This window comes from Pseudomonas sp. NC02 (genome assembly GCF_002874965.1).
Lineage (GTDB): Bacteria > Pseudomonadota > Gammaproteobacteria > Pseudomonadales > Pseudomonadaceae > Aquipseudomonas.
Window position 1 is genome coordinate 4739670 of sequence record NZ_CP025624.1, and the last position, 57671, is coordinate 4797340.

Here is a 57671-nt window from a genome sequence, read left to right on the forward strand (position 1 = left end):
GACCTGCCCGACGCCCGCCGCGAGCAGATCTACCTGCCCGACACCAACGTGCTGCAAACCCGCTGGTTGAGTAATGACGCGGTGGTGGAAATTACCGATTTCTTGACCGTCAGTGAAGAAGTTGACGACCTGCCGATCCTGATTCGGCGGGTGCGGGTGGTCAGCGGCAAAGCGAGCATCCATATGCGCTGCGCAGTGCGTCATGACTACGCCCGCGCCCAGACCCGGGCCACTCAAGATGACGGCGACGTGTTGTTTGAGGCCGCAGACCAACCCGGCCTGCGCCTGACCAGCAGCCACACCCTGCAGTTGGATGGCGACGCTGCCGTAGCATCCTTTGAACTCGGCCAGGAAGAAGGCGCCGAGTTTGTCCTCGGCGGGCTGGACGATGCCCGAGTCAAAAACGACTGCACCGACCTGTGCCTGGAGCGCACCCTTAAGTTCTGGCGCGGCTGGATTTCCCAATCCAACTACCGTGGGCGCTGGCGCGAGATGGTCAATCGTTCGGCCCTGGCCTTGAAGCTTTTGACCTCGCGCAAACACGGTGCAATCCTCGCCGCCGCCACCTTCGGCCTGCCGGAAACACCCGGCGGCGAGCGCAACTGGGACTACCGCTACACCTGGATCCGCGACGCCTCGTTCACCGTCTACGCGTTCATGCGCCTGGGGTTTATCGAGGAAGCCAACGGCTACATGCGCTGGTTGAAAGGCCGGGTGGGTGACTGCTGCGATCAGCCGATGAAAATCAACATCCTGTACGGCATCGACGGCCGCCAGGAACTGCCGGAAACCGAGCTGAGCCACCTCAGCGGCCACGGCGGCGCGCAACCGGTGCGCATCGGCAACGAGGCGTACGACCAGGTGCAACTGGATATCTACGGCGAGTTGATGGACGCGGTATACCTGGTCAACAAATACGGTGAGGCCATCTCCCACGAGGGCTGGAAACACACGGTGGAGGTGGCCGACCAGGTCTGCGAAACCTGGAACCACAAAGACGTCGGCATCTGGGAAATGCGCGGTGAGCAGCATCACTTCCTGCACTCAAGGCTGATGTGCTGGGTGGCCCTGGACCGGGCGATCCGCCTGGCGTCCAAGCGCTCGCTACCGGCGCCGTTTGCCCGTTGGGACCAGACCCGCCAGGCGATTTACGCCGATATCTGGAGCAACTTCTGGAACGAAGAACGCGGCCATTTTGTGCAGCATATCGGCAGCACGGCGCTGGATGGTTCGATGCTGTTGATGCCACTGGTGCGCTTCGTTGCGGCGACCGACCCGCGCTGGTTGTCGACACTGGAGGCGATCCAGAAAAGCCTGGTGCGCGATGGGATGGTTTATCGCTATCGCAACGACGACAGCCAGATTGATGGGCTACAAGGCACCGAGGGCGCGTTTGCAGCGTGCTCGTTCTGGTACGTGGAATGCCTGGCCCGGGCCGGGCAAGTGGAGAAGGCGCATCTGGAGTTTGAACAGTTGCTGCGCTATGCCAACCCGCTGGGGTTGTATGCCGAAGAATTTGATAACCAGGCACGGCATTTGGGCAATACACCGCAGGCGTTGAGCCATTTGGCGCTGATCAGCGCGGCAACGTTCCTGGACCGAAAGTTGAGTGGGGTGAAGACGGTTTGGCAGCCTTGAGCCCGAGCACAATCTGAAGGCAATTGAGTAACCTTGTGGGAGCTGGCTTGCCTGCTCCCACATGACCGCGCCAGACTTGGAGACGAGGTGTACCCGGTGCACAATGCGTGGTCCTTCGATCTATACCAGGATGCCAATGCGCCAAGTCCTACTGATCATCGATGTACAACCCTCCTTCGCCCCGCCCGACTGGCTGGTAATCGGCATCAACGCCTTGCTGGGTCGCATGCCGTCAGTGGCCACCGTAGAGCGCCACGACGAAAACATAACCCCCTTCGCTCGCCAACTCGGCTGGCAACCGGCGCCCGACGACGACAGCCTGATCGCGGCTGACCATATCTTCATCAAACACGGCTACGCGCCCACGCCCGAGACCATCAGCCACCTGAAAAGCCTCGCGCCGGACCGAGTGCTGGTGTGTGGCATCCAGACTGATACCTGTGTGCTGGCGGCCGGGTTTGCGTTGTTTGATGCCGGATTACAGCCCACGCTGATCAGCGATTTGACCGTGGGTTCGTCGCTGGATCGCTCGGGGAAACTGGGCGCGGATTTGTGGCGACACCACTTCAAACACGTCATCACCCACGCAGAGATTTAAGTCAGCCCCTCACTGTGGCGAGGGAGCTTGCTCCCGCTGGGGCGCGAAGCGGCCCCAAAAGCTCAACGCCATCTAACTCAAAGAACACATTCAACAAAACCTGGGGCTGCTGCGCAGCCCAACGGGAGCAAGCTCCCTCGCCACAGGTTATTTGGCAAACATCACAACATGTGTGTATATCGGTTTCACCATCAACGCGAAACCTTCGGCCCATGCTGAGCTGGACCGAGACCTGGCAAAGCACTGACTTAAGGAGCATGGACGCATGACCGATCTTCATCAGGAATTCGAACGCAGTCACCTCTTCCACAAGGCGCGTATTGATCGGCGCTCTGCCGACGCATTACTCGGCGTCACTGCCGGCCTGGTCGCCGACGGAAACATCAATCAGATGGAAGCAGCGTTTCTAAAGACCTGGATAGAAACCCATCTGCTCCAGTTGGAAGACCCGGTGGTAAACATTCTTTATCAGCGCCTTGCCAGCATGTTGAGTGACGGTGTTCTCGACGCGGAAGAGTCCGCAGAACTGTTGGAAATGCTGCATCAGTTTTCCGGTATCTCGGTGGGGTCACCTCAGCGCCCCTCTGCTGTCAGCAGCCTGCCGCTGAACAATCCGGCTCCGACACTGGAGTGGCAGGACCGGACTTTTTTGTTTACCGGTGTCATGGCGTACGGGCCTCGCAAAGAATGTGAGTTACTTGTCGTAGAACGCGGCGGCCTTATCGGTAACTCGGTGAGCAAGAAGGTTCATTTTCTCGTGGTCGGGAGCGTTGGTAATGAACAATGGCTCCATAGCTCATATGGAACGAAGATCAAAAAAGCCGTCGAGTTAAGAAATAGCGGTATTCCGATCGCTATCATCAGTGAAACCCATTGGCAGCAGGTGTTGTTCGGTTGATGCCCATTATCTCCATCCTGATTCACGTCCCCGACTGGCGTGCCGCCACTGAGTGGTACGCCACCGCCTTCTATGCCGCCACACGCATCTACCACGAGCCCGATGATTTCGGTCATTTGGACGTGGGCGGCGTGGCCATCGAAATCGTGAATGCAGACAACAAGGTCGCCAGCGGCGCGGCCGGGTCGGTGGTGTATTGGCGGGTGACGGACCTGCTTCACGAGGTACAGCGACTGGTCACGTTAGGCGCCACGTTGTATCGCGGGCCAATGGAAGTCGAGGGCGGCGAGTGGATGTGCCAGGTGCGCGACCCTTGGGGTAATTGCATCGGCTTGCGCCAGGCCGGTCTAGACAAGTCAAGCAATTGCAGCCTTTCGAACCACACTCGGTAACCCGCTTGGTCTACAGTTCCAACACTTTCCCTCCACCCTTGGAGCCTCCATGCCCACCCTCCAAATCCGCACGCCCATGCTCGATATCGCCTACGAAGCCCATGGCCCGGAAGGCGGCGAGGTGGTGATCCTGCTGCATGGCTTCCCCTACGACCCTCGTGGCTATGACGAGATCGCCCCGGTGGTCGCCGCACGTGGCTACCGGGTATTGGTGCCATACCTGCGCGGCTATGGCCCGACGCGCTTTATCAACGATCAGGTGATGCGCTCCGGCCAACAAGCAGCGCTGGCCAAGGATTTGCTGGATTTCATGGATGCCCTGTCCATCGAAAAAGCCACGCTGGTGGGCTATGACTGGGGCGGACGCGCGGCGTGTATCGTTGCGACGCTTTGGCCTGAACGGGTGCGCGGCCTGGTGACGGGCGATGGCTACAACATTCAGGATATCGCTGCGTCGACCAAGCCTCGGGCGCCGGAAACAGAGCATCGGCTGTGGTATCAGTTTTACCTTCATACCCAGCGCGGCGTCGACGGCTTGACCGCCAATCGTCGCGAGTTCTGCCAGTTACTGTGGGCGCTCTGGTCGCCGTCCTGGGCCGAAGGGCCGAGCCTGTATGGCAAGACAGCGCCTTCGTTTGATAACCCGGATTTTGTCGAGGTGGTGGTCCATTCCTACCGGCACCGCTTCATGTACGCACCGGGTGACCCGGCGCTGGAAAGCATCGAGCAGGCCCTGGTGCAGCCACCGCCGATTTCAGTACCGAGCATCTCGTTGTGCGGCGCCGATGACGGCGTAGGTCCGGCCCCGGTCGAAGATGACGACCTGGAAAATTTCAGCGGGTTTTATCGGCGCGAGGTGTTGGCCGGCGTGGGCCACAACATTCCCCAGGAGGCGCCCCAGGCAACCCTTGAGGCGATCTTCGAGCTGCTGAGCCTCAGCCCCCAGCCGAAATCCTGAAGCTGAACACGCTGCCCTGCCCCACCACGCTTTCAGCCCACAGGGTGCCGCCGTGGGCTTCGACGATGCCGTGGGAGATGTACAACCCCAGCCCGCTGCCGGTGGGGTTGCCCTCGCGTGAGGTCCAGTAGCGGTCGAAGATATACGGCAGTTGCGCCGGGTCGATGCCGATGCCGTTGTCGCATACCCGAAACAGCACTTCGTCCCCCGCCGCCTCGGCAATCACCTCGATCACTCCGCCCACCGGGGTGAATTTCAGGGCGTTGCCCAGCAGGTTGGAAAACACCTGGAACAAGCGCTCCGGGTCGGCCTGGGCACTCAGCCCGTCCACTGAGCGCCAAGTCAGGTCCACACCCTTGGCAGCCGCCAGCGGTTGCCACATCGAACAGATCTGGTCCAGGGTTGCCGCCACATCGAGCCGTTGCAGCGAAACGCTGTAGCGCCCGGCCTCGATGCGCGAAATATCGATCAGGTCTTCCAGCAGCGTGTTCATGCGGGCGGTGGCGTTTTGCATGGTTTCAATCGCGGTGGAGAGGCGCCGGTTCGCCTTGTTGTCCTCGGCGGGCACCATGCTGCGCATCATGCCGCATTGCATCAGCAGGATGGTCAGCGGGCTGCGCAGGTCATGGGAGACCACCGCCACCAGCTCGTCACGCGCCCGCACCGCAGCATGTTCGCGTTGCACCTGGCGCGCCAGGTCATGCTCCAGGGCATTGCGCCGCAGGCTCTCCGCCGCCTGTAGCTCCGACAGCGACCAATACAGCGCCTTGCCATCGACCTGCTGCTTCCACAACTCAAACGACAGGCGCGGGCTCAAGGTCGTGCTGCCCGGTTCCTGATGTTTGACCGGCTGGCCGCTCCACTCCACCGAGGACTGCACCTCCGGGCGAAACCACATCACCGCGTTGTCCACCGGCTTGGGCAGGCAGAACGCCAACAGGCCGCTGGCATGGGCCTGGTAGGCCGCCGCCGGGGGAAAGTCCACCGACAATTGATGGCTGTGCACCACGCCTTTGCCCTGTCCGCGCACCCACTGGTACAAGGCGTGGATTTCAGCACGTGCAGGGCAAACGCCGAACACATGCAGGCGCTCTTCCACCCGTATCGCCAGGCCACCGGCGGCGGTCAGGTTCAGCAGCGTTTGCGCATAGGGCAACAGGCTTTCCATCACATCGCACTGGTCCGCGGTCATGGCGGCGACCAACTCTTCGACCATGGCGGCCTTGTCACGTTGTTGGCGGCGCTCCTGCTGCTCCTGGAGCAACGTGATCTGCATCGACAACAACTGGCCGATGCTGGTGCACGCCGTGCGCAGTTCATGGGGCACGCGCAACGGCTCACGGTGGCCACAGGTGATCAGGCCCCAGAGCTGGTCGTCCTTGAGCAGCGAAATGCTCATGGAGGAACGCACGCCCATGTTCTTCAAATAATGGCAGTGCACCGGGGACACGCTGCGCAACACGGCGAAGCTGAGGTCCAGGGGCTGGCCGTTGTCGGGGCGCAGGGCCGGCAGGATCGGCACCGGCTGGTACTCGGCGTCGGGAATCGCGCGGATCCAGTTCAGCCGGTACAGCTCGCGTGCCTGGGGCGGGATGTCCGACGCGGGAAAACATAATCCCAGGTACGGCTGCATGCCGTCGCTGAGGGCCTCGCCAATCACTTTGCCGTGGCCTTCCTGCTCGAAGCGGTACAAGGTGACCCGGTCATAACCGGTGAGGCTACGAATCTCGGTCACGCTGATCTGGTACAAGCTGTCGAGCGTCTTGGCCGACTGCAAGCGGCGCAGCGTTCGGGACAGCTGCTTCACAGCGCTGTGCTCAAGCGTGAGGCTCCGCTCCAGTTCGAGAAACAGCAGGCCTTGATGACGATGCAGCAGGATGTCGTAGGCGTAGCCATCCAGCGTCAGTTGATGCACGTCCTCCTCAAAGGCGTCCAGGTCTGCCAGGGCACGACTCACCTGTACTGCCGCTTCGCTGCCCAGCACACTGGCCAGCGCCTGGCCCGACAGGCGTTGCGCGTCCAGGCCCAGCGCGACGCTCAGGTTGCTGCTGGCTTGCAGCACCTCAAGCGCCGGTTCGCTCAGCGTCAACAACAACCCGTGAGGCTGGATCGAGCCGGGGATATGGATGGGCTCGCTGGCGCAATCGTCGATCAGCGTATCGACCGTGGTCATCGCAGCACCCCGCAGCGGTCCAGCCACTGCTCGAAACAGAGGAAGGTCGACTCGGCGACCTTCACCGCCTCCACGCGCTCGTACGCGGTTCGCAGCGGGTAAAGGCACGCCAGAAAGCGCTGCCACAGGGCGCTGGTCTCGGCCCCGTACACATTCATGAACGCGCCGCCATTGGTGGAGCCCACGCCAATCTTGATCTCGATAAGGTCGCGCAACACCTGGCCGCCGAGGGTGGCGCCTTCCAGCACATAGAGGGCGCCCAAGGCCTGGGCCACGTTGGTGATGGCGGGCAGTTCGGGGCATATCGGCAAGGCATCGATCTGCAGGTTTTCCAGGCCCAGCGCCCGCAAATCCGCCTGCAAGTACGGAGTTTTGCTGCGCCGCCCCCACTCCAGGTCCGGGAGGATCTCGCCCCACGGCGCCAGGGCGCGCTCCAGCGGCTGATAGAAGCCGTAGTAGGCGCTCATCAACTCGCGGTACAGCGCCAGGTCCATGCGGGAAAAAGGCAGCCGAGTGTCGAGACGTCGATGCAGTGCAGCGGTCGCCGCGCGTAGTTCGACAAGGACAGGAGGTAGTGAATTCATGAGCTGTGCGCACGCCGGGAAGGTTCAAAACCGCGACGTAGAGGCCTGGGATCAAGACACTGCGCAATGGACTGTGAGTAACATAGCACCTTGATACAAAAACGTACCTATTCGTTCAAACAGGCTCGACCTCAACCGGGTGAGGAAAACCGTTCACGGTAGGCCTGGGGTGTGATCGATACCGCTCGCAGGAAGCTGCGGCGCATGGTTTCTTCGCAGCCAAAGCCGCAGTGCACGGCGATGCGCTTGATCGACGCGCTGCTGTCCGCCAATTGCCGGCGGGCGGTTTCCACACGGATCAATTCGACGGCCCGCGCGGGTGTCTGGCCGGTTTCGGCGCGGTAGTGGCGCACGAAGCTGCGCTCGCTCATGCCCGCCTGGGCGGCCAGTGTGGCAACGTTCAAATCCAGGTTCAGGTGTTCGGCGATCCAGGCGTGCAACTCCGCAAAACGGTTGCCGCCTTTCTGCAGGGACAACGTCACGCTGAACTGCGATTGCCCACCGGGGCGCTTGAGAAACACCACCAGGTGCCGCGCCACTTCCAGGGCCACGGCGCGACCCAGGTCCTCCTCCACCAGCGCCAGGCACAAGTCGATACCGGCGGTCACGCCGGCGGAGGTCCACAGGTTGCCCTGCTGGATGAAAATCGGATTGGCCTCCACCGTCAGCTGTGGGTACTTGCGCGCGAGTTCTTCGCAGCGCGTCCAGTGGGTCACCACGCGGCGGCCGTCGAGCAAACCGCTGGCGGCCAGCAGAAAGGCGCCGGTACACACCGAAGTCATGCGCCGGGCCTGGGTGGCTTTTTGCCGAACCCAGTCCACCAGCGCCGGGTCTTCGGCGGCGCCGTACACCCCCCAGCCGCCGGCAATCACCAGTGTGTCGCACGGAGCATCGGCAGGCGGCAGTGGCTCGGCCACCAGGGCCAGGCCCGCCGAGGTCATCACCGGCTCGGCCTGCGCGGCAATCACACTGACCGCATAGGGCAACGGCAAGCCCTGCTGGCGCGCCAGGTCATTGGCCGAGGCAAATACTTGCAAGGGCCCGGTGACGTCGAGCACCTGCACATTGGGAAAGGCGAGTACGTTGATGATTCTGGGCATGTTGGCGTAATTCGTGGGCTCAATGGCGTATGCGCCAAAGCCTAGGTGACTAGAGTGAAGCCGTCCATCCCTTTATCAGGAGCAGTCCCCATGACCTTGCAGATCGGCTTTTTGTTGTTCCCCGGCATCCAGCAACTGGACCTCACCGGGCCCTACGACGTGTTGGGATCGCTGCCGGATGTGAAGCTGCATCTGGTGTGGAAAGACCTCGCGCCGGTCACCTCCAGCACCGGCTTGGTGTTTACCCCCAGCACCACTTATGACGAGTGCCCGACGCTGGATGTGATTTGCGTGCCCGGCGGTTCTGGCGTCGGGGCATTGATGGAGGATGAGCAGACCCTGGCGTTTCTCAAGACACAGGCCCAGACCGCGCGCTACGTGACATCGGTGTGCACCGGCTCCCTGGTGCTGGGTGCCGCGGGCTTGCTGCGCGGGCGTCGCGCGACCACTCACTGGGCCTACCACGACCTGCTCGCACCGCTCGGTGCGATCCCGGTGCAGGAGCGCGTGGTGCGTGACGGCAACCTGTTGACCGGTGGCGGGATTACCGCCGGGATCGACTTTGCCCTGACCCTGGCCGCCGAGCTGTACAGCGAGGCGGCGGCGCAACTGGTGCAGTTGCAGATTGAGTACGCCCCGGCGCCGCCGTTCAATGCTGGCCGGCCGGAAACCGCACCGCCGCATGTACTGGAAGAAGCCCGCAAGCGCACCGCCGAGTCGCGCAAGACCCGGGGTGAAATCGTGGCACGGGCAGCGGCCAGGTTGGGTTAAGCGTTCGCCCGTCCGTGGCGGTCGGCGGGCACCAAATGCCCGATGGTGCCGTCCCCATACGCCCGCTCCACTTTGGAAATCACCACGTGATAACCGCCGTACCAGCGGCGGTATAGACGCTTGGCTTCCAGGTGGGTCGGGTGGCTGGCAAAGGCGCGAATGGAGGCCTCGTCACGCCAGTAATAACTGGCGTTGATCAACCCGCCATCCGCCGAACGCCACGACTCGGCCCCCACGTATCCCGGCAGCCTTGCTGCCAGTGCGTCGATCAGATTCGTGAGGCGCTGGAACTCGTCATCCCGTTCGCCGGGCTTGTAGATAAAGGCTGCGATGTACATGGGTAACGTCCTTTTATGAGTGATGTTTCACGTCGGGCGAGACATCAATGCCAAGCGCACGGCCAGCACCATCAGCACGGTTGCCAGGCCCCATTTCTGTAAGCCTGCGCTCCCCGGTTTGCCGGCAAAAAACCGGCTAACCGCCCCGCCAAAAATCCCCAGCACGGCATGAAACACACCGCTGATCAGCGTCAGGATGATCCCCAGTTGCACCAGTTGCAGCGCGATGGGGCCCGCCTCGGGGCTGACGAATTGCGGCAGGAACACCATGAAAAACAGCAGCGCCTTGGGGTTGAGCAAACTGTTGAGCATTGCCCGCGCAAACACCCGGCCCAGCGGCACGCGGCTGACGTGGGCCGTGTCCAGGGCGGGCGTTTTCTGCAGGGTCTTGAACACCAGCCACAGCAGGTACAACACCCCGGCGTAGCGAATCAGGTCGAAGGCCGGCGGCCAGCTGGCGACCAGAGCGGTCACGCCGGTTGCGGTCAGTGCCGTGAGCAGCAGGTCCGCCACGCTGATGCCCAACCCGGATGCCACCCCGCCACGCCAGCCATAGGTCACACCGTGGCTGATGACGAAGGCCATGTTCGGACCCGGGGATAACAACAGCAGCAGGACTGCGCCAGAGAACACAGCCAGGGTTGCGAGGTCGATCATGCTCAAGCCATCCGCCGGGAAAGCCTGTAGATTAATCAGCCCACCTGATACAAACAAAAAATTGATCTAGATACACTTTGCACAGGAACGCACCATGGCTCAGGTCCGCTACAAACTGATCGTCGATGAACTGGCCACGCGGATTCGCGCCGGCCAGTTGCCGCCGGGCACCCAGTTGCCGACCCTGCGTAGCCTGATGAACAGCCATCGCATCGCCCTCGCCACTGCCTTGCGGGTGTACAGCGAACTGGAGGCCAGCGGCCTGGTGGTGGGTGAACCGGGACGCGGGACGTTTGTGCGCGACACCACGTTGCTGCGGGGCATGGGCCTGGTGCAACAACCGCTCCAACCGGGCACCGTGGACCTGAGCCTCAACTACCCCTCGTTGCCGGGCCAGGCCGAGATGCTGCGCGACGGTTTGCGTGCCATTGCCGCCTCGGGCGACCTCGATGCGCTGCTGCATTCCGCGCCGCAAGGTGGCCGCGCCCATGAACGACAGACCGCCGCGCGGCACCTGCGCAATCGGCAGATTCGCGTGAGTGGCGAGCAAGTGCTGATCGTCAACGGTGCGCAACAAGGCCTCGCCGTCAGCCTGATGGCGCTGCTGCAACCGGGGGATGTATTGGCGGTGGATGCGCTGACGTATCCCGGGTTGAAAACCCTGGCCCAGTCCCAGCGCATCGACCTGGAGCCGCTGCCGCAACCGGCTGGGCATACGGATCTGGATGCGCTGGAGGCTTTGTGCAAACGGCGCCCGGTGCGGGCTTTTTATTGCATGCCCACGTTGCACAATCCGCTGGGCACGGTGATGGGTGAAGCCGACCGCGAGCGCCTTGCAGCGTTGGCTGAACGCTACGATTTTCTACTGATCGAAGACGGCGCCTACGCCTTTCTCGCCGAGCCCGCACCGAAGCCGTTGTTTACTTATGCGCCGCTGCGCACGGTGTATGTGTCTGGCCTTTCGAAGAGTGTGGCGTCGGGGTTGCGGGTGGGGTTTATCGTCGCGCCCAAGGCGTGGGTGCCGGCGCTGGAGCAAGCGATCCGTGTCTCGACCTGGAGCACGCCGACGCTCACGGTGAACCTGGCGTGCCGCTGGATAGAATCCGGTGCAGTGGATGCACTGGAAGAGCACAAGCGCCAGGATGCGCGCCAACGCCAGGCGCTGGCCCGGGAGGTCTTGCGAGGGTGTGAGGTGATTGCGCATCCGGCGTCGTATTACCTGTGGCTGGTGTTGCCGGAAGGTCTGCGGGCGGATGCAGTGGTGGCTGCGCTTGAGGGCCAGGGTGTGCGGGTCACCAGTGCCGAGCCGTTTGCCTGTACGGCCCATGTGCCGCATGCGTTGCGGGTGGCGCTGGGGTCGATTGATTTGGCGACGTTAAGAATAGCCTTGGGGAAAATTCGCGAGGCAATTCGGATATGAATAAAGGGCCAGCAGGGTAAATCCCTTTGATTTGCGGGACATTTCCGAGACAATCTTTCGGCCTTGTGCCCATTGGAACCTGTGGCTAGTCTTCGCCCCGTCACTGCTCATCAGTGATCGGGTTTAGTCGCCCGGGTCTTACATGGCGCATGGTTCTCATGAAGTTTTATGGTGGCTATGCGTAGGGCGCCTTCGGGTGCGCCGGTTTTCCATGTGGCCGGTCGACTAACCTGCGCATAGCCGCCACCCTCGTTTAGTCGCGACGGGTGTCAGCTCCTAAAACATATGGAGTTACACCATGAATAAACCCGTCCCCGACCCACCCATCGACCTGCTCAAAAACCGCGCGGCCTTCAATCGCGCCCTCGAACACTACCTGCCTTCCCAGGGCTTCCATACCGTCAACGAAGACCTGAGCTTCGAAGACTCCCTGCTCTACACCGCCAGCCTGCTCAGCAGCGCCTCGGCCACCGCTCTAGACTGCGGCGAACTGCTGCAAAGCCCCGAGCGGGCAAAGTTGCTGGCGGTGTGGCATTTACTGGAAATTGCCAAGACCACCGTCGACCGCTCGATTGAGTGTTTGCACCTGCGCAAGGCTTAGCCGCAACCCCGTCAAGCCTGTGTGGGTTTGTGCATCCGGCCAAATCCACGCGGCAACGATTGCCCAATCCTCTGGCCAACGCATAGAATGCGAACCGTTATCAATTAAGACGCCCGCGCCAGGATGCCCATGTCGAGCGACCACCCACTGGATCATGCCGCCATCGGCCAGCTCTACCATGCCCATCATTCCTGGCTGCGCGGCTGGTTGAGCCGGCGTACGGGCTGCCGTGAGCACGCCGCCGACCTGGCGCAGGAAACCTTCGTGCGCCTGCTCAATGCGCGCAAGCAGCAAGCCTTGCTGCAACCCCGGGCCTACCTGAGCAGCATCGCCCGCAGCCTGATGATCGACCAGTATCGCCGCCGCGAACTGGAGCGTGCCTATCTGGAGAGTCTCGCGCATTTCCCGCAAGTCGAGGTGCCGTCGGAAGAAACCCGCCTGCTGATCCTCGACAGCCTGGAGCGCATCGACCGCCTGCTGGACCAACTCAAGCCACGGGTGCGCGAAGCGTTTTTGCTGGCGCAACTGGACGGCCTGACCTGCCAACAGATCGCCCTGCGCCTGGGGGTGTCCAAGGCCACCGTGGAGCGCGACCTGGCCAAGGCACTGCATGCCTGTTATCGGTTGCGTTATGCCGAAGGCTAATCCGCCATTGGTGGACCAGGCGATCCAGTGGATGATCAAGCTGCGGTTCAATATTGCCGATGACGCCACCACGGCCGCCTTCGAACGCTGGCTTGAAACCAGTAGCGACCACCAGCAGGCCTGGCAACGGGTCTCGTCGATGAGTGACGAGTTTGCGCAGTTGCCGGCACAGGTCGGCCGCCATGCCTTGCAAGGTGCCCGCCAACGCATCAGCCGCCGTGAAGGGTTGAAGTTGCTCGGGCTGTTCGCCGGTGCCGCAGGGCTGACATGGTTCGGCCGCGACTACACGCCATTGCCCGGCCTGCTGGCCGACTACCGCACCGCCACCGGAGAGCGGCGTTGGGTCGCCCTCGACGATGGCAGCCGTATCCAGCTCAACAGTGCCAGCGCCATCGACACAGTCTTCAACACCGAAAGACGTCTGGTGCAGTTGCGCCAGGGTGAAATCCTGATCGACATGGGCGCCGACGGTAGCGCGCCACGGCCCTTCTGGGTGCAAACCCGCGACGGTTATCTGCGCGCCTTGGGCACCCGGTTCATGGTGCGCGAGGAGCTCCACGGCACCTTGCTCGCCGTGCAAAAAGGCACCGTCGCGGTATTCGCCGACAGCCATCAGGCCAGCGCACGTGGGGTGATACAGCCCGGCGAGCAGGTGCTGTTTGATCGAAACGGCTTGCGTCCACCCGCCACCACGGGCCTGGATCCCTGGGCCTGGAGCGACGGTGTGATCAGCGCTCACAACATGCGTCTGGACGATTTCCTCGCGGAGCTGAGCCGTTACCGCACTGGGCTGGTGCGCTGCAGCGAAGCGGTCGCCGCCCTGCGTGTGTCCGGGACTTACCAGTTGGACGATACCGATCAGGTCCTGACCCTGGTGGCACAGACACTGTCGGTGAACATCACCTATCGCAGCCGTTATTGGGTGACCGTCGCAGCTCGTGCATGACCTTCCGAAAATAAATGAGGTGAATTCTCATCTTCGCTCGACCTGTAAGGAAAGGCCGATCAACAGGCCGATTCTGTCCACTTCCTTCAGGAGCATTCCGCGGTCATGCAAGCGTTCCCCTCCAAGCGTTCTCCCCTCAAGCATGCGGTGCACGCCGCCCTGCTCGGTGCCTGCCTGAACGGCAGCGCCCTGCCCCTGGCGGTCATGGCGCAAACGCCTGCCAGCGACACCCAGGCCCGTGACTGGAACATCGCACCCGGCCCATTGGCCACGGTGCTCGACCAGTTTGCGCGCCAGGCGAGTATCAGCCTGTCCTATGACGCCACCAGCGTCGCCGGCAAGACCAGCCCCGGCCTCAACGGCGCGCTGGACAGCCAACAGGCCTTGAGCCAATTGATCCAGGGCCAGGGTTTGCAAGCCCAACGCCAGAGCAACAACACCTGGCTGCTGTTGCCGCAAGTCGCGGACACCGGCGCGCTGAACCTGGGTGCCACCACCGTGACCGGCGAACACCTCGGCGTCACCACTGACGGCAGCGGTTCCTACACCACCGGCGCGGTGACCATCGGCAAGGGCGCCCACAGCCTGCGGGAAACACCGCAATCGGTCAGCGTCATGACCCGCAAGCTGATCGACGACCAGAACATCACCACCATCGATCAATTACTGGAACACACCCCGGGCATCACCACCTACGACTCACCTATGGGTGGCAAGTATTTCTATTCCCGTGGTTTCAAGATGCTCGGCCAATACCAGTTCGACGGTGTGCCGTTGGACATCGGCAAAGACTACGTACAGGCCGACAGCTTCACCGCCAACATGGCGATCTATGACCGGGTGGAAGTGCTCAAGGGCGCGGCCGGCATGCTCAAGGGCGCCGGCACCGCCAGTGGTGCGGTGAACTTCGTGCGCAAGCGGCCACAAGACAAACCCACTACCAGCCTGTCGCTGTCTGCCGGCACCTGGGACAACTACCGCGCCGACGTCGATACCGGCGGCCCGCTCAATGACAGCGGCACCGTACGCGGCCGCGCCGTGGTCAGCCAACAGAACCGTGGCTCGTACATGGACGTCTCCAAGCGCCAGGACCAAGCTGTCTACCTCGCACTGGATGTTGACCTCTCGCCCGACACCACCCTGGGCATCGGTGCCAGCTACGAAGATGTCGATGCAACGCCCTGCTGGGGCGGTGTGCCGCGCTACAGCGACGGCAAGAGCATCGGCCTGAGCCGTTCCACCTGCCTGGGCCAGGCCTGGAACGACTGGCAGAGCCAACGCACTACGCTGTTTGCCGACCTCACCCACCACTTCAACGACGACTGGCAACTCAAGGTCACGGCGGTGAACAGCCGCAACCTGCAAGACATCAAATACGCCGCCAGCCAAGGCACCGTGAAGTACGGTGATCCGGCGCCAACCGCCGAGATGTACGCCGCGCTGTTTGACTACGACCACCGGGATTTCGGACTGGATGCCTACCTGGACGGTAAGTTCGAAGCGTTCGGTTTGCAGCATGAACTCATCATCGGCGCCAATGGCAGCCGTGGCACCCAGGACGATGTCTACGCGATCCGCAGCCTGCCCGACCGGCAAAGTATCTTCCTGCCCAACCACCACTTCCCGCAGCCCGCCAACGATACCTTCTGGCCCAACATGTACCGGGGCGGCACCGTCAAGGAAACCGCCACCCAGTACGGTACCTACGCCACTTTGCGCCTGAGGCTGGCCGAGCCATTGATGGTGGTGCTCGGCAGTCGCGTCAGTTGGTTCGAAAACCGCCGCCAGTCGAATAACCTCGCCTGGGGCGAATGGGCCCTGCAGGATGCACGCACCAAGGAAACCGGTGAAGTCACGCCGTTCGCCGCGGTGATCTATGACCTCGACGACAACCTTTCGGTGTACGCCAGCTACGCCGATATTTTCCAGCCACAAAGCTCCAACGCCACGGTGACCGGGGCTGCCCTCAAGCCCAAAATCGGCGAAAACTACGAGCTGGGCATCAAGGGCGAATGGTTTGAGGGGCGCCTCAACAGCTCGCTGGCATTGTTCCGCGCTATCGAGAAAAACGCCGCCGAAACCGACTACACCACCCAATGCGGTACCTCGGCAGACGGCTATTGCTACACCGACACTGGCAAGGTTCGCGCACAAGGTGTCGAAGCCGAGTTGAGTGGCGAGTTGCTGGAACGCTTGCAAGTGGCGGGCGGCTACACCTACACCCAGACCAGGAACCTCAACAACATCAACAGCGCCGCCATTGGCGCGGTCGCAAACAGCTACGTGCCGCGACACATGCTGCGCTTGTGGGGCGATTATCAGTTGGACGGCACACTGTCGAAATGGAGCGTCGGCACCGGCGTCAACGCCCAGAGCAGCAACTACCGAATTCAAGGCATCAAACTGGAACAAGCCGGTTATGCGGTATGGAATGCGCGGTTGGCGTACCGGGTTGATGACACATGGACGGTGGCGCTGAACGGTAACAATCTCTTCGACAAAAATTACTATCAGACGGTGGGAACGGCCGACTGGGGTAATTTCTACGGCGAACCGCGCAACTTCACTGTCAGTTTGAAAGGCAATTTTTAAGGTTAGTACCGCCTCAATGTGGTGACGGACTCACGTCCTCACCACTCGTCGCTTGTCCCCGAAAAACCCCGCATCCGACCTCCGTCAAAAAAAGGTTTTCCTCAGCCGCAGGAAATTTCCTAAATTTGTTCCTACACTCCAAAACGCCAGCATTTTGTTCCGGGAAAACCCGGAAATCCGACCAAGACAGTCAACAAACTGTCACGCGGGAGAGTACCTGACGTGTCTAGACCGAAGGCCTTATAAAAGAGTCAAAACCTTGACGAGCGACGAAAAGGGAACCATCATTTAGCCATTACCCCGCAAATTCCCTGCAGATAGATAGGTAATTGCGTATTACCCAGCGAAGTAACCGTTCGTCTGGCGCCACTTATAAAGCAAGCCCTGCCTTTATGGATGAGCAGCCGAACAAGGAAGCCCTGGTGTGCAATGAGGGATGTTTTTATGCGCGAGAAGTCGTCAGTCGACAGCCTGTTTTTGACCCGGGCCGGTTTCATTGAGTTCTTTGTTGTTTTCGTAAAATTGATGCACGGCCTCACCGCCGTTTTTCCAGCACTGATCCTGCTGTTTTATCCAGACCCGATGGCCCCCGAACTGCGCGCGCACTTTCTCGGCTTGCTGCTGTTTTTCGCGATCCTGACGATCATTCTGTTCCAGGCCATGGGGGTTTACTCCGAGGAGCTGTTCAGCAATCGCCTGCGGTTTCGCACCATGCTGGTGGCCTGGTCTTCGGCGTTTTGCATCCTGCTGTTCATGTACCAGATTCTGCTGATGTTCCCGCAGTTGAGCCCGCGCAACCTGGCGTTCTGGTTTATCACCAGCCTGGCGTTGTTCGGGCTGGAGCGGATGGTGATGCTGCGCCTGTTCCGCAACCTGATGGCCAACGGCAAATACCTGCAACGCACGGTGATCCTCGGCTTCACCGACACCGCCGTGCACGTGGCCGACCACCTGCAACGCAACGGCGATATCCGTTCCGGACTGATCGGTTTTATCGACGACCGCACCGAGCGCATCCCCAAGGAACTGAGCAACCTGCCGCTGCTGGGCAACACGCGCGACCTGGAAAAGCTGATCCGCTCCGAGCAGGTCAACCAGGTGATGATCACCCTGCCCTGGGCCGCCGAACAGCGGATCAACGGGCTGGTGAAGCGCCTGCGGCAGATGTCGGTCAACGTGATGCTGGTGCCCGACATGGCCGCCCTGCGTTATGGCCACAGCCGCATCACCGATGTGGGCGGCATCCTGATGTTCAACACCTCCCACGTGCCGCTGCGGGGCTGGTCGCCGTTTATCAAGCGCTGCGAAGACCTGATTCTGGCGACCCTGGGCCTGGTGGCGTTGTCGCCGATCATGCTGATCACGGCGATTGCCATCAAGCTCGATTCCAAGGGCCCGGTGCTGTTTCGCCAGAACCGTTTTGGCTACAACGACAACGTGATCCGGGTGTTCAAGTTCCGCTCGATGTACGCCGAGATGAGCGACTTCAACGCCGACCGCCAGACCACCCGCGGCGACCCGCGCATCACCCGCGTGGGCCGGATCATTCGCAAGACCAGCATCGATGAGCTGCCGCAGCTGTTCAACGTGCTGCTGGGCAACATGTCGATGGTCGGCCCGCGCCCGCACGCCACCGCGACCAAGGCCGCCGGCGTGCCCTACGAAGTTGCCGTGAGCGAGTACAGCTCGCGCCACCGGGTAAAACCGGGCATCACTGGCTGGGCGCAAATCAACGGCTATCGTGGTGAAACCGACACCCTGTTCAAAATCCAGAAACGCGTTGAGTACGACCTGGAGTACATCTCGAAGTGGTCGGTGTGGTTCGACTTGTACATCGTTTTCATGACGGTCCCGGCCGTCCTTTCGACCAAGGAAGTCTATTGATGAACACCCTCAACGGCTTGATTCCCTGCATCATTTCCGGTGGTTCGGGCACCCGGCTGTGGCCGGTGTCGCGGCAGAACATGCCCAAGCCTTTCATGCGCATGCGTGATGACCAGAGCCTGCTGCAGAAGACGTTCCTGCGGGCCAGTCACCTGCCGGGCGTGGAAAGCGTGCTGACGGTGACCAACCGCGACCTGCTGTTTCGCACCCTCGATGACTACCGCGTGGTCAACAAGGCCCATCTGGCCCTTGACCTGTTGCTGGAGCCGTTCGGGCGCAACACCGCCGCCGCCATCGCCGTGGCCGCCCTGCATGTACAGGAAAACTTCGGCAGCGAGGCGCAGTTGCTGATCCTGCCCGCCGACCATCTGATTCTTGATGAAAGCGCCTTCGCCGATGCCGTCACCCAGGCCCGCGAACTGGCGGAGGCCGGCTACCTGGTGACGTTCGGCATCCAGCCCGACCACCCGGAAACCGGCTTCGGCTATATCGAACAAGGCGAGGCGCTGGGCCAGGGGTTCCGGGTCAAGCGCTTCGTCGAGAAGCCCGACCTGGCCACCGCCCAGGGCTATCTGGACGGCGGCAAGCACCTGTGGAATGCCGGGATGTTCTGCTTCAAGGCCGGTACATTGCTGGAGGAACTGGCGCTGCACGCCCCCGCCGTGCTGGACGCCGCCAAGGCCGCCCTCGAGCACGGCCACAGCCTGAACAACAACAGTTGCCGTCAGCGCGAGCTGAACGCTGAAGGTTTCGGCGCGGCGCCCGACATCTCGATCGACGTGTCGCTGATGGAAAAATCCGCGCAAGTGGCGGTGGTGCCCTGCGACATCGGCTGGAGTGATATCGGTTCCTGGGACGCGGTGCGCCAACTCACCCCCAGCGACGCCAACGGCAACCAGGTCAATGGCCAGGCGATCCTGCATGACGTGCACAACTGCTACATCGACTCGCCCAAGCGCGTGCTGGGCGCAGTGGGCGTGCGCGACCTGATCGTCGTCGACACCCCGGATGCGATCCTGATTGCCGACGCCAAGCGCAGCCAGGACGTGCGCTACATCGTCGCCGAGCTCAAGCGCCAGGACCATCCGGCATTCAGCCTGCACCGCACTGTCACCCGGCCGTGGGGCACCTACACCGTGCTGGAAGAAAGCAGCCGCTTCAAGATCAAGCGCATCGTGGTCAAGCCCCAGGCCTCGCTGTCCCTGCAAATGCACCATCACCGCAGCGAGCACTGGGTAGTGGTCAGCGGCGCGGCGATGATTACCAACGGCGACCGTGAATTCCTGATCAACGCCAACGAGTCCACCTACATTCCGGCCGGGCACAAGCACCGCCTGACCAACCCCGGCATCATCGACCTGGTGATGATCGAGGTGCAGAGCGGCGAGTACCTGGGCGAAGACGACATTGTGCGTTTTGACGACATCTACGGCCGGGCTCCGGCCGAAGTGAAGAAGTGATGCGTACCGCCCTGATCATCCCGACCCGCAACGCTTCCAGCCACCTCGACCGGCTGCTGCCGGCGCTGCGCATGCAAACCCTGCAACCGGACGAAACCCTGGTGGTCGACAGCGCTTCCAGCGATGACACCGTGGCGCGTTTTCGCGAGTTCGGCGTACGGGTCGAAGTGATCGATGCCAAGGACTTCAACCATGGCGGCACCCGCCGCTGGGCCAGCGAGCAAGTCGACGGCGACGCGCTGATCGTGATGACCCAGGACGCGATCCCCGCCGAACCCGAGACGTTCGCCAACCTGGTGGGCGAACTGGAACTGGACCCGCTCAACGGCGTCGCTTACGGCCGCCAGTTGCCGCACCCGGATGCCGGCGTGCTGGGCGCCCAGTCACGCCACTTCAATTACCCGCCGCAAAGCCGCAGCAAAAGCCTGGCTGATGCGCCGGAGCTGGGGATCAAGACCTGCTTCAGCTCGGATTCGTTTTCGGTGTACCGGCGCAGCGCCCTGCAAGCCGTCGGTGGCTTCCCCGCGGATGTGATCGGCAGCGAGGACGCCTACGTCGCCGCCCGCATGCTGCTGGAAGGCTACAAGGTGCGCTACGCCGCCACCGCCCTGGTCTATCACTCCCACGATTACCGTCTCATGGATGAGTTTCACCGCTACTTCGACATTGGCGTTTTCTACGGCCGCGAGCCGTGGATCCGCCAGGCTTTTGGCGATGCCGGCGGTGAAGGTAAACGCTATGTACTGGCCGAGCTTCGAGCGTTACGCGAAGCCGGTGCATTGCACCGCGTACCCGAAGTACTGGTGCGCAGCGCGTTCAAATTGCTCGGCTACCGGCTGGGCCATCTGGAGCGCCAGCTCCCCCTCGCCCTCAAGCGGCGCATCAGCATGTTCCCCGGTTATTGGAGGTGAGCATCATGACCTACAGGAAGACCCCTTTGATGAAACGAACCTTGCTCGTCCTGGCCATGATGGCATTGGCCGCCTGCAATACGCCCGCGCGGATCGTCGCGCCCGATGGCAAGACGGTGGACGAGGGCAAGCAGGCCCTCGATCGCATGGCCCAACTGCCACCGGCGGTGGAGCGGATCCGCATCGGCGACCAGTTGCGGATTGTCCGCGATGCCGGGGAAATGCCAACCCTGTCGGCGTTCAACGTCAGCACGATTTACGAACTGACGCTGTACACCGTGCAGAACGACGGCAAGATCAACTATCCCTTCCTGGGGCCGATCCAGGTGGCGCGGCGCACGCCGGCGGAAGTCGCCGCCGAGCTGAGCCAGAAACTCGCACCGGTGTATCGCGAGCCTCGGGTGACGGTGAACATCAACCAGGCGCCGGGCAACACGGTGATCGTCGGCGGCGCGGTATTAAACCCGTCGGCTATCTCCATCGCCACGGCCCCGACCATGGAGCAGGCGATTCTCGGTGCCGGCGGCGTGAGCTCGGTGGGCAACGCGAGCATGGTCGCCCTGCTGCGTGAAGATGGCCAAGGCGTCTACCACGCCTACTTCCTCGATTTCAGCCAGTACCTGAAGAACGGCGCACTGGGCCGCAAGCCCGTGGCGCTGCAACGCGGTGACGTGGTGTTTGTACCCAAGTCCAACGTCGGCGAACGGATCCAAGGCGTGGACACTTACCTGAACCAGCTGATTCCCTTCACCAAATCCATTGGTGTGGGCTACAGCTACACCACGAACCACTAAAGGAGCGACATCCCATGATCGAGATCCGTTCTTTTCGTGATCTTCTGCGTCTGTTCTTCATCTTCAAGCACGAGTTCAAACTGGCGGCGATTGCCGCGCTGGTGATCATTTTGCTGGGGGCGTTCCTGCTGCCGGCCAAGTATGAATCCACCGCGCGATTGCTGGTAAAACCAGGGCGTGACTCGACGATGCCGATCGAGGTCGACAACCGTCAGCCAATCGTCATGCCGAGCACCCAGCGCGACCCGATTGTCGACGAAGAGCGCCTGCTGACCGGCCGCCCTATCGTGCGTGCAGTGGCCGAGCATTACCTCGACGTGATGGACAAGATGCAGCCGCCGGAAGGCGTGTGGAAGCGCACCAAGTGGTACGTCAAGAAAGGCATCAGTGCCGTATTTGACGGTGTGCGAGTGGTGCTGGAAACCGTTGGCATCGTCGAAGAAACCACCCCGGTGGAACGCCTGGCGAAAAGCCTGGAGAAAAACTTCGAAGTGACCCACGCCATCGGCTCTACGGTGATGGACATCAGCTTCCGCTGGGATGACCCGCAAATCGCCCAGGCGGTGGTCAAGGATTGGGTCGAGACCTACATCGACGAGCGCACCCAGGCGTTGGGCCGCAAGAGCCTGTATGCGTTCTATGAAGGCCAGGTGTCTTCCAGCGCTGCGCAGATCAAGAGCTACAAGGAGCAGATCCTCGCGCACTTGAACGACATCGGCGCCTCGAGCATCACCGATCGCCTGGAAGACTTGTCCGAGCGGATCAACGTGCTGCGTGGCGAGGTGTTCAACTCCACTCGGCTGATCGCTTCCTCCGACGTGGCGTTGCAGAGCACCCGTGACCAACTCAAGGGCCAGCCCAAAGAGGTGACCACGGTTCGCCAGATCGCGTTGAACCCGCAGCAACAAGACTTGCGTCGCCTGCTGAACCAGAAGCTCCTGGAAAAAGCCGACATGATGCGTACCTATACGGATAACGCGCCGCCGGTCAAAGCCCTGGACGCTTCGATCCGTGCCATGCAGGCCCAGGTCGCCGGTGAAAGCGACACGGTGCAAAGCTCCGAGAACCGCGCGCCGAACACCCTGGAAATCCACCTGCAACGGGTACTGCTGGATGAGACCAGCCGCAACCAGTCGCTGCGTACACAGTTGGTGCAACAGCAGAAGCAACTGACTGAACTGGAAGCCCAGCGCAAGGACGCCCTGGCCATCGAGCCGGAACTGGCGCGCCTGGCCCGTGAGTTGAACGGCACCGAGAAAAACTACGCGCTGTATGTCGACAGCCTGGAAAAATCGCGGATCGACCGTGAACTGGACAAGAGCCAGATCAGTAACATCGCGGTGATCGAAGAAGCTACCCTGAACCCTGGGCGCGTCTTCCCGAAAACCCTGCTGATGCTGTTGCTGGCGATCCCGTTCTCCATCGTGGTCGGCTTGCTGGTGATCTACCTGTGCTACCTGCTGGATCAACGGATCCACGACGGCGGCCTGGTGGAAGGCAAATTCGGCCTGCCGCTGTGGACCACGCTGCCGGAGTTGGACACCAGCACCGCGCAAAGCACCAACGCCTTCAACGCGAGCATCTATCGCCTGTATGGGTTGCTGCCGCTGGAGCGTATTGCCGAACAGGGCCTGACCCTGGGGCTGACCTCGGCACGGCACGGTGAAGGCGTGAGCTTTATCGTCGAGCAGTTGCGCCAGTTGCTGGAAGAGAACGGCGTGCGGGTGCGGATCGGCGGGGTTGAGCCGGCGATTCCGGGCCAGGTGGTACTGCTGGATGCTTCGGCGCTGCTGGACAATCGTGATGCGTTCATCAACCTGCGCCGTGCCGACCTGATTGCGCTGGTAGTGGAAGCGCAAAAAAGCACGGTACCGGTGGTGGAACACGCACTGTCGATCCTCACCACGGCGTTCGGCAAGGTCGATGGCATTATCATCAACCGCCGCAAGTTCGAGGTACCGGTCAAGGTGCTGAAAACCATCGCCAAATACCGGGGTTCGTTCTGATGCGCATCGCCCTGCTCGCTCCCCTGCCGCCGGAAAAGAACGGGATCGCCGACTACGCGAACCACTTCAAGACGGCACTGGAGCAACTGGGCGTCGAGGTGGCTACGCCCTTGACGGGCGTGGTCGGCAGCACGGCGGCGATCAAGCAAGCCATTGCCGGTTTCGACTGGCAGGGTGTTGACCTGGTCCACGCGGAGCTGGGCGGTGGGCGGCTGGGGGAGTTCCTGGCCCTGCGCGAATTGCGCAAGGCCTACCCCGCCCTGCCGTTGACCGCCACGGTGCATGACCCGGAACGCATGGTCTGGCGGCGCGAGCAATTGCCCTTTCCGCTGAACCTGCTGGAATCCTTGCCCAGCCCATTGCCCCAGGCGGCAGTGGTGCTGGCCGATCCCTTGACCCTGCGCGAAGAACGTCACGTCGCCCAGGGCCTGACCCGGCTGGTGACCCTCACCCGCCTGGGCGCCGACTGCCTGACGGCGCGCATGCAATTGCCCGCCGGCAAGGTGGCGGTGATCAACCACGCCAACCTGGATATCCCGCCGGTGGCCTTGCCGCCGCTGGACACGCTGCACCTGTTGTATTTCGGTTTTATCTACCGTGGCAAAGGCATCGAAGACCTGTTGCAGGCCCTGGCCGCCGCCTTCGAAAAAGCCCCCGAATTGCGTGACCGTGTGCGCCTGACCCTGGCCGGTGGCACTGCCGCCGAAATGGCGTTTGGCACAGGCGGCAATTACCTGGAGCAGTTGAACAGCCAGATTGCCGAACTCGGCCTGGCAGGCTCCATCGACTGGCGGCTGAATTTGCCGGCCAGCGAGATCCCGCAGACGATCCAGGCGCACCATGTGATGGTGCTGCCGTATCGCGAATCGAAAAAGCTCGGCCTGCTGGGCCGCCAGCGCGGCACCAGCGGCGCATTGTCCTGGGCTGCCGCCTGCGGGCGCGGCGCGATCACCTCCGATGCCAGGGCGTTTGCCGAGGAAGTCGCCAGCGGCAATGGCGCCATCTATCCACAAGGCGATGTAGCCGCCTTGAGCGAACAACTGCTGCGGCTCGCACGCAACCCGCACATGGCCACGGACTGGGCCGCACGCGCCGCCGCCATAGGCCGCGAACGGTTGTGGCCAGTGACCGCGCAGAAGTTCGCGAGCCTGTTTGAGCAAACCGTTGCAGGAGGCAACCATGGCGCGTAAACGGACTTACCTCGCTACCCTCGCAGTCGTCGCTGCGCTGGGTTTGACCGCCTTTCTCTGGGGCCGCCCGGCCGATGCCGAGAGCCATGTGCTCAAGGGCAGCAAAGAGGTCGTGTGGAAGGACTTCCTGGGGGTGAACGCGCAGTTCCTGTGGTTCAGCCCCGAGCGTTATCAGAAGCAGATCGACCGCCTCAAGGCCCTGGGCCTGGAGTGGGTGCGCCTGGACCTGCACTGGGACCAGCTGGAAACCGCCGAGAACCAGTACAACGTCGCGACCCTCGACGAACTGGTGAACAAGCTGCAGCAGAACCAGATCAAGTCGGTGTTCTACCTGGTGGGCTCGGCGAAGTTCGCCACCACCGCGCCCGCCTCCTCGCCGTACCAGGACCAGTTCCCGCCCAAGGACCCGAATATCTTCGCCAACCGCATGGCATTGCTGGAACAGCGTTACCCCAGCGTAGATGCGTGGCAGGTGTGGAACGAACCGAACCTGCTGGGGTTCTGGCGCCCCGCCGCCGACCCGGCCGGCTATGCGAACCTGTTGCAAGTCACCGCCGCCGCGTTGCGGGTGGTGAACCCGAACAAACCGGTGGTGGCCGCCGGCATGGCATTCTTCAGCGAAATGCCCAACGGCCAGAACATGCTCGACGGGCTGCTGCAACGGGGCGTGCCGAGCCTGAATACCATCATGTCCTATCACCCCTACACCCAATTGCCCGAAGGCAACACGCCGTCGAACCTCGACTTTGTCGAAAAAACCAGCGCCCTCAACCAGAAGCTGCGGGCGGCCGGGGTGAATACCCTGTGGAGCACCGAGTGGGGCTGGTCGACCTACAAAGGCCCGAAAGAGGTGCAGGACTTCATCACCACCCAGGGCCAGGCCGACTACATCGTGCGCCGCGTCGCGCTGATGAGCGCGCTGGATTTCGACAAGATCTTCCTGTTCACCCTGAGCGACCTGGACCAGCGCGCCAGCGTGCGCGACCAGAGTTATGGCTTGCTCGACATCGACGCCAACCCCAAGCCGTCGTACACCGCGCTGCAGAATTTCCTGCAGGTGAGCGGGCCCAAATTGACCCCCGGCGACCCACCCACCGCCGATCAGTTGCCCGATGGCCTGTTCAGCATCGGCTGGTCCCGTGCCGACGGGCGCAAAGTGTGGTTTTTCTGGTCGGCCCGTGGCGGCAGCGCGCACTTGCCGGGCATGACCACCGCCACTTTGTATGACCCGTTGCGCGGCACCGAAACACCCTTGAGTGGCACCAATGGACTGGACGTACCGGTCAAGCCGAACCTGCAAATTCTGTTATGGGATTGAAGCCACCCATGCGCATCCTCTGGATCCTGCCCTACTCGCCTTGGCCCGCTACCAGCGGCGGCAAGACGCGCCAGTTTCATTTGCTGCGCAGCCTGGCTGCGCGCGGGCATCGGATCACCTTGCTGCTGCATGACAAACATGCGGTATCGCTGACGGATCGCCAGGTGCTGGAAGCCTTTCTGGAACAGGTGATCATCCTCCCCCGCCGCCCGCTGCGCAGCCTGAAGACCCTGCTGGCCGGGCTGTTTGCGCCGTACCCGTTGCTGGCCAGTGTGAATGGCCTGTCGGGTGAACTGCAGGACACCTTCGAGCTCTTGCTGACCGAGCATTGGGACGTGGTGCAGATCGAACATACCTACACCTTCCAGCCTTACGAAGCTGCATTGGCCCGTCGCTCCCAGCCGTTTGTGCTGACCGAACACAATGTCGAATCGTCCCTCGGCGCCGCGACTTACGACCGCCTGCCCGGCTGGGCGTTGCCGTTCATACGCTACGATCAATGGCGCTACGGCCGCTGGGAACACCGGGTGATGCGCCAGGCCGCGCAAGTGGTCGCCGTGACCGACGCCGACGCCCAGACCCTGGCGCAGATTGCCGGCAAGCCGGTACCGGTGGTGGTCAACGGGGTGGATTGCGCGCACTTCGCTGCTGCCCGACCCGACCCGACGACCCGCCGCGTGCTGTTTCTGGGCAACTACGAATACGCGCCCAACGTCGATGCCATCGAGTGGGCACTGGATGAGATCCTGCCGAAAGTGTGGGCCCGCTGCCCCGACGCACGCATGAGCGTCTGCGGTTTCGGCATGCCGGAAAGCTGGCGCGAACGCTGGCAGGACGGACGCATCGAATGGCAGGGCTTTGTCCCCAACCTGCTGGCCCTGCAATCGAGTTGCTCGGTGTTTCTGGCACCGTTGCGCCATGGCGGCGGCTCCAAGCTCAAGGTGCTTGAAGCCCTGGCCGCCGGCCTGCCGCTGGCGAGTACCGACCAGGGCGTGTCCGGCCTGGACCTGGTGGAAGGCCTGGATTACCTCGGCGGCCAGACCGCTGAAAGCCTGGCCGACGCCGTGGTGCGCCTGTTGCAACAGCCTGAAGTCGCTGCTCCCATGGGCGAAGCCGGTCGCGCTTATGTGCGCCGTGCCCATGACTGGAGCGTCGCCGCCAGCCAGCTGGAGCAGGTGTACGCGCAACTGTCGCCCCAGAGCCAAAAGGAGCCGGCATGCGCATAGGCCTCGATTACCGCACCGTCGGCACCTCGCCGCAATCAGGCATCAGTCGCCAGGTGTACGCCCTGGAAGATGCCCTGCGCACCCTGCCCGGCATCGAGCTCGAACGCTTCAGCGTCGCGCCGCTGGGGGATGAGCTGCGCCTGAACGTGCATTGCCCGGACTGGGGCTGCGCCAAGACCGCCATGCACCAGCCGCACCAGCGCCTGCGTTTCGAGGCGGGCTACCTGCCCAAGGCGCTGCGCAATGAGCACATCGATGTGTACATAAGCACCTTCAATATGGGCCTGCCGCTGCCGCCCAAACCCCAGGGCCTGCGCACCGTGGTGCTGCTGCATGACCTGTTTCAGATCACCCTGGACAACTATCACGCCAACCGCCTGAAGGCGCTGATCTACAAGGCCAGTGATCGGCTGTCGATCACCTATGCGGTGCACACGGCAGACCGGGTGTGGACGCCTTCGCAGTACAGTGCCGACGAAACCGCGCGGCTGTTTCCCAAGGCGGCAGGCAAGATTCGCGTGTTGCCCAACCAGGTGGTCGGTTTTGTCGGACTGCCGGCGGACCTCTCGGCCCGGCAACTGCCCGAGCGCTACTGGCTGCTGGTGGGTACCCGGGAATTGCGCAAGAACGTGCCGTTCCTGGTGGACGCCTGGCAGCAAGCGCGCAGCCAGTCGCCGAGCGTGCCGGAACTGGTGCTGGTGGGCAGCCTGGAGCATTTGCCCGAAGCACAACGCAACTACCCGGGGATACGCGCCTTGAGCGGCGTATCCGACGCTGAATTGCACGGGCTCTACCGCAAGGCCTTGCGCCTGTGGCAGCCTTCCTACGCGGAAGGCTTTGGCTTGCCGGTAATCGAAGCCCTGAGCGTCGGCACTCCGGTGGCGGTGGCCAGCGGTACCTCGCTGGACGAAATCACCCCGCCGCTGGCACCGCGGTTTTCACCCACGGACGGCGCGGCGCTGGTGCAATTGATGCTGCACCTGGCCGACCAACCCGTCGAACAACCACCTGAACAGTTACGCAGCTGGGCCGAACGCTTCAACCACCAGGCCTACCGTCGGCGCCTGGCCGAACTGATCGAGGAATTGAATTGAGAATCTCACTGGGTAGCCTCGTCGCCATCGTCTTCGGCCTGCTGTTTGGTGGGTTGATCCTGTTTCTTTCCCCGGTCAAGGCCGTGCTGGCAGTGATCGGCCTGGCCGCTGCCGTGACGATTCTGCGGTTCCCGTTCTGGGGACTGCTGCTGTTCGCCCTGGTGGCGACGTTCATGCCCTACTCCACCCTCAACCTGGGGATTCGCAGTACGGTCAGTGAGGCGCTGATCGCCCTGACTTGGGCGGCGGTGATCTGGCACGGTTTCCTCTCGCGCCTGCCGGCCGCCCCACCGCTGTCGCGGCGCCCTACCGACCGCATGTTGATGTGGCTGATGATCTTCACAGTGGTGCCGTTTATCGTCGGCCAGGTCAGCATCACCGCCGAGGCCAGCGGCGTGGCGAACTGGTTGCGTTGGCTGCTGAACCTGTCGGTGCTGTTCCTCGCCGCCAAGCTGCTGGTTGAACAGAAGAACCGCGAAGCCCTGGTGATCGCCTTGTTGCTGGGCACACTGGCGATGCTGGTGATGTCCATCGGCGTATTTATCCGCTCGCGCTCGGCCTCGGGCATGTTGCCGATCCTGACCCTGATGAACTACGGCAGCCTCGACACCCTGTCCCTGGGCCTGGGTGCCATGGCCTCGCGGATGGGTTCGCCATGGATGCACCCGAATGCCACCGGCGGGATCATGGCGCTGCTGCTGCCATTGGCGTTCTGCTACGGCATCACCAACACCGGCTGGAAACGCGGTCTCGGCCTGGGCGTTGCCTGCCTGGGTGCGGCGGCCCTGCTGTTGGCCAGCAGCCGGGGGGCGATGGTCAGCCTGGCGCTGGTGCTGATCTGGATGGCGTCGCGGCGGGTGCCGTACACCGGGCGTTTGCTGATGATCGGCGTGGCGTTGGCGGCGGCGCTGGTAGTGTCGTATCCACCGCTGCAGGAACGCCTGGCGACGATCTTTTCGGCGCAGAACGCGAGTACGGAAGTGCGCTTTGACGAATACCGCATGTTCCCCCAGGCCGTGGCCAGTTACCCGCTGGGCATTGGCTTCAAGGTTGACCCTCCAGTGCCGGGTACGCACCTGCTGGGGATTTCCAACCTGTGGCTGAATTTCGTCTACAAGACCGGGGTGATCAGCATGCTGCTGTTTATCGCAGTGACCTGGCGCTGGTGGCGCGAGTCCCGTCCGGAAATCGGCCCGATCCGCCTGACCAAGGACAATGCGATCTGGCTGGGCAGCACGGCGGGGATTCTGTCGGCGCTGGTCAGCGGCTTTTTCGACCACTACTTCAGCTTCGCCCTGGTGATGATTGCGCTGTTCTGGCTGATGGTGGGGATCAACGTGCTGGAGGCGCGGCGGCTGTTTCCGGCGCGTCTGCCAAAGGTCAAGACCGTGGCGCATCGCAAGCCTGTGTTCAATAGCGTCGGGCCCTAGGCATGCTCGGATCGGCGTTCTGGTTGACCCTGGCAACCTTGCTGGGGCTGTGCCTCGGGTTTGCCCGTGAGTGGTTGCTGGTGGCGGCGTGGGGTGCGGGCGAGCGCAGCGATGCGTTCCTGATCGCGCTGTTCTTGCCCGAAGCGTTGCGCATGTCCCTGGCCGGGGGTGTGCTGAGTGCCGCCGCCCTGCCGCTGTACCTGCAACGCAAGGACGGCGAGCGCCTGGACTGGCTGGCGGTGTTGTTCCCGGCGCTGTTGCTGATCGCCCTGGTGACCAGCCTGCTGCTGACGTTGCTGGCGCCATGGCTGGTGCAACTGCTCGGCCCGGGGCTGGCGGCGACGGCCACCAGCCTCGCCAGCAGCAACTTGCAGATTCTCGCCTGGAGTGTGCCGGGGCTGATGCTGCATGCGCTGTTCAGTATTCCGCTGCAGGCCAGCGAGCGCTTTGTGGTCGCGGGGCTCGGTTCGTTGCTGTTCAACCTGCCGCCGGTGACCTACCTCGCCCTCGCCGGTACCGCCACGCAACCGCACTCGCTGGCGTTGGCCTGCCTCACCGGCAGCCTGCTGATGCCCCTGGCGCTGTTGCCGTCGATGCTGCGCCTGGGCTGGCGGCCGTGGCGGCTGCGGGCTTCGACATTGGAATTGCGCGAGCTGGGCGCTCGCATAGGCCCGCTGCTTTTAAGCAACGGTGCCAGCCAGGGTTTGGCGCTGATTGAACGGCTGGTGGCGTCCTTGCTGGGTGAAGGTGCGGTGACCTGGGTCAACCTGGCCCGCAAGCTGATGAACTTGCCGTTGATTGCCCTGATGAGCCTCAACCAGGTGCTGCTGGGCATGATGAGCCGGCGCCAGGGCGACGAGCGCCTGGCCCTGCTCAAGCGTGGCCTGGAAACCGCCAGCCTGCTGACCTTGCCCGCAGGCGTCGGCCTGGTGGCGGCGGCGCCGAGCCTGGTGGCGTTGCTGCTGCCCAAGCAGTCGGTGGATTCGCCGTTGCCGCTGTTGCTGGCCTGGTTTGCCGTGCCGCTGGTGTTCGGCGCCTGGAACGCCCTGCTGGCGCGTTATGCCTATGCCGCCGGCGACACCCGCCAGCCGCTGCGTTGCGAGTTGCTGGGCAGCCTGGTGAACGTGTTGCTGCTGGGTGTGCTGCCGTTTGTGTTTGGCCTGGCGGGTATCCCGCTGGCCGCCCTCGCCGGCGTGCTGTGCACGGCGTTGCTGCTGATGCAACGCCAGGCCTTGCTCGGCGCCCTGCCCTGGAAGGGGCACTGGTTGCTGAGTGGGCTGGTGATGGGCTTGGCGGCGTTGGTGTTGTTTCGGGTTCAAGGTATTTGGCTTCAGCTGGGGTTGAGCACCCTGGCGGGGGCCGTGGTGTTGCTGGGCATGGGCCTGTGGCTCAAGCCGTGGCGCAAGGCAGATTTATAGAGTGGGAGCAGTCAGGTGAAAAAACGCTGGATTCAAATGGATATTGCCAAGGGCATTGGCATCCTGATCATCGTGTTCGGGCACAGCTGGTTTGTCGCCAGTTCCCTGGACTTGCTGTACCCGCTGCTGGCGGTATTTATCCTGCCGTTGTTCTTCTTTCTCTCCGGGGTGTTCTTCAAGCCTGAACAACCCTTTGTCGAGATGGCGGTGCGCAAGGCCGATGCACTGCTCAAGCCGTTCTTCTTCACCATGCTGGTGTACATCCTGATCCGCGACCTGCTGCGCGGCCAGGCACTGCTGCCGGACATCGGCGGCGTGCTGTATGCCTCGGTGGACACCATTCCATGGCAGGCGCTGTGGTTCCTGCCGCACTTCTGGGTGGCGATTCTGTTCGGCTGGGTGATGTTGCGGCTGATGCAGCGCCTGGGCTTGTCGCTGGCCATGAGCTGCGTGGTGATCACCCTGCAATTGATGCTCGGGATCTGGACCCTGCCGTGGTTCTGGCAGGTGCCGGTGACCGTCGGCGGGCAGACCTGGACGATGCCGGGGCTGCCGTTCAGCATTGATGTGACGTTGATCAGCAGTACCTATTTTATCTTTGGTTACTTGCTGCGGGACGTGCTGCGTCGCCACCAGAGTTCGTTGCTGACGCTACTGGGCGCCATGGCGTTGTTTGCGGTGGTGTTCATCTACAGCTGGGACACCATGGACCTGGCACAGCGGCGTTACGACCACTGGCTGTGGACCAGTTTGCTGGCGGTGATCGGCGTATATGTATGCTGGGCCCTGGCCGGGGTGATGATGGTCTCGGGGCTGCTGACGCGGGCGATGACGTACATCGGGCAGTCGACGTTGATTCTGTTGATCTTCCACGGGGAAATTCAACACAAGACGGTGGACTTGATGGAACGGTTCGGGCTGCATCCGCTGCTGTCGGCGAGCATCGGGCTGGTGGTGGCGGTGGTGGTGCCGTTGATGATCGGCGAAGTGATCAAGCGGGTAGCGTTCCTGCGGTTTTTCTACTTCCCCTTCCCGATACGCAAGGCACCGGCGGTGGCCGGTGAAAAGCCTGGAGCTTGAGGCGTGATGTGGGAGCTGGCTTGCCTGCGATGGCATCACCGCGGTGTGCCTGAATTACCGAGGTGATGCTATCGCAGGCAAGCCAGCGCCTACAGAAAAACGCTCAATCATCCAGTGCCGGTTGTGGCGCTGGATGCTTGGTGTTTTTGCCCGCCTTGGCGCCAGGCTTGCCAGCTGCAGGGGCAGCCGGTTCCGGTTCGGCCGGGGCGGCAAGGTCCTTTTCAGCCTGGGGCATCTGATCAATCGCGCTGAAGAAATCCGCCAGGCTGAGGGTGTCGGGTGGCACGGTCTTCTCGAGTTTTTTCTCGCCGTCCTTGCCCACCAGGATCACCTTGGTACCACTGCCGGCGCCCAGCTTGAGTGCGCGGATCAGCGCGTTGGTTTCCGGCGGCGCGAGCTTCTTGTTGTCCTTCGCGTCCTTGGCGAACTTCTCGCCTTCAGCGCCGATGCTGCCAAAGGACACGGTGTACAGCACCATGTTGCGCTCTTCAAAGGACTGCTTGTTGGCAGGCTCGTCCAGCTGTTTCTTGAGGGTGGCCAACGTCGGGTTGCCGGAGTCGAGCTCCACCACCACCAACGGGCGGGACTTGCCCAGGTCCTGCTTGAGCGGATTGAGATCATCCGCGGCCAACAGCGGCCCCGTAAAAGCCATCAGGGTAGCCAGGGTCAGCGACCGGATGAGCATGCACACCTCCTTTGAATTCCATGCAGGGTTCTTGAGTTTCATGTCTGCGACAGTCAAATTCAAGGATGATTCCTACAACAACTTCAGAAAGCGTAGGTCAGGACGCCCGCGACGCAAGGCGTTTAGCCACCTTACGCCTCATTGTTTCTTTTGATTGCGGATGCTCACGACGGCCAATGCCGGGCAAATACCGGCGCTACGTTTGGGTGGGCATCCACCTGCGCCAGCACCCGGGCAAACTCAGGCCGCGACTGGTGCAGCGCGTCCCGCCCGCCTGCCCAACGCGACACCGCCGCAGCCATGATCGCCAGTGCATTCGGAACCTGCGCCGGGGTGGACAGTTGCTCGGCAAATTGATCGGCAAACACTTCCCAGGCCCCATGCAGGCGGCGACGGGTGCCGCTGATCAGCTGTTCATGCTGCTGCGCATCGGGGCTGTCGGTCCAGCGTTCCGGATAGTCGATGATGCCAATCGCCGAGTAACAGTTGGCGGCGATGTACACCAGGCCGCGAATGACTTGGGCGGGCTCCTCGGGCAGCAGCTCTGAGGCGGGAAACTGCAGGCCCAGGTGAATCAGGATCGCCGCGCTTTCCGTCAACACGCTGCCATTGGGCAGTTTCAGGGTGGGGATTTGCTTGAGCGGGTTGATCCGCGCCAACGCCTCGTTGCCCACGCGGTCTTCCCAGGAGCAGGCGTCGACCTGGCACCACTCGACACCGCAACGCTGCAGGGCAATTTCGATGATGCACGAGCCGGTGCCTTGGGTTCCGTAAAGGGTGTACACAGTGCCAAGCCTCCTGACAGTGGATTGAGGTGTTAGGCTAGGCCGTTCATTCGTTCAACGGGAAGCCATCATGCACAGCAAACGCGTCACGATCGAAGACTGGGACGGCGACGGCGCCATCCGCCTGCCAGACGAAGCCTTGCAGGAACTGGGGCTGGATGTGGGCGACACGCTGTACATCGTCGAGACCTATGTGGGCACGCAAAAAGGCTTTGTGCTGTCGACCACGCCGAAAATTGCCGACCGGATGGATGAGTTAGTGGAAGAGCTGAGCCATAAGCCCTAGCGAGCCAGCCTGGCTTGCAACCCCGCCTTCACCTGTGGCCATTCCGGATCAATGATGCTGAAGCGCACCGAGTTGCGCTTGCGGCCATCGGGCATGATGCGCTCGTGGCGCACGATCCCTTCCTGTACCGCGCCGAGGCGCAGGATCGCGGCCCGGGATTTTTCGTTGAGTTCATCGGTGGTGAACTGCACCCGCACGCACTCCATCACTTCAAACGCGTGGGTCAGCAGCAACAGCTTGGCCTCGGTGTTGACCCCGGATTTCTGCACCGACTGGCTGATAAACGTGTGGCCGATCTCCAGCTTGCGATTGACCCGGTCGACCTTCCAGAACCGGGTGCTGCCCACCACTTCACCGGTGTCGCGGCGCACGATGACAAACGGCATCACGGTGCCTGCCTCACGCCCGGCCAGGGCAATGTCCACGTACTTTTCGACGGTGTCGGGCCCCGGCACGTTGGTCACCTTGAGGTTCCACAACTGCCCGTCGGCAGCAGCCTGTACCAGGGCGGTGGCGTGTTCGCGTTGCAGGGGCCGGAGTTCGACCGTGGTGCCGGTCAGGGTGATTTCAGTCATGGGAGGGCTGCGCTGTCTGGTGGTCGTCAGTGGCCAAGATTGCAGGCTCTCGCCACCTCAAGGCAAGCCGTTTTAGAACAAGCCCATCTGGCCGCCCACCAGGGTGCCGAAGTCATCGTTTACAAACGGCAGGATCGCGTCCGCCACCGGTTGCAGTTGCCGGGTGACGTAGTGGTCGTAGTCGATCGGCGCCTGGCGCACTTCCAGCGGTTCGGGGCCATTGACGCTGATCACGTAGCTGATCCAGCCACCGTTCTGGTACTGGCGCGGGCGACCCTGGCGGTCGTTGTATTCGTCGGCCAGCCGCGCGGCGCGCACGTGGGGCGGTACGTTGCGCTCGTAGTCACCCAGTTGCCGGCGCAGGCGCTTGCGGTAGATCAGCAGGTCGTCGAGCTCGCCGCTCAAGGTGCGACGTACGTAGTCGCGCACATAATCCTGGTGGGGCTGGCGGTGGAAGATGCGCTGGTAGAGTTCCTGCTGGAATTGCCGGGCCAGGGGCGACCAGTCGCTGCGTACGGTTTCCAGGCCCTTGTAGACCATTTCTTCGCTGCCGTCGGCACGGGTGACCAGCCCGGCGTAGCGCTTTTTGCTGCCCTCTTCCGCACCACGAATGGTCGGCATCAGGAAGCGGCTGAAGTGGGTTTCGTATTGCAGTTCCAGGGCGCTTTGCAGGCCGAACTCATTCTGCAGGCGCTCGCGCCACCAGGTGTTGACGTGCTGCACCAGGTCCAGGCCGATGCGCGTCGCGTCTTCCTGGGAATGGGGGCTGCCGAGCCAGACAAAAGTCGAGTCGGTATCGCCATAGATCACCTCATAACCCCGGGCTTCGACCAGCTCGCGGGTCTGGCGCATGATCTGGTGGCCGCGCAGGGTGATGGACGATGCCAGTCGCGTGTCGAAGAAGCGGCAACCACTGGATCCGAGTACGCCGTAGAAGGCGTTCATGATGATCTTCAGCGCTTGGGACAGCGGCGCGTTGTGTTCGCGCTTGGCCACTTCGCGGCCCTCGGAAACCCGCGCGACAATCGACGGCAGGCAATGCCGGGTGCGGGAAAACCGCGCACCGCGAAAGCCTTCCACCGACTCGCTGTCTTCGGGGTGACGCAGGCCTTCGATCAGGCCCACCGGGTCGATCAGAAAGCTGCGGATGATCGACGGGTAGAGGCTTTTGTAGTCAAGCACCAGCACCGACTCGTAGAGGCCCGGGCGCGAATCCATGACAAACCCGCCGGGGCTGGCCTGGGGTGGTTTGTCTCCCAGGTTCGGCGCGACGAAACCCTGGCGGTGCATCAGCGGCATGTACAGGTGCGTGAACGCTGCCACCGAACCGCCGTTGCGGTCTGCCGGCAAGCCGGTGACGCTGGCTCGTTCGAGGAGGAATTTCAGCAGCTCGGTCTTCTCGAAAATCCGCGTGACCAGCTCGCAGTCCTTGAGGTTGTAGCGTGCCAGCGCGGGCTTGTCCTCGGCGAACATGCGGTTGATTTCGTCCATGCGCTGGTACGGCGTGGAGATCGATTTACCTTCACCGAGCAAGGTCTGGGCGACGTTTTCCAGGCTGAAGGATTCGAAACTCCAGGTGGCCGAGCGCAAGGCTTCGATGCCATCGATGATCAACCGCCCGGCCGCTGCCGCGAAGTAGTGATTGCGGCTGCCGTGCTCGCGCCAGCCCATGGCATCGCCGCCACGGCCCAGCAGCAGCGGCACGTTCAGGCGTTGCGCATGTTCGTGCAGCACGCGCAGGTCGAACTGCACCAGGTTCCAGCCGATGATCGCGTCGGGGTCATGGGTGGCGAGCCACACATTCAGGCGTTCGAGGAGTTCGGCGCGGGTGTCGCAATAGTCGAGCTTGAAGTCCACCGCATCGGTGTTGTTGGGCGGGCCGAGCATGTACACCTGGCGCTCGCCGCAACCTTCCAGGGCGATGGAATACAGGTCGCCCTGGGCGGTGGTCTCGATGTCCAGCGACACCAGCTTGAGGGGCGGGCGGTAATCCGGCGCGGGTTTCATCTGCGCCTCCACCAGCATGCCGCCCTCGCCCGCTTTGCCGCCGAACAACACCGGCGCGGTGATGAAGCGCTCCATCATGTAGCGATCGGGCGGGCGCACATCGCCTTCGTAGACGTCGATGCCGGCTCGACGCAGGCGCTTTTCCAGGTCCATCAATTGGCGATGCTGTTGGGTGTAGAGGCCCAGCACCGGGCGATGGTGGAAGTCGCAGAGCGCCAGGTCACGCAACTCGATACCGCGCTCGCCCTTGAGCTGCAGCTCGGCGGGCTTGCGATGGGCTTGCGGGATGAACATCACGGAGGTCTGCACCGGCAAGCGCACGAACCTGGGGCCTTGATCGGTAGCCAGCCAAAAGCTGACCTCCGTGCCCGCCGGGGTGTCGCGCCAATGCCGGGTCAGGACAAACCCCTGCTGTAAATCCACCTTGCCACACCTCAAGAATCACTTTCAGGGCGTGATTCTACTCGGCCTGTGCCACGGCGCGGCGATTTAACCGAAATGGCCTACGTATACGGAGAGTAATCTCACAAACTTGTTGCAGAACATTAATGACAATTACTATCATTCGCACCGGAGTCGTATCCGCGCAGCGAGGACGCGCAACGTTGTTGCCCTTTTCCTCACATTGACGGTTCGCCGTCAGGATCGACCATGCCCACTTCCACCCGTTTGGCTGTGCCGTTTCGCCCTACCCTGCTCGCCCTTTGCTGCTCCCTGAGCCTCGCCGCTCACGCCGCCACTCCAGAAACCCCGCAGGATGCGAACAACAGTCAGGACGGCAAGGCTCTGGAACTGGGCGCTACCACCATCAGCGCCGACGCGGCCACGCCCAACGCCCTGCCCCCGGTGTACGCCGGCGGCCAGGTCGCCCGCGGCGGGCAACTGGGGGTGCTGGGCAACCAGGACATCATGGACGTGCCCTTCAGCATGTCTTCCTATACCGAAAAATTGATCCGTGACCAGCAGGCCGAGAACGTCGGCGATGTGCTGCTCAACGATTCGTCCGTGCGCCAGGCGTCGGGGTACGCGAACCAGGCCCAGGCCTTTGTGATCCGTGGCCTGCCGCTGAACGGCGATGACATTTCGTTCAACGGTCTGTACGGCATCCTGCCGCGCCAGATCATGTCCACCGACGCCCTGGAGCGGGTTGAAGTGTTCAAGGGCCCCAACGCCTTTATCAATGGCGTGACGCCCGGCGGTTCCGGGATTGGCGGCGGCGTGAACCTGCAACCCAAGCGCGCCGATGATGTGCCGTTGCGGCGTTTCAGCACCGACATCAGCAGCGATGGCCGGGTCGGCGAGCACCTGGATATCGGGCAACGTTTTGGCGAGGACAATCGTTTTGGCGCACGGGTGAATATTTCCCAGCGCGAAGGCGACACCGGGATCGATGACGAGAGCCAGCGTTCGAAGCTGTTTGCGGTTGGCCTGGACTATCGCGGTGATGCGCTGCGTTTGTCGGGAGACTTTGTCTACTCGAAACAGCAGATCAATGGCGGGCGCAACACCGTGTTGCTCGGCCAGAACCTGACCCATATCCCCAACGCGCCTTCGGCCGACACCAACTACGCGCCGAGCTGGGGCACCAGCAGCCTGGAAGACACTTTCGGCATGTTGCGCGCCGAGTACGACCTGAATGACAACTGGACCGCCTACATCGCAGGCGGCGCCAAGCACACCAACGAGATTGGCCGTTACTCCTCGGTCACGTTGAATGACACCCTGGGCAATGCCACCGTCAGCGGCTCGCGCATCGCCCACCAGGAAGACAACACCAGCCTGATGGCGGGCTTGAATGGCAAGTTCCAGACCGGCGCTGTCAGCCACAAACTGAACTTCGGGTTGACCGGGATCTGGGCCCAGACGCGCAACGCCTATGACTTCGACCTCAACGGCCACGCCAGCAATATCTATAACCCGGTGGACGTTGCCGAACCGGTCAAGGGCAGTTTCGTCGGCGGCGACCTGAACGATCCGGGCATCACCGCCAAGACCTTCGCCCGCAGTGCAGCGGTCTCGGACACCCTGGGCTTTATGGATGATCGCTTGCTGGTGACCGCCGGGTTGCGCCGCCAGGAACTGGTGGTCCAAGGGTATGCCTACGGGTCGGGCCCACGTAACGCCAATTACGACAAGTCGATCACCACACCGGTGTACGGCTTGGTGTTCAAGCCGTGGGACCACGTGTCGTTCTATGCCAACCATATCGAAGGCTTGGCCCAGGGCCCGACCGCACCTCAGAACGCCGGCACCGCGCCCATCACCAATGCCGGCCAGGCCTATGCCCCGGCGCGCTCGAAACAGACCGAAGCCGGGGTCAAGCTCGACATGGGTACCTATGGCGCAACCCTGGGTGTGTATCGCATCGAGCAACCAACTGACGGTTACTCACAACTCAGCGCCGACGGCTTGAGCGCCACCTATGTTCGCCAGGGCGAGCAAGTCAACAAAGGCGTTGAGCTCAACGTGTTCGGTGAACCGATCGCCGGCCTGCGCCTGCTGGGCGGCGCAACCATCATCCACACCGAAGTCCACGGCACCCAGAACGGCGCCAACGACGGCAACCGCGCCATCGGCGTACCGACCTTCCAACTGAATGCCGGCGTGGACTGGGATGTACCAGGCCTGCAAGGCGTGACAGTCAACGGACGGATGCTGCGCACCGGCGGCCAATATGCCGACGCGGCCAACAACCTCAGCCTGCCCGCCTGGAACCGCTTCGACGTGGGCGCCCGCTACACCTTCAAGGTGGACCAGCGAGACGTCACCCTCGGCGCCACTGTGGAGAACGTCGCCAATACCAAGTACTGGGAATCGGCACTCGGCGGCTACCTGACCCAAGGTGACCCGCGCGTGGCCAAGCTGTCGGCCAGTATCGACTTCTAACCCTAGTCAATGTAGGAGCTGGCTTGCCTGCGATGCAGGCACCGCGGTGTGTCAGATGCACCTCGGTGATGCTATCGCAGGCAAGCCAGCTCCTACAGAAAGCAGATCTGCCTGCACCCGGGTTGTTTGCCGGACATTGGACAGCCGAACGCCAACTGCGTAGTTTCCCAACCACTGCGCACAAGGACCCCGGCATGTCCCCCGACCTCACTTCCATCGAGCTGTTCCTCAAGGCGGTCAAGCTGGGCAACCTGTCCCGGGCGGCCGAGCAATCCCATCTCTCCCTCTCTGCCGCCAGCCGACGCCTGTCGCTGCTGGAGCAGCACTTCAAGGTCGCCCTGCTGACCCGCACCTCCACCGGCGTTTCACCGACGGCAGCCGGGGAAGTATTGGCCCAGCATGCACAATCGATCCTGCGGGCCGTGGACGGCATGCACGCCGATCTCGCCGATTACGCCAAGGGCGCCACCGGCCGGGTTTGCCTGTACGCCAACAGTTCGGCGATGAGCCAGGAACTGCCGCGCCAACTGACCCAGTGGAACACCTTGCACCCGGGCATCCGCCTGGATATTCGCGAGGAGCGCAGCCGGGAGATCCTCCAGGCCGTGCGCGAGGGCGTGGCGGATGTCGGCATCGTCACCACCCGCCCCAGCGAAGAGCTGCGGTTCGAGCCCTACTGCCAGGACCGCCTGTGCCTGCTCGTGCCCAATGACCACCCACTGAAAATGCGCCATGCGCGCTTCGAGGATTTGCTCGGCTATGACTTCGTCGGGCTGGAGGACAACGCCGCCATCACCCCGTTGATTACCGAGGCCGCCGCGGCGATCGGCATGCCGTTGCGGCTGCGGGTGCAGGTGCGCAGTTTCGAAGCAGTGTGCCGCTTGATCGCCGCCGGCCAGGGTGTGGGCGTGTTGCCACAGGGCGCGGTGCAGATCTTCCGCAAGGAGATGGCCTTGCGCTTTATCGAAATCGACGACAGCTGGGCCGACCGGCAGATGTACCTGTGCATGCGCAAGGAACAGCCGTCACTGACGAGCCTGGCACTGTTCGACTACCTGAGCGCCAACCCTGCGTAAACCTTTGGCCTTCGAATTTTGCGAAGGCCGATTTCACAATTAGCAATTCCCCTGTTGTCACAGCTGTGCCAAGAATGCCCCCGCCAGACCTTCCTATAAAAACAAGACAGGAGACACGGCGTGTCCCAATCCCACACCCGCCCCACCCACCGCATCGCCGTGATTCCCGGCGACGGCATCGGCCGCGAAGTGGTGCCCGAAGGCCTGCGGGTACTGGACGCTGTCAGCCGGCGCTTCGGTATTCACTTTCACTTCGACCACTTTGCCTGGTGCAGCGAACACTACCTGGCCCACGGCACGATGATGCCCGACGACTGGGCCGAACAGATCGGCAGCCATGACGCGATCTTCTTCGGCGCGGTGGGTGCGCCCGACATCATTGCCGACCACACTGCGGTGTGGGAGTCGCTGCTGAAGATCCGCCGCCAGTTCGATCAATACGTGAATATCCGCCCGGTGCGCCTGATGCCCGGCGTGCCCTGCCCGCTGGCCGGCCGCGTGCCGGGGGACATCGACTTTATCGTGGTGCGGGAAAATACCGAGGGTGAATACTCCAGCGTTGGCGGCCGCATGTGGGAAGGCACGGCGCGGGAAATCGCAGTGCAGGAATCGATCTTCTCCCGCGAAGGCGTGGACCGCGTGGTGGACTACGCCTTCAAACTGGCGCAACAGCGGCCGCGGAAAAACCTGGTGGCGGCGACCAAATCCAATGGTATCTCGATCACCATGCCGTTCTGGGACGAGCGGGTTAACGAAATTGCCCGGCGCTACCCGGACGTGAAGACCGCCAAGTTCCACATCGACATTCTGTGCGCGCACTTCGTGCAGCATCCCGACTGGTTCGATGTGGTGGTGGCCTCCAACCTGTTCGGCGACATCCTTTCCGACCTCGGCCCGGCGTGCACCGGCACCATCGGCATTGCGCCGTCGGCCAACCTCAATCCGGAGCGGCGCTACCCGTCGCTGTTCGAGCCGGTGCACGGTTCCGCGCCTGATATTGCCGGGCTCGGTGTCGCCAATCCCATCGGGCAGATCTGGTCGGCCGCGCTGATGATCGAGCACCTGGGCGACGGTGATCCGTTTTATCAGGAAGCGGCGGCAGCCATCGTGTCCGCCATCGAAACGGTGCTTGCCGAAGGCCCGCGAACCCGGGAAATGGGCGGCAGCGCCAGCACTGTCGAAGTGGGTCGCGCCATCGCCGAATGCGTCGCAGGGAACAGGAGCTGAACATGACCAACGCACATTACATCGCCAACCAATGGCTGGCGTCGACCTCGCTGGAAGACATTCCGGTGATCGACCCCAGCACCGGCGAAACCTATTCGAGCATCGCCCGTGGCACGGCCGCCGATATCGAGGCGGCGATCAGCGCGGCGCGCCTGGCACTCGGCGAAACCTTCGACGGCCCGTGGGGCCGGTTGTCGGCCGTGGAGCGCAGCCGTTTGCTGGCCAAGCTTGGCGCGGCAGTGCTGGAACATCATGAAGAGCTGGCGCAGATCGAGGCGCGGGACACCGGCAAGGCGCTGAAAGTCGCCCGCGCCGATGCCACCGCCCTTGCCCGCTATTTCGAATACTACGCGGGTGCCGCCGACAAACTGCACGGCGAAACCCTGCCCTACCAGGCCGGCTACACGGTGTTGACGGTGCGCGAACCCCACGGGGTGACCGGGCATATCATCCCGTGGAATTACCCGATGCAGATTTTCGGGCGCAGCGTCGGCGCCTCGTTGGCGGCGGGCAATGTGTGCGTGGTCAAGCCGGCGGAAGATGCCAGCCTGTCGTTGCTGCGCCTGGCGGAAATCGCTGCCGAGGTTGGTTTTCCAGCCGGCGCGATCAACGTAGTCACCGGTTACGGCTACGAAGCCGGCGCGGCGTTGTGTGCACACCCGGGCATCGATCACATTTCGTTCACCGGCTCCACCGCCACCGGTACTGCCGTGTCGAAAGCCGCTGCCGAACGCCACTGCCCGGTCACCCTGGAGTTGGGCGGCAAGTCGCCGCAACTGGTGTTCGCCGATGCCGACCTGGATGAAGCGTTGCCGGTGCTGGTCAACGCCATCATTCAGAACTGCGGGCAAACCTGCTCCGCCGGCAGCCGTTTGCTGGTGGAACGCAGCATTTACGAAACCCTGCTCGCACGCCTCAGCCAACGTTTCAGCGAACTGCGCGCCGGGCCTTCGGCGCTGGACCTGGACATGGGCCCGCTGATCAATCAGAAGCAGCTGCGCCTGGTGCGCGAGTTTATTCGTCAAGCCGAACGGGAAGGGATCACCGTCGCCGCGCGCGGAACGGTGGTGGCCGAGGCCGGCAGCGGCGGGTATTTCCAGGAGGCGGTGCTGTTTCGCGATGTGCCGCCTGACAGTCGCCTGGCGCAACAGGAAGTGTTCGGCCCGGTGCTGGCCGTGATGCCCTTCGATGATGAAGCCGAAGCGATTCGCCTGGCCAACGGCACCGAGTTCGGCCTGGTGGCCGGCGTGTGGACCCGCGATGGCGCGCGGCAAATGCGCCTGGCGCGCACCCTGCGTTGTGGCCAGGTGTTCATCAATAACTATGGCGCCGGTGGCGGCGTTGAATTGCCATTCGGCGGCGTGAAGGCCAGCGGGTATGGACGGGAAAAAGGCTTCGAGGCGCTGCTGGGCTTTACCACCTTGAAGACCATTGCGATCAAACACGGTTGATTCCTCACAACAACAAGAACGGAGAACACACCATGCGTTTAGCCAATAAAGTCGCGATCGTCACCGGCGCCGGTTCGGGGTTTGGCGAGGGCATCGCCAAGACTTTCGCGCGCCAGGGCGCCAAGGTCATCGTCGCCGACATGAACGCCGTCGGCGGTCAGCGGGTGGTCAATGAAATCGCCGAAAGCGGCGGCCATGCGCATTTCATCGAGGTCAACGTGGCCAACGATGAAAGCATGGGCGCCCTGCTGCGTGGCACTTTGGAGCAGTTCGGCGGCCTCGATATCGTCATCAACAACGCCGGTACCACCCACCGCAACCGGCCGATGCTGGAAGTCGACGAAGCCGAGTTCGACCGGGTGTTTGCGGTCAACGTCAAAAGCATCTTCTTGAGCGCCAAGCATTTTGTGCCGCATTTTCGCGGCCAGGGCGGCGGCGTGTTCGTCAATATTGCCTCGACGGCGGCGATCCGCCCGCGTCCGGGACTGGTCTGGTATAACGGCAGCAAGGGCGCAGTGGTGGTCATGAGCAAGACCATGGCGGCGGAGCTGGGGCCGGACAATATCCGCGTCAACTGCGTGAACCCGGTAGTGGGTGCCACGGCGTTGCTCAGCGAATTCATGGGCGTGCCGGACACCCCGGAAAACCGCCAGAAATTCATGGCGACCATTCCCCTGGGGCGCTTTTCCACCCCGCAAGATGTGGCCAACGCCTGCCTGTACCTGGCGTCGGACGAAGCGGCGTTCATCACCGGCACTTGCCTTGAAGTCGATGGCGGGCGCTGCGTGTAACTCACTCTCACAGGGACCGGAATTGCTATGTGTGATCGTCATAATAAGAACGAGCCGAACACCCGCGAATTGCTTGAAGGCCTGCCAAAGAACTGGGGTAAATGGGGCCCGGACGACGAAGTCGGCGCCCTCAATTACCTGACTGAAGCCGAAGTACTGCGGGGCGTGGCCTCGGTGCGCCAGGGCAAGACCTTTACCCTGCAAGTGCAGATCGGCCACCCTGACGGCGACCCGATGTGGCCGGCGCGCAACCCGTCGATGCGCTTCAATACCCTCGACCACAGCCATTACCACTTCGGCAAACAGCCGCACATGACCGGTGGTGCGGCGTATTCCGACGACGTGATCTTCATGCAGCTGCAAGGCTCGACCCAATACGACGCCCTCGGCCACGCCTGGTACGACAATCAACTGTGGAACGGCTACGACGCCCAGACCACCGTTGGCGGCATGGCCAAGGCCAGCGTGCTGGCGATTGCCGAACGCGGCGTGGTGGGCCGTGCGGTGCTGATCGACATGGCCCGCCATCGCGGCAAGAAGTGCCTGGGCCGGGGCGAAACCTTCAACCACCTGGACCTGCTCGACGCCGCCAAAGCCCAGGGCGTGACCATTGAAAAACGTGACATCCTGATCATCCGCACCGGGTCCATGGGGGCGTTTTATGAGCTGGGCAAGACCGAGTTCTTCAAGGACCTGATGGAGCCGGGGCTGACCTACAGCCGGGAGCTGGTGGAGTGGTTCCACGAGATGGAAATCCCCAACCTGGTGACCGACACCATCGCCAACGAAGTGATCACCGACCCGGTGTCCGGGGTGCAGATTCCGCTGCATTGCGCACTGATGCGCAACCTGGGGATCGCCTTCACCGAAATCGTGTTGCTGGAGGAACTGGCCGCCGATTGTGCGGACGACGGCCAGTGGAAATTCCTCTACACCGCCGCCCCGCTGAAGATTGTCGGGGGCAGTGGCGCACCGGTGAATCCGGTGGTGATCAAGTAGCCGTTCCGTCTCAGTGGCGAATTTGCGAATCGCGAACGCGCCACTAGACTCAAGGCTCCTCTCACATGGAAGTCCACTCAATGAATGTATTGCGCCCTCTTCGCCAGGCAATTGCCCTGGCAACCCTGCTGTCTGCTGGTGCCCTGACGGCACATGCTGCCGATATCCCGTTGTCCAAGTCGCTGGAAGCCGATGAGGTGACCACCAAGGTGCTGGAGGTGGATGCCGCCAACCATCAGGTGGTGCTCGAAGGTGCCGAAGGCCGCAAGGTGCATGTGCAGCTCAGCGACCAGGCCAAGGACCTGGGCAATCTCAAGGCAGGTGATCAGGTCAAGGTGCTGGTGACCCATTCGGTCGCCGCCGTGCTGGACACCGACATCGACAAGAGCGCACCGGACGCCACCGAGAAGACTGGCGTCTTGCGCGCCACCGCGGATAACCCGAACCCGGGCGGTGCGGCCTTCCGCCAGGTACAGGTGCAGTTGAAGATCACCCACATTGACCTGGCGAAAAACCAGGTAACCCTGGAAAACCCGGCGGGCCAGAGCAAAGTGCTGACCGTGGAGAAACCGGAAATTCGCGCCGGCCTCAAAGACCTCAAGGTCGGCCAAAGCGTGTTGGTGACCTACACCGATACCCTGGAAATCAGCACCGCCCACGAAGGCTGATGAATGCGGCGCCCCATCAGCTCACGGCTGATGGGATTTCGCCAGATAGTCTTCGATGTTGTTCATCTGATCATCCCAGCCTCGGGAGTTCTTCTTGTAGGCCTTCTGGCGGCGAACGTCCGGGATCCCGTCAAAACCTGACTCCACCACGCGCAACAAGATGCCTTCGGCGTGATCCTCGAGGGTGAACTCCACCAGCGTTGGGGTTTCCGCGTCGTAATCCACATCCTTGTCTACGGCGTAGGGATGCCAGCTGAAAGAGAACCGTGTCTGTGGTTCAAGCCGCTCGATCCTTGCCTTCCACACCACGTGCTCGTAACCGGGATAGGTGATCGGGGCTTCAATGGCCCGGCCCTGGGCAAACTGTTTGCCCTTGAGGGCGATGCCAAACCAGCTGCCGAATTGCTCGGCGTCGGTCAGTGCTTCCCAGACCCGTTGGCGTGGAGCGTTGAGCAGGACTTTACGTTTGATTTCATTTGATTCGTGCATGAGACACCTCCTGTATTGACAGTAGGCGACATCGACCAATGCGCAACCTTTGAAAAGGGATAGGGCATGACGGTGTCATGCCCTTGTGGCGTCAAACGTGGGGATCACCCGGCGCCTTGGCAGGGGTTGCGTATTGCGGCTTCAAGTGGCCTTCCTGATCGAGCAGCCAGGCGTCCATGATCTGGCGCACCACCGGCCCCGCCACTCGGCCACCGGCCTCGCCGTTTTCGATCATCACCGAAATCACGATCCGCGGGTGCTCCGCCGGGGCAAAGCCGACGAACAAGGCGTTGTCGCGGTTGCGCTCCAGGGTCTTGAGACGGTTGTAACGCTCGCCCTGCTTGATCGCCACTACCTGCGCAGTACCAGACTTGCCAGCAATCCGGTACTGCGCACCGGCTGCAGCCGCCCGGGCGATACCGCGTGGATCGTGCATTACCAATTGCATGCCGTGGTTGACCTGCTCCCAGTCGCGCGGGTCTTTGAGCACCACGTTGGGCATCGGGTTTTCATCCACCGGCGGCACGCCATTGATGGTCTTGGCCAGGTGCGGTCGGTTCCACACGCCCTTGTTGGCGATCAGCGCAGTGGCCTGGGCCAGCTGCAACGGGGTGACCTGCATGTAACCCTGGCCGATGCCGAGGATCACGGTTTCACCCGGGAACCACGGCTGGCGCCGGGTAGCGCGCTTCCAGGCTTGGGACGGCATCAGGCCGGCTGACTCTTCGAACATGTCGAGGGAGACTTTCTGGCCAAGGCCGAACTCGGCCAGGTAGTCGTGCAGGCGGTCGATACCCAGCTTGTGGGCCAGGTCGTAGAAGTAGGTGTCGTTGGAGCGCATGATCGCTGCGTCCATGTCCACCCAACCATCACCGCTGTGGTTCCAGTTGCGGTATTTGTGGTCGAAATCCGGGAGTTGGTAATAGCCCGGGTCGAACACCCGGGTCTGGGCGGTAACCACGCCGCTGTCGAGGCCAGCGATGGCGACTTCCGGCTTGATCGTCGAACCCGGCGCGTAGAGCCCGCGCAGCACGCGGTTGAACAGCGGACGGTCGAGGGAGTCGTGCAGCGCGGCGTATTCCTTGAAGCTGATGCCGGTGACAAACAGGTTCGGGTCGAAGCTTGGCTTGCTGACCATCGCCAGCACTTCGCCGGTTGCCGGGTCGAGAGCAACCACCGAACCACGGCGGTCGCCGAGGGCTTCTTCGGCGGCTTCCTGGAGTTTGACGTCCAGGCTCAGCACGATGTTTTTGCCGGGGATCGGGTCGGTGTGCTTGAGCACCCGCAGGACGCGGCCCTGGGCGTTGGTTTCAACTTCTTCATAGCCGACATGGCCATGCAACTCGGACTCGTAGAAACGCTCGATCCCGGTTTTACCAATGGACTGCGTGCCCCGGTACTCCACTGAGTCGAGGGCTTTGGATTCTTTTTCGTTGATCCGGCCTACGTAGCCAATGGAGTGGGCAAAGTGCGCACCCAGCGGATAATGGCGGACGAATTGCGGCTCGACATCCACGCCCGGCAGGCGGAATTCGTTGACGGCCAGCACGGCTATCTGCTCTTCGGTCAGCTCGTAGAACAGGGTGACGGGCACGAAGGGATGACGGGCTTGCTTGAGCGCCTTATCAAATACGCCGCGATCCTCGGCGGGCAGATGCAGGAGGCTGACGATAGCGTCCAGCTCTCCTTTGAGATCGGTGGTGCGCTCGCGGGTGATGGTCAGGTTGTAGCTGGGACGGTTGTCGGCAAGTACTACGCCGTTGCGGTCATAGATCAGGCCGCGGGTCGGTGTGATCGGCAGGACGTGGACGCGATTGTTTTCGGAAATGGTGGAGTGGTAGTCGTACTGCACCACCTGCAGGAAGTACATCCGACCTACCAGGGCGCAGGTAATGCCGATTACCAGCAGCGCGCAGGCCAGCAGCCGCTTGTTGACCAGGCGGTTTTCTTTTTCGTGATCCTTGATCGGTATTGGTTCAGGCATTTCTACAGCATCTCGTTGAATAAGGTCGACGCCGCTTCCTGCGGAGGAAAAATCAGTCCTTGTGAAAATGTGCTGCACCATACCAAAAATGCAGAAACACTTTGCATCGATTTCCCTGAACGGTGTGCTAATGGAGCCTGTTCATGCACTTTGGTTTGAGCCGTTGACCTTATTCATGCGTTTTTATGCTGACGATCAGCTCAGGATCGACTTGGGCTCCAGGAAGGCTTCGAGGCCGAATGTGCCGTACTCGCGGCCGATACCCGATTGCTTGAAGCCACCAAATGGCGCAAGAGGCTCATGGGCCAGGGTATTGATCAGCACTCGGCCAGCGTCTATACGGCTGGCCAGCCTGCGGGCGCGCTCGGGATTTGAAGACAGGATGTATGCCTGGAGGCCGTAGGGTGTGTCGTTGGCGATGGTCAGGGCCTCTTCCTCGGTTGCGTAGGTAATGATCGAGAGCACTGGGCCGAAAATCTCCTCGCGGGCGATGGCCATTTGGTTGGTCACCCGGCTGAATACGGTTGGTTTTACGAACCACCCGGCTTTGATGCCCTCAGGCAAACCGCGACCTCCTGCCAATAGGTGGGCGCCCTCCTCGATTCCGATCTGAATGTAGCGCTGTACGCGCTCCCACTGTTTTTGGCTGACCATGGGGCCGACCGCAGTGGCTGGGTCACGAGGGTCGCCGGCTTGCACGTTGCCCACCTCGTCGATCATCAGCGCTTCGATTTCTTCCAAACGACTTTCGGGTACCAGGATTCGAGTGCCGGCGATACAGGCCTGGCCGCTGTTCATGAAACCGGCCTGAAGGGCCATGGGCACGGCCGTCTTGAGGTCCGCATCATCGAGAATCAGCACCGGTGATTTGCCGCCCAGCTCTAGGGTCACGCGCTTCAGGGTCTCGGCGCCGGTCCGCAGGATTGTTTTGCCGACAGCGGTTGAACCCGTGAAGGACACTTTTGCGATGTCGGGATGGGCGCTCAACACGGCGCCTACGGTTTCGCCACGGCCAGTGACGATGTTGAATACACTGGGAGGCAAGCCTGCGTCATGCAGGGCGCGGGTGACTAGCGAGGTCTGGATTGCGCTCATTTCACTGGGTTTGATCACGGCGGTACAGCCGGCGGCCAACGCCGCAGCGAGCTTGCCGCAGATAAAACCGGCGTTGCTGTTCCAGGGTGTGATCAAGCCGGCCACACCCAGCGGCTGCATGACCACCTCGGCGATGCCAATGCGTCGGGAGAAGTTGTAGCTCTCCAGTACTGAAGCGGCATCTTGCAGGACGCTGGCTGCATGCTTGGCCATCCACCGCGCACGGGATATTGGGGCGCCGTACTCCTCGATAATCGCGTCGGTAAGTGCGTCCTCAATGGATTCAACTGCGGCGTGAAGGCGTTTGAGATAGTCGATGCGCACATCTTTAGAGCTGTGGGAGAACGCGGTAAAAGCTCGCTTGGCGGCAGCGATGGCATCCAGGGCGTCTTGTTCATTTGCCAATCGAACCTGGCCGATACGCTGGCCTGTTGCAGGGTTGAACAGGTCAAAAAGCTCTTCGCCATGGGGCGTCACAAAGGCGCCGTTGATGTAAATCTGGTTGATGTATTGCATAGGTCCTCCGGGACGCTGAGCTAGTGCGTCCTACGGTAAGTCACTATGATTAAGCTGATAAGCCGTACAAATCGGCATGAGTTGATGAGCGATTCAGGACAATGAATACATCCGGGCTGAATGAGTTGGAAGCGGTGCTGGCAGTGGCTCGGCATCGCAGTTTTCGTGCAGCGGCGACCGAGTTGAATGTGTCGACATCGGCGTTGAGCCACTCTATCGCGGGGCTTGAAGCGCGGATGGGGGTGAGGCTGTTCAATCGCACCACGCGCAGCGTGTCGTTATCTGAAGTGGGCGCGGAGTTTGTCGAAACCATTACCCCTGCACTGTTGAGCATTCGCACGGCCTTGGAACAGGCAGGAAATCGCAGCGCGGAACCCAGCGGTACCTTGCGCCTGAATACCTCGGCGGGGGCGGCAAAGCAGGTGATGCCGTTGCTGCTGGAGTACCTGCGACGTTATCCACGGATGAAATTGGATATCGTCACTGAGGGGCGGCTGGTGGATATCGTCGCGCAGGGGTTTGATGCGGGGATTCGGCTCGGGGATACGGTTCCTCAAGACATGATCGCAGTCGATATCAGTCCGGCCCAGCGTTTTTCGGTATTGGGCAGCCCGGACTATTTTGCTCTCAACCCAGTTCCCGTCAGTCCCATGGATCTGCGGGCCCACCAGTGTATTCGCAGCCGGATGCCCAGCGGGGCGATCTATCACTGGGAGTTTGAGCGACATGGCGAAGCGCTTGCTGTCGAGGTGCAAGGGGTTTTGACCCTGGATAATCCGACTCTGATGCTTGAGGCTGCCAGGGCGGGACTAGGCTTGACCTATCTTACGGAATGGAATGCCGCTGCCGATTTAGCGAACGGGACGTTAGTGCGCGTACTGGAGGAATGGACGCCGTCTTTTGACTGCTTGCGCCTCTATTACCCAGGTAGGCGCCATGTGCCGGCCGGGTTAAGGGCACTGATTGAGTTGATCAGGGAGCAAGGCTTTTAACCAGGCTGGATCTTTTTTACGGCCAACAGCTCTCTCCCCGTTTTCAGACCGCCCAAAACAAAACCCCTGACTGCATAAGCAATCAGGGGTTCTGGAATTTAATCTTGACGATGACCTACTCTCACATGGGGAAACCCCACACTACCATCGGCGATGCATCGTTTCACTGCTGAGTTCGGGATGGGATCAGGTGGTTCCAATGCTCTATGGTCGTCAAGAAATTCGGGTACTGAGTCGCGGCCAGCTGGCCTCGCTTCAGCAAATTGGGTATGTGATAGCTTTCGGTGTTTTGCAAGATCTCGAACTTTCGGTTCGTTTCGTCTTCACACACCGCAATCTGGTCTCTTCGACGCAAATTGCTTGGGTGTTATATGGTCAAGCCTCACGGGCAATTAGTATTGGTTAGCTCAACGCCTCACAGCGCTTACACACCCAACCTATCAACGTCGTAGTCTTCGACGGCCCTTCAGGGAACTCAAGGTTCCAGTGAGATCTCATCTTGAGGCTAGTTTCCCGCTTAGATGCTTTCAGCGGTTATCTATTCCGAACATAGCTACCCGGCAATGCCACTGGCGTGACAACCGGAACACCAGAGGTTCGTCCACTCCGGTCCTCTCGTACTAGGAGCAGCCCCTCTCAAATCTCAAACGTCCACGGCAGATAGGGACCGAACTGTCTCACGACGTTCTAAACCCAGCTCGCGTACCACTTTAAATGGCGAACAGCCATACCCTTGGGACCGGCTTCAGCCCCAGGATGTGATGAGCCGACATCGAGGTGCCAAACACCGCCGTCGATATGAACTCTTGGGCGGTATCAGCCTGTTATCCCCGGAGTACCTTTTATCCGTTGAGCGATGGCCCTTCCATACAGAACCACCGGATCACTAAGACCTACTTTCGTACCTGCTCGACGTGTCTGTCTCGCAGTCAAGCGCGCTTTTGCCTTTATACTCTACGACCGATTTCCGACCGGTCTGAGCGCACCTTCGTACTCCTCCGTTACTCTTTAGGAGGAGACCGCCCCAGTCAAACTACCCACCATACACTGTCCTCGATCCGGATAACGGACCTGAGTTAGAACCTCAAAGTTGCCAGGGTGGTATTTCAAGGTTGGCTCCACGCGAACTGGCGTCCACGCTTCAAAGCCTCCCACCTATCCTACACAAGCAAATTCAAAGTCCAGTGCAAAGCTATAGTAAAGGTTCACGGGGTCTTTCCGTCTAGCCGCGGATACACTGCATCTTCACAGCGATTTCAATTTCACTGAGTCTCGGGTGGAGACAGCGCCGCCATCGTTACGCCATTCGTGCAGGTCGGAACTTACCCGACAAGGAATTTCGCTACCTTAGGACCGTTATAGTTACGGCCGCCGTTTACCGGGGCTTCGATCAAGAGCTTCGCGTTAGCTAACCCCATCAATTAACCTTCCGGCACCGGGCAGGCGTCACACCCTATACGTCCACTTTCGTGTTTGCAGAGTGCTGTGTTTTTAATAAACAGTCGCAGCGGCCTGGTATCTTCGACCGGCATGAGCTTACGGAGCAAGTCCTTCACCCTCACCGGCGCACCTTCTCCCGAAGTTACGGTGCCATTTTGCCTAGTTCCTTCACCCGAGTTCTCTCAAGCGCCTTGGTATTCTCTACCCAACCACCTGTGTCGGTTTGGGGTACGGTTCCTGGTTACCTGAAGCTTAGAAGCTTTTCTTGGAAGCATGGCATCAACCACTTCGTCATCTAAAAGATGACTCGTCATCAGCTCTCGGCCTTAGAATCCCGGATTTACCTAAGATTCCAGCCTACCACCTTAAACTTGGACAACCAACGCCAAGCTGGCCTAGCCTTCTCCGTCCCTCCATCGCAATAACCAGAAGTACAGGAATATTAACCTGTTTTCCATCGACTACGCTTTTCAGCCTCGCCTTAGGGACCGACTAACCCTGCGTCGATTAACGTTGCGCAGGAAACCTTGGTCTTTCGGCGTGGGTGTTTTTCACACCCATTATCGTTACTCATGTCAGCATTCGCACTTCTGATACCTCCAGCAAGCTTCTCAACTCACCTTCACAGGCTTACAGAACGCTCCTCTACCGCATCACCCGAAGGTGATACCCGTAGCTTCGGTGTATGGTTTGAGCCCCGTTACATCTTCCGCGCAGGCCGACTCGACTAGTGAGCTATTACGCTTTCTTTAAAGGGTGGCTGCTTCTAAGCCAACCTCCTAGCTGTCTAAGCCTTCCCACATCGTTTCCCACTTAACCATAACTTTGGGACCTTAGCTGACGGTCTGGGTTGTTTCCCTTTTCACGACGGACGTTAGCACCCGCCGTGTGTCTCCCATGCTCGGCACTTGTAGGTATTCGGAGTTTGCATCGGTTTGGTAAGTCGGGATGACCCCCTAGCCGAAACAGTGCTCTACCCCCTACAGTGATACATGAGGCGCTACCTAAATAGCTTTCGAGGAGAACCAGCTATCTCCGAGCTTGATTAGCCTTTCACTCCGATCCACAGGTCATCCGCTAACTTTTCAACGGTAGTCGGTTCGGTCCTCCAGTTAGTGTTACCCAACCTTCAACCTGCCCATGGATAGATCGCCCGGTTTCGGGTCTATTCCCAGCGACTAGACGCCCTATTAAGACTCGCTTTCGCTACGCCTCCCCTATTCGGTTAAGCTCGCCACTGAAAATAAGTCGCTGACCCATTATACAAAAGGTACGCAGTCACAGAACAAAGTCTGCTCCCACTGCTTGTACGCATACGGTTTCAGGATCTATTTCACTCCCCTCTCCGGGGTTCTTTTCGCCTTTCCCTCACGGTACTAGTTCACTATCGGTCAGTCAGTAGTATTTAGCCTTGGAGGATGGTCCCCCCATATTCAGACAAAGTTTCTCGTGCTCCGTCCTACTCGATTTCATGACTAAGAGATTTTCGCGTACAGGGCTATCACCCACTATGGCCGCACTTTCCAGAGCGTTCCGCTAATCTCAAAGCCACTTAAGGGCTAGTCCCCGTTCGCTCGCCACTACTAAGGGAATCTCGGTTGATTTCTTTTCCTCAGGGTACTTAGATGTTTCAGTTCCCCTGGTTCGCTCCATACACCTATGTATTCAGTGTAAGGTAACCATCTTATGATGGTTGGGTTCCCCCATTCAGACATCTCCGGATCAAAGTCTGTTTGCCGACTCCCCGAAGCTTTTCGCAGGCTACCACGTCTTTCATCGCCTCTGACTGCCAAGGCATCCACCGTATGCGCTTCTTCACTTGACCATATAACCCCAAGCAATCTGGTTATACTGTGAAGACGACATTCGCCGAAAATTCGCAATTACTTACAAATTTTACCTTAGCCTGATCCGTTACCAGTGAAAGTAACGTTCAGTCTATCTTTCTATCACATACCCAAATTTTTAAAGAACGATCTAATCAAAGACTAGAAATCAATATTCATTGGCGAATATTCATTTCTAAACTCTAACAGTAGAAACAGTTAATGGTGGAGCCAAACGGGATCGAACCGTTGACCTCCTGCGTGCAAGGCAGGCGCTCTCCCAGCTGAGCTATGGCCCCATAACAAAATTGGTGGGTCTGGGCAGATTCGAACTGCCGACCTCACCCTTATCAGGGGTGCGCTCTAACCAACTGAGCTACAGACCCAATTTCGAGCGCGTAACTGATTAGCTAAGAGCTATCAGCTTGGAGCTTAAAGCTGCTTCTATCGTCTTCTTCAATGAATCAAGCAATTCGTGTGGGAACTTATGGAGCAGCTGATGTCGTCGATTAAGGAGGTGATCCAGCCGCAGGTTCCCCTACGGCTACCTTGTTACGACTTCACCCCAGTCATGAATCACACCGTGGTAACCGTCCCCCGAAGGTTAGACTAGCTACTTCTGGTGCAACCCACTCCCATGGTGTGACGGGCGGTGTGTACAAGGCCCGGGAACGTATTCACCGCGACATTCTGATTCGCGATTACTAGCGATTCCGACTTCACGCAGTCGAGTTGCAGACTGCGATCCGGACTACGATCGGTTTTCTGGGATTAGCTCCACCTCGCGGCTTGGCAACCCTCTGTACCGACCATTGTAGCACGTGTGTAGCCCAGGCCGTAAGGGCCATGATGACTTGACGTCATCCCCACCTTCCTCCGGTTTGTCACCGGCAGTCTCCTTAGAGTGCCCACCATTACGTGCTGGTAACTAAGGACAAGGGTTGCGCTCGTTACGGGACTTAACCCAACATCTCACGACACGAGCTGACGACAGCCATGCAGCACCTGTCTCAATGTTCCCGAAGGCACCAATCTATCTCTAGAAAGTTCATTGGATGTCAAGGCCTGGTAAGGTTCTTCGCGTTGCTTCGAATTAAACCACATGCTCCACCGCTTGTGCGGGCCCCCGTCAATTCATTTGAGTTTTAACCTTGCGGCCGTACTCCCCAGGCGGTCAACTTAATGCGTTAGCTGCGCCACTAAGAGCTCAAGGCTCCCAACGGCTAGTTGACATCGTTTACGGCGTGGACTACCAGGGTATCTAATCCTGTTTGCTCCCCACGCTTTCGCACCTCAGTGTCAGTATCAGTCCAGGTGGTCGCCTTCGCCACTGGTGTTCCTTCCTATATCTACGCATTTCACCGCTACACAGGAAATTCCACCACCCTCTACCATACTCTAGCTCGTCAGTTTTGAATGCAGTTCCCAGGTTGAGCCCGGGGATTTCACATCCAACTTAACGAACCACCTACGCGCGCTTTACGCCCAGTAATTCCGATTAACGCTTGCACCCTCTGTATTACCGCGGCTGCTGGCACAGAGTTAGCCGGTGCTTATTCTGTCGGTAACGTCAAAACAGCAAAGTATTAATTTACTGCCCTTCCTCCCAACTTAAAGTGCTTTACAATCCGAAGACCTTCTTCACACACGCGGCATGGCTGGATCAGGCTTTCGCCCATTGTCCAATATTCCCCACTGCTGCCTCCCGTAGGAGTCTGGACCGTGTCTCAGTTCCAGTGTGACTGATCATCCTCTCAGACCAGTTACGGATCGTCGCCTTGGTGAGCCATTACCCCACCAACTAGCTAATCCGACCTAGGCTCATCTGATAGCGCAAGGCCCGAAGGTCCCCTGCTTTCTCCCGTAGGACGTATGCGGTATTAGCGTCCGTTTCCGGACGTTATCCCCCACTACCAGGCAGATTCCTAGGCATTACTCACCCGTCCGCCGCTCTCAAGAGAAGCAAGCTTCTCTCTACCGCTCGACTTGCATGTGTTAGGCCTGCCGCCAGCGTTCAATCTGAGCCATGATCAAACTCTTCAGTTCAAACATCTTTGGGTTTTTAAGAAACCCTAAACTTGGCTCAGCAATCGTTGGTTACATCTTTGATTTCTCGCGGAGTAACTTGTGATGCTGATAATCTTGTTGACTATCAGTCTGACTCCACAAGCACCCACACGAATTGCTTGATTCAGTTGTTAAAGAGCGGTTGGTTAAGATCTTTCGTCTCAACCGAGGCGCGCATTCTACAGCAGCCTCATTTGCTGTCAAGTGATTATTTTCAGAAGTTTTCAAAGTTTCCTTTGTAACTTCAACCACTTGCGCTTCCGATCTCTCGTTAGCGGGAGGCGAATTCTACAGCGTTACACGCTGCTGTCAACACCTCTTTTTCTCCGCTTTCGACCGAGAAGATCGAAACGTTAACAAGGCCAAACAACACTGCCTTACTAACTCCTTCTGGGCTTCGATGATCTGAAGCAACTCGCTGCCGAAACCTACATAACTCCTTGTTTACCAAGGAGTTTTCCGTTTCGACTGCGCCGGAAGTGGGGCGAATTATAGACTTCCAGAATCTGCCGTCAACCCTTAATTCAGCTTTTCTATCAATCCATCCCGACAATCACGGAATTCGTCTATATAGGAAGGAACCGTTAACTAATTGAGCAATATATTGCCCAACGCTCAACAGTTAAGCATCATAGCCACTCGGTTTCTTTCAATACGACCTCGGACGAATACCCTCAATGACCACTTCCCCGCGTAGCCTGGCTTCGACACTGTTTCCGGTCGGCCTGCTACTCATTGCCATGGCCTCTATTCAATCAGGCGCCTCACTCGCCAAAAGCATGTTCCCCATCGTGGGCGCCCAGGGCACCACCACCCTGCGCCTGATTTTCGCCAGTGTGATCATGCTGCTCCTTTTACGCCCATGGCGCGCCAAGCTGACAGCCAAGTCGTTGCAGACGGTGATCGTCTACGGGATGGCGCTGGGGGGAATGAACTTCCTCTTCTATATGTCGCTGCGTACCGTTCCGCTGGGAATTGCAGTAGCCCTCGAATTCACCGGCCCACTGGCAGTCGCCATCTACGCTTCGCGACGCGCCGTAGACTTTCTCTGGATAGCCTTGGCGATTGTCGGACTTCTGCTATTGATCCCAGTGGGCGAAGCCAGCAGCGGCATTGACCTCACAGGCGCCGCCTATGCACTCGGCGCAGGTGCGTGCTGGGCACTCTACATTCTGTTTGGCCAAAAGGCCGGCGCCGACAATGGCGTTCAGACTGCGGCCCTCGGCGTAATGATTGCAGCGTTGTTTGTTGCACCGATAGGTATCGTCCACGCGGGCGCCGCACTCCTCACACCCTCGCTGATCCCGATCGCCATTGGTGTCGCGGTTTTATCCACCGCCCTGCCCTACACCCTGGAGATGGTCGCCCTGACTCGCCTGCCAGCCCGCACGTTCGGAACCCTGATGAGTATCGAACCCGCGTTCGGCGCCCTGTCCGGGCTGTTTTTCCTTCAAGAGCACTTGTCCCTGGCGCAATGGCTGGCCATCACCTGCATTATCCTGGCCTCGGTGGGTGCAACCCTGACCATGCGTAACGAATCAAAACCACTCGTTCCAGCCGATTGATTCAGGATTTGACGTAGCTATGGCATTTGCCGCTCAATTAGGCCATGTTTAGGTCGTAACCCAGTGTCATTCATGGAGATTTTCGATAAGGACATCATGAACGCTACACTCGAGAGCGAGCAAAGTCAGCTTCGTGCAC

General features: G+C 61.0%; 45 protein-coding genes, 2 tRNA genes and 3 rRNA genes (1 of these 50 only partly in view). 33 read left to right on the forward strand and 17 right to left on the reverse strand.

Annotated elements, in window-relative coordinates; all coding sequences use genetic code 11:
* The 5 genes from C0058_RS22050 to C0058_RS22075 all read left to right on the forward strand — a co-directional run.
* On the forward strand, positions 1-1638 hold the 3' portion of the coding sequence (locus C0058_RS22050; protein WP_008434531.1) for a glycoside hydrolase family 15 protein. The gene continues 189 nt to the left of window position 1, outside the view; the window shows 1638 of its 1827 coding nt (coding positions 190-1827); its start codon lies off the left edge, out of view; it ends in the stop codon at positions 1636-1638.
* Positions 1639-1774: 136 nt separating this feature from the next.
* Entirely contained in the window at positions 1775-2236 is a 462-nt protein-coding gene (locus tag C0058_RS22055) for a cysteine hydrolase family protein (RefSeq protein ID WP_008434533.1), read from the forward strand.
* A gap of 265 nt (positions 2237-2501) precedes the next feature.
* Positions 2502-3134 (forward strand): BRCT domain-containing protein, encoded by a 633-nt coding sequence (locus C0058_RS22065; protein WP_087695346.1) that lies wholly within the window; start codon positions 2502-2504, stop codon positions 3132-3134.
* A complete protein-coding gene (locus tag C0058_RS22070; RefSeq protein ID WP_102369577.1) occupies positions 3134-3526 on the forward strand; it encodes a VOC family protein in 393 nt (130 codons plus the stop codon). The genes C0058_RS22065 and C0058_RS22070 overlap by 1 nt, the downstream gene beginning before the upstream one ends.
* A gap of 49 nt (positions 3527-3575) precedes the next feature.
* Complete coding sequence (locus C0058_RS22075; RefSeq protein WP_102369578.1) at positions 3576-4484, forward strand: alpha/beta fold hydrolase; 909 nt, start codon at positions 3576-3578, stop codon at positions 4482-4484.
* On the opposite strand, the gene C0058_RS22080 is transcribed toward C0058_RS22075, so the two are convergent.
* The 3 genes from C0058_RS22080 to C0058_RS22090 form a co-directional block, all read right to left on the reverse strand.
* Positions 4462-6657 (reverse strand): ATP-binding protein, encoded by a 2196-nt coding sequence (locus C0058_RS22080; protein ID WP_087695344.1) that lies wholly within the window; start codon positions 6655-6657, stop codon positions 4462-4464. The genes C0058_RS22075 and C0058_RS22080 overlap by 23 nt on opposite strands.
* On the reverse strand, positions 6654-7241 hold the full coding sequence (locus C0058_RS22085; protein WP_102369579.1) for a biliverdin-producing heme oxygenase: 588 nt from the start codon (positions 7239-7241) through the stop codon (positions 6654-6656). The genes C0058_RS22080 and C0058_RS22085 overlap by 4 nt, the downstream gene beginning before the upstream one ends.
* A gap of 131 nt (positions 7242-7372) precedes the next feature.
* Complete coding sequence (locus C0058_RS22090; protein ID WP_102369580.1) at positions 7373-8341, reverse strand: GlxA family transcriptional regulator; 969 nt, start codon at positions 8339-8341, stop codon at positions 7373-7375.
* A gap of 90 nt (positions 8342-8431) precedes the next feature.
* On the opposite strand from C0058_RS22090, the gene inhA reads away from it, so the two are divergent.
* Positions 8432-9112: an isonitrile hydratase gene (gene inhA / locus C0058_RS22095; RefSeq protein WP_102369581.1), complete on the forward strand. Its 681-nt coding sequence runs from the start codon at positions 8432-8434 to the stop codon at positions 9110-9112.
* On the opposite strand, the gene C0058_RS22100 is transcribed toward inhA, so the two are convergent.
* Together C0058_RS22100 and C0058_RS22105 are read right to left on the reverse strand one after the other, a co-directional pair.
* Positions 9109-9450: an antibiotic biosynthesis monooxygenase gene (locus C0058_RS22100; protein ID WP_003208192.1), complete on the reverse strand. Its 342-nt coding sequence runs from the start codon at positions 9448-9450 to the stop codon at positions 9109-9111. The two genes, inhA and C0058_RS22100, sit on opposite strands and share 4 nt — an antisense overlap.
* 27 nt (positions 9451-9477) lie before the next feature.
* Positions 9478-10107, reverse strand: a complete 630-nt coding sequence (locus tag C0058_RS22105; protein WP_102369582.1) for a LysE family translocator — start codon at positions 10105-10107, stop codon at positions 9478-9480.
* Between the two features lie 94 nt (positions 10108-10201).
* On the opposite strand from C0058_RS22105, the gene C0058_RS22110 reads away from it, so the two are divergent.
* From C0058_RS22110 to C0058_RS22190, 17 genes are all read left to right on the forward strand, one after another.
* Positions 10202-11527, forward strand: a complete 1326-nt coding sequence (locus tag C0058_RS22110) for a PLP-dependent aminotransferase family protein (RefSeq protein ID WP_008434545.1) — start codon at positions 10202-10204, stop codon at positions 11525-11527.
* Between the two features lie 298 nt (positions 11528-11825).
* On the forward strand, positions 11826-12128 hold the full coding sequence (locus C0058_RS22115) for a DUF6124 family protein (protein WP_003208197.1): 303 nt from the start codon (positions 11826-11828) through the stop codon (positions 12126-12128).
* A 129-nt stretch (positions 12129-12257) separates the two neighbouring features.
* Positions 12258-12773 carry a sigma-70 family RNA polymerase sigma factor gene (locus tag C0058_RS22120; RefSeq protein ID WP_102369583.1) on the forward strand — a complete coding sequence of 172 codons (516 nt, stop codon included), beginning with the start codon at positions 12258-12260 and terminating at the stop codon, positions 12771-12773.
* Positions 12760-13719: a FecR domain-containing protein gene (locus tag C0058_RS22125; protein WP_102369584.1), complete on the forward strand. Its 960-nt coding sequence runs from the start codon at positions 12760-12762 to the stop codon at positions 13717-13719. Before C0058_RS22120 ends, C0058_RS22125 begins: the two co-directional genes overlap by 14 nt.
* 105 nt (positions 13720-13824) lie before the next feature.
* Positions 13825-16311, forward strand: a complete 2487-nt coding sequence (locus C0058_RS22130; RefSeq protein ID WP_102369585.1) for a TonB-dependent receptor — start codon at positions 13825-13827, stop codon at positions 16309-16311.
* 444 nt (positions 16312-16755) lie between these two features.
* Positions 16756-18195: an undecaprenyl-phosphate glucose phosphotransferase gene (locus tag C0058_RS22135; RefSeq protein ID WP_087695336.1), complete on the forward strand. Its 1440-nt coding sequence runs from the start codon at positions 16756-16758 to the stop codon at positions 18193-18195.
* Positions 18195-19655 carry a mannose-1-phosphate guanylyltransferase/mannose-6-phosphate isomerase gene (locus C0058_RS22140; RefSeq protein WP_102369586.1) on the forward strand — a complete coding sequence of 487 codons (1461 nt, stop codon included), beginning with the start codon at positions 18195-18197 and terminating at the stop codon, positions 19653-19655. The genes C0058_RS22135 and C0058_RS22140 overlap by 1 nt, the downstream gene beginning before the upstream one ends.
* A complete protein-coding gene (locus tag C0058_RS22145) occupies positions 19655-20566 on the forward strand; it encodes a glycosyltransferase family 2 protein (RefSeq protein ID WP_003208209.1) in 912 nt (303 codons plus the stop codon). Before C0058_RS22140 ends, C0058_RS22145 begins: the two co-directional genes overlap by 1 nt.
* Positions 20567-20595: 29 nt before the next feature.
* Positions 20596-21360 (forward strand): polysaccharide biosynthesis/export family protein, encoded by a 765-nt coding sequence (locus tag C0058_RS22150; RefSeq protein WP_003208211.1) that lies wholly within the window; start codon positions 20596-20598, stop codon positions 21358-21360.
* 14 nt (positions 21361-21374) lie between these two features.
* On the forward strand, positions 21375-23366 hold the full coding sequence (locus C0058_RS22155; protein WP_003208213.1) for an exopolysaccharide transport family protein: 1992 nt from the start codon (positions 21375-21377) through the stop codon (positions 23364-23366).
* Entirely contained in the window at positions 23366-24556 is a 1191-nt protein-coding gene (locus tag C0058_RS22160) for a glycosyltransferase (RefSeq protein WP_003208215.1), read from the forward strand. Before C0058_RS22155 ends, C0058_RS22160 begins: the two co-directional genes overlap by 1 nt.
* Entirely contained in the window at positions 24546-25874 is a 1329-nt protein-coding gene (locus C0058_RS22165) for a cellulase family glycosylhydrolase (RefSeq protein WP_102369587.1), read from the forward strand. The genes C0058_RS22160 and C0058_RS22165 overlap by 11 nt, the downstream gene beginning before the upstream one ends.
* 8 nt (positions 25875-25882) lie before the next feature.
* On the forward strand, positions 25883-27100 hold the full coding sequence (locus C0058_RS22170; RefSeq protein ID WP_102369588.1) for a glycosyltransferase family 4 protein: 1218 nt from the start codon (positions 25883-25885) through the stop codon (positions 27098-27100).
* Entirely contained in the window at positions 27091-28194 is a 1104-nt protein-coding gene (locus C0058_RS22175; RefSeq protein ID WP_008434566.1) for a glycosyltransferase family 1 protein, read from the forward strand. Before C0058_RS22170 ends, C0058_RS22175 begins: the two co-directional genes overlap by 10 nt.
* A 2-nt stretch (positions 28195-28196) precedes the next feature.
* Positions 28197-29624 carry an O-antigen ligase gene (locus tag C0058_RS22180; protein WP_032899307.1) on the forward strand — a complete coding sequence of 476 codons (1428 nt, stop codon included), beginning with the start codon at positions 28197-28199 and terminating at the stop codon, positions 29622-29624.
* Positions 29625-29626: 2 nt separating this feature from the next.
* On the forward strand, positions 29627-31042 hold the full coding sequence (murJ, locus tag C0058_RS22185; RefSeq protein ID WP_003208222.1) for a murein biosynthesis integral membrane protein MurJ: 1416 nt from the start codon (positions 29627-29629) through the stop codon (positions 31040-31042).
* A gap of 36 nt (positions 31043-31078) precedes the next feature.
* Positions 31079-32122 (forward strand): acyltransferase family protein, encoded by a 1044-nt coding sequence (locus C0058_RS22190; protein WP_102369589.1) that lies wholly within the window; start codon positions 31079-31081, stop codon positions 32120-32122.
* A 103-nt stretch (positions 32123-32225) separates the two neighbouring features.
* On the opposite strand, the gene C0058_RS22195 is transcribed toward C0058_RS22190, so the two are convergent.
* Positions 32226-32807, reverse strand: coding sequence for a DUF4174 domain-containing protein (locus C0058_RS22195; RefSeq protein WP_003208227.1), 582 nt, complete (start codon positions 32805-32807; stop codon positions 32226-32228).
* 164 nt (positions 32808-32971) lie between these two features.
* Positions 32972-33592 carry a glutathione S-transferase N-terminal domain-containing protein gene (locus C0058_RS22200; protein WP_102369590.1) on the reverse strand — a complete coding sequence of 207 codons (621 nt, stop codon included), beginning with the start codon at positions 33590-33592 and terminating at the stop codon, positions 32972-32974.
* Positions 33593-33662: 70 nt separating this feature from the next.
* Here C0058_RS22200 and C0058_RS22205 point away from each other — a divergent pair, with 70 nt between their 5' ends.
* Positions 33663-33878, forward strand: a complete 216-nt coding sequence (locus C0058_RS22205; RefSeq protein WP_003208231.1) for an AbrB/MazE/SpoVT family DNA-binding domain-containing protein — start codon at positions 33663-33665, stop codon at positions 33876-33878.
* On the opposite strand, the gene C0058_RS22210 is transcribed toward C0058_RS22205, so the two are convergent.
* Positions 33875-34453 carry a GNAT family N-acetyltransferase gene (locus C0058_RS22210; protein WP_008434573.1) on the reverse strand — a complete coding sequence of 193 codons (579 nt, stop codon included), beginning with the start codon at positions 34451-34453 and terminating at the stop codon, positions 33875-33877. The genes C0058_RS22205 and C0058_RS22210 overlap by 4 nt on opposite strands.
* A gap of 72 nt (positions 34454-34525) precedes the next feature.
* Complete coding sequence (locus C0058_RS22215) at positions 34526-36883, reverse strand: DNA polymerase II (RefSeq protein ID WP_102369591.1); 2358 nt, start codon at positions 36881-36883, stop codon at positions 34526-34528.
* Between the two features lie 228 nt (positions 36884-37111).
* Here C0058_RS22215 and C0058_RS22220 point away from each other — a divergent pair, with 228 nt between their 5' ends.
* The 7 genes from C0058_RS22220 (at position 37112) to C0058_RS22250 (ending at position 45558) form a co-directional block, all read left to right on the forward strand.
* Positions 37112-39346, forward strand: coding sequence for a TonB-dependent siderophore receptor (locus C0058_RS22220; RefSeq protein ID WP_102369592.1), 2235 nt, complete (start codon positions 37112-37114; stop codon positions 39344-39346).
* Between the two features lie 194 nt (positions 39347-39540).
* Positions 39541-40422, forward strand: coding sequence for a LysR family transcriptional regulator (locus C0058_RS22225; protein WP_003208237.1), 882 nt, complete (start codon positions 39541-39543; stop codon positions 40420-40422).
* A gap of 120 nt (positions 40423-40542) precedes the next feature.
* Positions 40543-41649 carry a tartrate dehydrogenase gene (locus tag C0058_RS22230; protein ID WP_087695327.1) on the forward strand — a complete coding sequence of 369 codons (1107 nt, stop codon included), beginning with the start codon at positions 40543-40545 and terminating at the stop codon, positions 41647-41649.
* A gap of 2 nt (positions 41650-41651) precedes the next feature.
* The gene (locus C0058_RS22235; protein WP_102369593.1) at positions 41652-43100 is read left to right on the forward strand and encodes an aldehyde dehydrogenase family protein; all 1449 of its coding nucleotides are present in this window, start codon (positions 41652-41654) and stop codon (positions 43098-43100) included.
* Between the two features lie 32 nt (positions 43101-43132).
* Positions 43133-43891, forward strand: a complete 759-nt coding sequence (locus tag C0058_RS22240; RefSeq protein ID WP_008434578.1) for an SDR family oxidoreductase — start codon at positions 43133-43135, stop codon at positions 43889-43891.
* A 27-nt stretch (positions 43892-43918) separates the two neighbouring features.
* Positions 43919-44890 carry a cyclase family protein gene (locus tag C0058_RS22245; RefSeq protein WP_102369594.1) on the forward strand — a complete coding sequence of 324 codons (972 nt, stop codon included), beginning with the start codon at positions 43919-43921 and terminating at the stop codon, positions 44888-44890.
* 80 nt (positions 44891-44970) lie between these two features.
* Complete coding sequence (locus tag C0058_RS22250; RefSeq protein WP_102369595.1) at positions 44971-45558, forward strand: hypothetical protein; 588 nt, start codon at positions 44971-44973, stop codon at positions 45556-45558.
* A 21-nt stretch (positions 45559-45579) separates the two neighbouring features.
* Here the strand turns inward: C0058_RS22250 and C0058_RS22255 are convergent, their stop codons facing one another.
* The 3 genes from C0058_RS22255 to C0058_RS22265 form a co-directional block, all read right to left on the reverse strand.
* Positions 45580-46047 carry an SRPBCC family protein gene (locus tag C0058_RS22255; RefSeq protein ID WP_003208248.1) on the reverse strand — a complete coding sequence of 156 codons (468 nt, stop codon included), beginning with the start codon at positions 46045-46047 and terminating at the stop codon, positions 45580-45582.
* A gap of 91 nt (positions 46048-46138) precedes the next feature.
* The gene (gene mrdA, locus C0058_RS22260; RefSeq protein ID WP_003208249.1) at positions 46139-48031 is read right to left on the reverse strand and encodes a penicillin-binding protein 2; all 1893 of its coding nucleotides are present in this window, start codon (positions 48029-48031) and stop codon (positions 46139-46141) included.
* 195 nt (positions 48032-48226) lie between these two features.
* A complete protein-coding gene (locus C0058_RS22265; protein WP_102369596.1) occupies positions 48227-49642 on the reverse strand; it encodes an aldehyde dehydrogenase family protein in 1416 nt (471 codons plus the stop codon).
* A gap of 101 nt (positions 49643-49743) precedes the next feature.
* Between C0058_RS22265 and C0058_RS22270 the strand changes: the two genes are divergently transcribed.
* Positions 49744-50634: a LysR family transcriptional regulator gene (locus tag C0058_RS22270; RefSeq protein WP_087695321.1), complete on the forward strand. Its 891-nt coding sequence runs from the start codon at positions 49744-49746 to the stop codon at positions 50632-50634.
* Between the two features lie 102 nt (positions 50635-50736).
* Here C0058_RS22270 and rrf read toward each other — a convergent pair.
* The 5 genes from rrf to C0058_RS22295 all read right to left on the reverse strand — a co-directional run bounded on the left by rrf (position 50737) and on the right by C0058_RS22295 (position 55946).
* Positions 50737-50852: ribosomal RNA gene (rrf, locus tag C0058_RS22275) — 5S ribosomal RNA — on the reverse strand.
* Positions 50853-51005: 153 nt separating this feature from the next.
* Positions 51006-53899 (reverse strand): 23S ribosomal RNA (locus C0058_RS22280).
* 224 nt (positions 53900-54123) lie between these two features.
* Positions 54124-54199, reverse strand: a tRNA-Ala gene (locus tag C0058_RS22285).
* A 10-nt stretch (positions 54200-54209) separates the two neighbouring features.
* Positions 54210-54286, reverse strand: a tRNA-Ile gene (locus C0058_RS22290).
* A gap of 124 nt (positions 54287-54410) precedes the next feature.
* Positions 54411-55946 (reverse strand): 16S ribosomal RNA (locus C0058_RS22295).
* The 16S, 23S and 5S rRNA genes sit together here with 2 tRNA genes alongside, the layout of an rRNA operon.
* Positions 55947-56644: 698 nt before the next feature.
* Between C0058_RS22295 and rhtA the strand changes: the two genes are divergently transcribed.
* Entirely contained in the window at positions 56645-57532 is an 888-nt protein-coding gene (rhtA, locus tag C0058_RS22305) for a threonine/homoserine exporter RhtA (RefSeq protein WP_003210146.1), read from the forward strand.
* Positions 57533-57671 lie beyond the last annotated feature (139 nt).

What these genes read in the sequence shown, in the direction of transcription:
- C0058_RS22055 (WP_008434533.1), top strand. Translation starts at nt 1,775, where the DNA reads ATGCGCCAAGTCCTACTGATCATCGATGTACAACCCTCCTTCGCCCCG.
- C0058_RS22065 (WP_087695346.1), top strand. Translation starts at nt 2,502, where the DNA reads ATGACCGATCTTCATCAGGAATTCGAACGCAGTCACCTCTTCCACAAG.
- C0058_RS22070 (WP_102369577.1), top strand. Translation starts at nt 3,134, where the DNA reads ATGCCCATTATCTCCATCCTGATTCACGTCCCCGACTGGCGTGCCGCC.
- C0058_RS22075 (WP_102369578.1), top strand. Translation starts at nt 3,576, where the DNA reads ATGCCCACCCTCCAAATCCGCACGCCCATGCTCGATATCGCCTACGAA.
- C0058_RS22080 (WP_087695344.1), bottom strand. Translation starts at nt 6,657, where the DNA reads ATGACCACGGTCGATACGCTGATCGACGATTGCGCCAGCGAGCCCATC.
- C0058_RS22085 (WP_102369579.1), bottom strand. Translation starts at nt 7,241, where the DNA reads ATGAATTCACTACCTCCTGTCCTTGTCGAACTACGCGCGGCGACCGCT.
- C0058_RS22090 (WP_102369580.1), bottom strand. Translation starts at nt 8,341, where the DNA reads ATGCCCAGAATCATCAACGTACTCGCCTTTCCCAATGTGCAGGTGCTC.
- inhA (WP_102369581.1), top strand. Translation starts at nt 8,432, where the DNA reads ATGACCTTGCAGATCGGCTTTTTGTTGTTCCCCGGCATCCAGCAACTG.
- C0058_RS22100 (WP_003208192.1), bottom strand. Translation starts at nt 9,450, where the DNA reads ATGTACATCGCAGCCTTTATCTACAAGCCCGGCGAACGGGATGACGAG.
- C0058_RS22105 (WP_102369582.1), bottom strand. Translation starts at nt 10,107, where the DNA reads ATGATCGACCTCGCAACCCTGGCTGTGTTCTCTGGCGCAGTCCTGCTG.
- C0058_RS22110 (WP_008434545.1), top strand. Translation starts at nt 10,202, where the DNA reads ATGGCTCAGGTCCGCTACAAACTGATCGTCGATGAACTGGCCACGCGG.
- C0058_RS22115 (WP_003208197.1), top strand. Translation starts at nt 11,826, where the DNA reads ATGAATAAACCCGTCCCCGACCCACCCATCGACCTGCTCAAAAACCGC.
- C0058_RS22120 (WP_102369583.1), top strand. Translation starts at nt 12,258, where the DNA reads ATGTCGAGCGACCACCCACTGGATCATGCCGCCATCGGCCAGCTCTAC.
- C0058_RS22125 (WP_102369584.1), top strand. Translation starts at nt 12,760, where the DNA reads ATGCCGAAGGCTAATCCGCCATTGGTGGACCAGGCGATCCAGTGGATG.
- C0058_RS22130 (WP_102369585.1), top strand. Translation starts at nt 13,825, where the DNA reads ATGCAAGCGTTCCCCTCCAAGCGTTCTCCCCTCAAGCATGCGGTGCAC.
- C0058_RS22135 (WP_087695336.1), top strand. Translation starts at nt 16,756, where the DNA reads ATGCGCGAGAAGTCGTCAGTCGACAGCCTGTTTTTGACCCGGGCCGGT.
- C0058_RS22140 (WP_102369586.1), top strand. Translation starts at nt 18,195, where the DNA reads ATGAACACCCTCAACGGCTTGATTCCCTGCATCATTTCCGGTGGTTCG.
- C0058_RS22145 (WP_003208209.1), top strand. Translation starts at nt 19,655, where the DNA reads ATGCGTACCGCCCTGATCATCCCGACCCGCAACGCTTCCAGCCACCTC.
- C0058_RS22150 (WP_003208211.1), top strand. Translation starts at nt 20,596, where the DNA reads ATGAAACGAACCTTGCTCGTCCTGGCCATGATGGCATTGGCCGCCTGC.
- C0058_RS22155 (WP_003208213.1), top strand. Translation starts at nt 21,375, where the DNA reads ATGATCGAGATCCGTTCTTTTCGTGATCTTCTGCGTCTGTTCTTCATC.
- C0058_RS22160 (WP_003208215.1), top strand. Translation starts at nt 23,366, where the DNA reads ATGCGCATCGCCCTGCTCGCTCCCCTGCCGCCGGAAAAGAACGGGATC.
- C0058_RS22165 (WP_102369587.1), top strand. Translation starts at nt 24,546, where the DNA reads ATGGCGCGTAAACGGACTTACCTCGCTACCCTCGCAGTCGTCGCTGCG.
- C0058_RS22170 (WP_102369588.1), top strand. Translation starts at nt 25,883, where the DNA reads ATGCGCATCCTCTGGATCCTGCCCTACTCGCCTTGGCCCGCTACCAGC.
- C0058_RS22175 (WP_008434566.1), top strand. Translation starts at nt 27,091, where the DNA reads ATGCGCATAGGCCTCGATTACCGCACCGTCGGCACCTCGCCGCAATCA.
- murJ (WP_003208222.1), top strand. Translation starts at nt 29,627, where the DNA reads ATGCTCGGATCGGCGTTCTGGTTGACCCTGGCAACCTTGCTGGGGCTG.
- C0058_RS22190 (WP_102369589.1), top strand. Translation starts at nt 31,079, where the DNA reads ATGGATATTGCCAAGGGCATTGGCATCCTGATCATCGTGTTCGGGCAC.
- C0058_RS22195 (WP_003208227.1), bottom strand. Translation starts at nt 32,807, where the DNA reads ATGCTCATCCGGTCGCTGACCCTGGCTACCCTGATGGCTTTTACGGGG.
- C0058_RS22205 (WP_003208231.1), top strand. Translation starts at nt 33,663, where the DNA reads ATGCACAGCAAACGCGTCACGATCGAAGACTGGGACGGCGACGGCGCC.
- C0058_RS22210 (WP_008434573.1), bottom strand. Translation starts at nt 34,453, where the DNA reads ATGACTGAAATCACCCTGACCGGCACCACGGTCGAACTCCGGCCCCTG.
- C0058_RS22220 (WP_102369592.1), top strand. Translation starts at nt 37,112, where the DNA reads ATGCCCACTTCCACCCGTTTGGCTGTGCCGTTTCGCCCTACCCTGCTC.
- C0058_RS22225 (WP_003208237.1), top strand. Translation starts at nt 39,541, where the DNA reads ATGTCCCCCGACCTCACTTCCATCGAGCTGTTCCTCAAGGCGGTCAAG.
- C0058_RS22235 (WP_102369593.1), top strand. Translation starts at nt 41,652, where the DNA reads ATGACCAACGCACATTACATCGCCAACCAATGGCTGGCGTCGACCTCG.
- C0058_RS22240 (WP_008434578.1), top strand. Translation starts at nt 43,133, where the DNA reads ATGCGTTTAGCCAATAAAGTCGCGATCGTCACCGGCGCCGGTTCGGGG.
- C0058_RS22245 (WP_102369594.1), top strand. Translation starts at nt 43,919, where the DNA reads ATGTGTGATCGTCATAATAAGAACGAGCCGAACACCCGCGAATTGCTT.
- C0058_RS22250 (WP_102369595.1), top strand. Translation starts at nt 44,971, where the DNA reads ATGAATGTATTGCGCCCTCTTCGCCAGGCAATTGCCCTGGCAACCCTG.
- C0058_RS22255 (WP_003208248.1), bottom strand. Translation starts at nt 46,047, where the DNA reads ATGCACGAATCAAATGAAATCAAACGTAAAGTCCTGCTCAACGCTCCA.
- mrdA (WP_003208249.1), bottom strand. Translation starts at nt 48,031, where the DNA reads ATGCCTGAACCAATACCGATCAAGGATCACGAAAAAGAAAACCGCCTG.
- C0058_RS22265 (WP_102369596.1), bottom strand. Translation starts at nt 49,642, where the DNA reads ATGCAATACATCAACCAGATTTACATCAACGGCGCCTTTGTGACGCCC.
- C0058_RS22270 (WP_087695321.1), top strand. Translation starts at nt 49,744, where the DNA reads ATGAATACATCCGGGCTGAATGAGTTGGAAGCGGTGCTGGCAGTGGCT.
- rhtA (WP_003210146.1), top strand. Translation starts at nt 56,645, where the DNA reads ATGACCACTTCCCCGCGTAGCCTGGCTTCGACACTGTTTCCGGTCGGC.